Raw genomic sequence first — 57,671 nt, 5'->3', positions numbered from 1 at the left:
TCGTTCATCAGATGAACCGAACCGTCGGTTGGCCGAAGGGCTCCCGTCAGAAGGTTCATATAGGTTGTTTTCCCGGCCCCGTTTGGACCCAGAACACCCACAATTTCACCCGGATAGAAGTCCAGCGAAATTTCCCTAAGAACTTTATAATCCCCGAACGACATAGAAATACCGTCCGAACGAAGTACGGTGGATGAAGACGTCATGACTGACCTCACCCGTTGTATGGGATCAACGTGCCGGTAACCGGAACGTTGGTGTCCGTCGCATTTTCGGTGATGACGTAGTCAAATTGGTGTTTCTCACCGTTAGATTTCTGCCACTGGGTGCCAATGATCGGGCCAGAGGCAACATTCGGAACCGGCCCGGAATTGAAGTCAACCACACCACCGATTGTATCGGCCTTCAGGGTCGGCATGACTGCGGCTACTGCCTCTTTGTCTTTTGGGCTGCCCGATGCGCTCAAGGCCGCGATTGCCACGTCAAATGCGGACAGGGTTGCTCCCAATTGTTGTGTCCACTGTCGACCTGTTGCCGCTTCGTACCCATCACACAAAGCCGCCCCGTTCAGACCGGTGACTGGCGAAGTGTACGGGAAATCACGGTGCCAGTAAGCCGCGCTGGCAATGTTTTCGCCCAGCCCACCAAGCACCTCGATGTCAGACGGGAACAGACCCGTCTTTGCAACCTGAACAATCTTGATCTGCCGATGCAGTCCTTGCTGTGCTGCCTGACGCCAGAAGGCTGCGAAATCCGGCGGGATCGGGAAGGTATTGAAGATTTCGACGCCGGCATCTCGGAACATACGGATCTGCTGCGAATAATCCGAAGTACCTGTTTCATAGGCACCGGGATCGACGATTTCATACCCCGCTGCGGCAAGCTGCGGTGCCAAAGCCGCACGAATGGCATTTCCGTCCGCATCGTTGGGATACATAACACCAACTTTTTTGTTGGTTTCGATCAGATCCCATTGAGAGACGTAGGCCTCGTAGAACTCGTTCACACCGAAACCGAAATGGTAACCGTATTTGAACGGCGAAGGTTCGCCGGGTTTAGCACCGCGGCCAAAATACCAGGCTTCCCAGGGCATAACGGTGGAAATGCAGGGCACACCGGCAGCCTCGCAGGCATCCGAAACCGGATTGATCGTTTCCGGCGTCGAAACCGCGATCATGATGTCAACGTTTTCGTTGTTGATCAGGTCTCGGGCAAGCTGTCCGGCGCGTGCAGGGTCGGACTGTGTATCGCGATCCAGAATTTCGACTGCATATCCGGCACCATTAATCGTCACACCGCTTGCCAGGGCTTCACGTGCTTTTTCCAAAACATATCCATCAGTTTGGCCAAATCCGGCCAGAGGGCCGGAAATCGGGCTGATAAAACCGATTTTCAAAGTTTCGCCTGACTGGGCTAACGCCGTTGTTCGGCCAAGGGTAAAAGTGCCGATGGCGGCCCCGGCTCCGATCAATAGACCTCGGCGTGAAAGATGAACGGACATTTTCCTCTCCTTTGGGTGACAGAGCCCTATCCCGGCTCGGTAGTGGTGCTGGTGATCCAGCGCAGTTCGGTGAATTCCTGAATGGCCCATCGACCGCCGAAGCGACCAAATCCGCTGGCTTTCACACCGCCGAAAGGCGCATGCGGGTTGTCGCGGACGGTGGTTCGGTTGATGTGGCAAATGCCCGTGTGCAATTGACCGGCTACGTCAAGGGCGCGCTTTTCGTCGGAAGAGAACACCGACGAAGCCAGCCCATATTCGCTGTCATTTGCAACAGTGATTGCTTCTGCGTCATCGCTCACGCGCGTGACCGACAAAATGGGTCCAAAAACCTCTTCGTTGTAAAGACGCATGTCAGCTTCGACGGCGTCTATCAACGTAGGCTCTACAAACGATCCGCGAATGCCGCCGCCGCCAACCAACTGGGCACCTTTTGAAACCGCGTCACTGATCAACAGGGAAAGGCGCTCGGCAGCCGCCATAGTGATGACAGGGCCGACATCCGTGCTGTCCTTGAGCGGATCTCCGACTTCAAGCTTTTTGCGCCCGGCTTCGATTTTTTCGATCAGCTCATCAGCAACACTTTCCATGACAATGACACGCTCTGTCGACATGCAGATCTGGCCTTGGTTGTTGAAGGCACCAATCTGGGCCGCTTCGGCCGCTGCATCAATGTCTGCATCGTCAAGGACGATCTGATTTGCCTGGCCACCCAACTCCAGCAACGAGCGCTTCAGGTTGGTTGCACAAAGTTCGGCAACCCGGCGCCCTACCCGTGTTGATCCTGTAAAATTGACCCGACGCACGACCGGCGATCGGATCAGAGCCTCGACAGCCGTTTCGCTGTCTTCGGGCAAAGTAAGAACAACTTGCAGTACGTCATCAGGTATACCGGCGGAGTGAAACACATCTCCCAACCTGCGAAAGGTTTCGGGTGCGAATTCGTTGCCTTTGAGAATAACGGTATTGCCGCACAAAAGCGGGGCAGCGACGGCGCGCACCCCCAGAATAATGGGTGCATTCCAAGGGGCTATTCCCAAGCATACGCCACAAGGTTCCTTATAGGCCCGGCTGGTTATTCCCTCCTGATCGGGAATGTCTTCTACGCGGTCGACCTCTTCCGCATAGCCAGCTACATCCCGCAACATTGAAGCAGCAAAGCTGACATTGTGACGGGCCCAGGTGATAGGTGCTCCGATTTCATCGCACTGGGAAGCGACAAACTCATCCACCTTTTCCTGCAAAATATCCGCCGCCGCGACAAGAATTTGGGCGCGTTCCGAAGTCGGACGTGACGACCAGCCGGGGAATGCGGCGGCAGCTCGGCTCGCAATAGTCTGGCAATGTTCAACGCTGATGGCCGATTCACGGCTCACCGTTTCGCCGGTGGACGGACTGTGCCGCTCCAAAACGCGAGATTTGCGCGCAAATGCAATATCAGTTGGTGAATTCATACCCTGTTTGCTGGACATACCAGCCCTCCTATTGACAATTATGCGGAATAGATTATCGCATAATATGCTAATTTATGGGCATTCATTGTTAAATTCTGAGGGTAATGATGCAAATTCAGGACTACGCGGTACTCGATCATCAGAAAGAGGCGCTTCACATGCGGACGATTCGTACCCGTCACCCGCGTAATTTCGCCACGCTTCTAATGCTCGATTCCGGTGTACTGAGCTGGAAGGATACTGAGCGTGAAATAGAAGGACCGGCACTTTGCTTTTGGCCGGCGCACGACCGGCCTCGTCTGCAAACCGGGGCTGGCGCACAGATGAAAATCCTGGGTTTGAGTGAATCGCTTCTGGCTGACGCACTTGGGGCCAAGGCGGAATCCGTCCACTTACGCATGCTGGTTGAGCATCCGTTCGACGTTGGGCTTTCTGATGCTAACAGGGTTCTGAAAGTTAACGCTCTGCTGGATTGGTTTCAAACCGAGTTGACCGATCCTGAGGCCCGATCTCCGATGTCCCTGGCCGCCTATTTGCGGATCGTCCTCATTCAGGCTCTTCGGGTGCATCGCCCCGACCCTGCGGATGGAGCATTGGAGAAAACCAGCATTCTGAGGCGGTTCCGACATCTGGTCGAATTGCACTACCGTGACCACTGGCTTGTTCCCCAATACGCCGAAGAACTTGGCGTCGATTATGACCGCCTTCATCGGATCTGCAAACGCGAGACAAGGCGCAGCCCCGCTGAGCTGGTACATGAGCGACTCACGGCCGAGGCGAAAGCGCGTCTGGAGAAAACCGGTCACCCGCTCAAGAAAATTGCATCGGATCTCGGTTTTGCCGACGCGACACGCTTCAGCCATTTCTTCAAACGGCGAACTGAAATGTCACCGGGTGCGTACCGGGCAGTAGTTTCCCGTCCCGAAGGCGACAACCTCGCAGAGCTTAAACAAGGATTTTCCGACTGGCCTTAATCGGGTCAGGCTTACAAATGGTGACTCAAATCGGCCCGTAGTGTTTCAATAAACGCCACCACCTTGCGGTTCCGATACGCCGTCGGAAGATACACAGCATGCACATCAATCTTTCTCGATTGGAAACCTTCCAAAACGCGCACCAACTTTCCTGAAACCAGATCGTCCCCCAGAAAAACCTCTGGACAATGGTAAATCCCCTTGCCCGCATAAGCGGGGGCAAGGCAGGCAGGCGGGCTGTTGGCTATATAAGGCCCGCTGACGGGCACCTGTATCATCTGACCTTCAATAAAAAATGGCCATCTGTTGGGATGTGGATTGTTAGTATCACGGATGCATGAATGAGATTTCAGGTCGTCGGGATGGGCAGGCGACCCGAATTCCTCAATATATGAAGATGAGGCGACAGCCAGATATTCTGAGCTCGCCAATTTTTGCGCAATCAGACTCGAGTCCTTCAAAGGCCCCATTCGTATCGCAAGATCGAACGCGCCTTCAGCTAGGTCTGCATGCCTGTCGGACATGTCGATTTCGACGGTTACATCCGGGTAAGTTGTCATAAACTTGATTGCAGCATCGACAACAAAAGTCTCTCCGAATGTCAAAGGTGCAGTGACTCTCAATGACCCTGAAAAACCGCCGCTTTGATCCATCGTTAGATCCAGCGCGTCGCATTCACTTAGCACTTTCCGGCAACCTTCCAGATAGGTCCGGCCTTCGTTGGTTAACGAAAGGCTTCTGGTCGTTCGATGAAGAAGAGTAACTTCAAGTTGCCCTTCGAGTACGCCGATGTACTTGCTTACAAGCTTGTTGGAAATGCCGAGCCTTTTTCCGGCAGCAATAAACGAACCAGTCTCGACCACTGCGACGAACGCCCGCATTCCGTCAATCTTGTCCAAACCAATTCTCCACTCGATCGAATTTCACCAGCTGATTTTTGGTAATGTCAAAACGGTTTCGATACCAGATCAACCTCGATCACTGTGCCTGCCTCACGACCACGAAAGCAAAGATCAAACACCTTCACGGTGGGGGCACATTCATTGCTTGTTTGGGTGGGCTTTGTCGCAAAGCTCTGAACGCGCAAATTTGTTCTGAGGGTCACACCGAAGTTTGGCAGCCGGTTCAGCGAATTGCCTGAAAAGACAGATTCCAGGTTTGACCCTGCCCTCAAAGCCCGTGTCAGTTCAGTCGGGCAATCACTGGATGTCCAATGCGAGAGGCTCACCAGTTGCGACAAGCTCTTCGAGGAAAAACGCAGCGGCGCGACAGACGCACGGCCGCAACTGAATGAACGCCTGAATTACGTTAGTGACAGCGATCAGCTTATCGTCAACCGTATCGACAGACTGGCGCGGTCTACACATCATCTCTGCCAGATCGCGGAGACCCTGCGCCAGCGGGGTAGTCTCATCGTGTCGGGAAAACCAAAAACGCTTATGAGAAAGCCCTATTCTGCACTCAGCCGGAATCGACCCCTAAATGGCGAATGGTGTCTGGTGGACGGATGACGTCGTCAGCATGCCGAGCTGACCAGATATTCTGCGCGGCCCCCGTGGGTCGTGCAGCACTGGCCAGCCATGGCCTGTGGATTATGAAAGAGTTTTATCACCAGATCATAATATGATCGCAGGCTGTCCCAAAATCACACAATCCTGTCCCGACACAACAAGAAATTCCCCCGGCTTTTTATCAAATTGAGTGTCAGAAGGCGGACACGAAGGACGCCACAGTCAGAAAGGTTGGAACCATGACAAACGCTACCAAAACAACTCTTCTTTCCACTCTCACCGCCACAATGTTGCTGGTACTACCTTTGTCGGCACAGGCCGACTATGTCGCGGAAAAAGCCGTTCGGGGTGCTGTTGCAGGTGCTGTTGTTGCCGAGGCCACTGGTGGTGATGCCGCAGAAGGCGCTGCTGTTGGCGCCACTGTCGGGGCAGTTGCTGGTGCCGCACAGAAGAACGATTTCGAAGATCGCCACGACGATTTTAACAATCACAAAGAAGGTAAAGGCCATCACAAGGACCATTGAATTCACTACAAAAACACCTGGACAGGCTGACCCTTTTCAACCGGGCTGGAAAATTCCGGACCACTGCCTCAAACCCGGGCGGGACATGTTCCGCCGGGTTTGTTGCCATATGTAACTCAGCGGTTTTTCTGAAAAGCACTGGGGCTTCGCCCGGCCCAGCGGCGGAACGCAGTCGAGAAAGCAGCGTGATCGCCATATCCCAGAATAAAGGCAATTTCGGAAATATTGAGCCCGTCCCGCAGATAGGTCTTGGCAAGATCGAAACGCAACTCATCGACAAGTTGCCGAAACCCGGCCCCTTCCTGCGTCAAATGCCTGGTCAGGGTGCGACGGCTCATCCCCAATTCTGACGCGATCTCATTCGCTGTCAGGATGCGCCCCGGCAATCTGCCGATCATCAGTGCCTCAACTTGTGCCCTGAAACTCTGTTTCACCTTCCCCACTTTGCGCAGGCGCTCGGCCCCAAGTTCATTCAGATACGCGACAAGGTCCTGATCGTAACCGGGAAGCGATCGGTCCAGCGCCCCGGACCTGAAGCGAATGCCATTGAACGGGCCTGCAAATCTCACAGGGCAATTCGCTATTTTTTCATAGGAATTCGCATCCACGCCACCCTCGTGACGCAGGCAAAGTTCTTTCGGATAGAACTCAGCCCCTGCAATCGCACGTAGACGGGCCAGCAATCCAAAGACCCGAAACTCCTGAAACCGGTGATGCCGCATCAATGCGCCTTCGGAGGTTACAACCTCCATGACTTCGCTGCCGCTGTCCTGTTTCAGGATGAACTCTGTTGAATCGTCCGAAAGACTGTAGAAACGCGCACCGTTTTCAATTGCCTGACGCAGCGTGGCCGAACTGCGGGCGATATAAGCCGTCAATGTGCTGGCCTGTCTGAATGCAATCCCGATCCGGGCGGCCAGAGTAATGTCATCTGCGGCCTGACACGAGTTGCGCAGCAAAGTGGCTTCCTGCATGGCACTAACCTGCATTTCGCTCACCCTGTTCGGAACAAGCCCAACGCCCGCAAGCAATCTGGAATACACGGCATTGCCAAGCTCGGCCTCGACGTGTTTGCAGATATGAAGAAACCGCTCGTTTTTGTTCGGGATCATAAAGGCACCTGAGTAAGACAATTCCTGTAAGTCACCCGTAAGACCCCCCAAGAGCAACATTCAGGTCAACAAAGTCCACGGCAAAATTGCGCCTGTCCAGCGCCAGAGCATTTTCCGCAGCAAGCAAGGCGCGCTCGGCATCCAGCACCTGCAAGAAACTGCTGCGACCTTCGATGTAACCCTTGCGGGCCAGTTTCAACACTTCATTCAGCTCGCGGATGGCCTCGGTTGTGAATTGCACAGCTTCCTGATGGTTTTTCAGGCTGACCAGCGAATCCTGAACTTCTTCGACAGCTTCGACAACCGTTTCTTCCCATGCGGCCAGCAATTCCTCGCTTCGTGCTTTTTGAAACCAGACCCGCGACTTCCGCTCGGGCAGATCGAACAGTGGGACATCCAGTCCGAGCCGGGCAAAACCGGCGGTTGGCAGAAAATCGTCACCGGAATAGTTGATGTTGATGTTCCCAGTCAGGCGCAGTTCGGGGTAAAGATCTGCCTCTGCCACACCTGCAAGTGCGACGGATTCTGCCAATCGGTTTTCCGCAAGCAGGACATCAGGCCTGCGGCGCACCAGATCAGCTGGAACTCCGGTCCTGAGACCCGTGATTGAAGGAACGGGCTGCGGCGCGGTCCGGTCCAATCCTTCGCGCGGTCGGTCCCAGGCCTGTCCCAGCAGCGTTCCGACGCGGGAAACGGATTTGAAGAACAGGATCTTGGTTTCCGGCAATTCCGCACGTGCCGTGGCAACCAGCGTCCGGGCCTGGGCGACATCAAGGTCAGTGACAATCGGAATTTCGGCATTGCCATCAGGATCAGGTTGTAACTCCCCAGCGCGTTGCTGCGCGCGCATCGTCGCGTCCAATGTCTGTTCCCGCGACGCAACCACCCGATGGTTGATTCGGATCAGCTCCTGAAAAAATCGCGCGTCGATATAGGCGGTTGTCAATTCGCCCAACAGCGTAATGCGCGCCACGTTCGCATCCGCATAAGCCCCTTCCAACCGATAGAAAGCGGCTTCTTTTTCACGCTTCAGTTTGCCAAAAAGATCAAGCTGCCAGCTGGCTTCGGCCCGGACAAAACCGCTGTTCACCCGCCCGTTGTCCCCCCCTGCTGAGGCCTGTACTTCGGATACCCGCGTCGCTCCTGAAACCGGATAGCCCGCGCCATCCAAAATCGCCCGGGATTGTTCGATCCGCGCGATTGCCCGGCGAATATCCAGGTTTTGCTTCAGCCCCAACTCAACAAGCCGGTTGAGTTTGGCGTCGCCGTAGGCCTGCCACCATTTCGCCTGCGCTCTGGTGATTGAGGCTTCATTCTGTGTTCCCAGAAATTGATCCGGAACCTCTTTTTTGGGATTAACAAAATCATCACCGACCGTACATCCGGACAGAGTGATGATCTGGGCTCCAAATAGTTTAAAGAAGCTTCGCCTATACATCTGTTTCCTGAATTATCTCATTTGCTTTTGGTACATCAGGTGCGGCTTGGCGAGTGCAAACGTCGGATATCTCATGCCAAACGACGCCGCTGTTCCCAGAACGCGCCCTCGTGTCCCTAATTCGCACATATCTGTCCCAACGGTACAAGCGGAACTGCCCCGGGATTGCCACCTTGGCTTCATCAGAGGCCAGACGAGACACCGGCCTTGAAACAGTTCCACAGGAAAGGAAAACCAAATGTTCACCAAAGCTCTCTCCGCCGCCGCCGTTTTTGTTCTGACCGCCACTCTGGCCTCTGCGTCGGTTGCCCCAACCTCCGCAGACCCCACCCCTCTGGCCTTCGCCACTGAAACCTATGAGGTCGCGGATACCGCCGGCATGAACAACCGGCAGGACCGCCGCGACGATCGGCAGGACACGCGTGATGGGCGTCAGGACATGCGCCAGGATTGCCGCCAGAGCGAGGGGCTGGGCCTCGACAAGGTCGACTGCAAGGTGGACAAGCGCCAGGCAGGTTAAGCTTTCTCTTCAACACCACTCACTCTCAGTGCGTCGCAAGAATCTTGCGACGCATTTTACTTTCCAATGGCTGTTCTCCTGACGAAATCAGGCTGCCGTGAAAGAAAGACGCCAACCCCTGCAGTTCGTTGGCGGTTGGCGCCAGCCTTGGCTAATGACCGGAAAATACGAGGCGTTGAACCGGCAATAGCAAGGTTTGAATCCTCAGGATAACGGCATGCACGACACCAACTGTGTCGACCATGTGCAAAAACAGTTTTTGCCCGCCACCCAGATCACCATGCGCGATACGATCGTGATTGCTGGTATAGGCATTGGCGATGCATTTGCTGCCCGGCTTGATCCCATCTGCACCGCCTGCATATAGCGGTTCCAGAATGATTGTCACCGTGCCCGGACGTGCCCTGTCCTGTATATCGGTCAGCTGGTCCGTGGGTCGGAATTGACCGGCTGGAATGACTTCCTGAATGTCCGCTACGACCATGGGCACCACGGTAAAAGGTTTCGAAATGCAGGAGATTTCCGCCGGCATTCCAACCTCGAAAATCTGGTCATTGACCTGATCGAACCCGGCCTGGAACTCGGTCGGACCCAGAGTGTCAGGCACCAGCAGCCCGGCCGGTCTGAGCACAGGGTTCACGTAGTCGCCGACTTTCAGCGCAAATTGCTGCAATAGGCCGGATTCACCCGCATAAATGGTGGTCTTTTCCAGCGCGATAAGCGCCTCATCCAATCGGGCCTGCGCACTTTCGCGTTTGGCCTCGATCAGTTGTAGCAGCGTTACCGCCACGGCATCACGGTTGGCGACAGCAGTATCCAATGCGCCCTGACGCGAGGCAACGGACAGCTCAAGCCGCTCTATCTCCCGCTCTCCGACAATACCCGAATTGCGGTCTGCCAGTTCCTTGTTGGTCTCCAACTCGTCAATGGCCTGCTGCAAGGATCCTTCGGCTTGACGCATAAGCCCTTCGGCGGCTTCAAGCTCGGCACTCAGAACGGCCTCTTCCGCTGCGATCTCGCCCAGAGCCTTTCTGGCCGTAATGACCGCAGCCTGTTGACTGGAATCATCCAACTTGAACAAGGGCTGGCCCTGTTCGACATGCTGACGGTTATCGACATAGATTTCGCTGACACGTCCACCGGATTCGGGCAGAATGGTCAGGGTCCGATAGAAGCTGGACACATGGGTTGTCGAGGGGTGGTAGTAGAAGATCATTGTGATCAGCGACACGGTCAGAACAAAACAGGAGACGATGCCCCAGCGCAATTCGTACCACATCGACTGAAACGTGATGTCCTGCCCCCAGCGTTTGCCTTGCGCATAGCGACGGAACAGGTAATCCGGCAAGATCGTGACCAGAGAGCACAGAAGAAACTCAAGCATCCCGTTTCTCCTTTCTGTCCGATCGGATCGCATCCGATATATCCCGCAGCGCCCCGCCGTAATCCGGCAATTGCACCGCCGCCAGCAACAGGGCGGCAATCCAGAAGATGTTGTTGTGGGTAAACAGGGCGATCAGCGCCAGCACCGTAATCAGCTGAAACTGCGTATTGTTCTGGGCATGTGCCATTTGTTCCGGCAGTGCGTGCAGACGCAGATAGAAGTTGCCGACCACAAGCGTCAGGATGACAACCAGCCAGATCACGATAGTGAACAGCGTATCGGTTCCGTCCGCCTGCGCCAGAAAGCCGGGAAGATGCTCATGGGCCAGCGGGTGTTTGTCCGGTGTCACTTTTCATGTCCTTCTGAGATTGAAACGACTAAGCGGTCAGAAACGATAGGTTGCGCCAATCAGGGGGCCCGACTGGCTGAACGAGAAATCGCTGCCATCAATTTCATGATCGACCGAGATATAGCGGTATCCACCCCGCAAAACCCAATTGTCGTTGATGGCATAATCCGCCGTGACCAGCACCTGCCAGGTTTCGCTGTCACTACGGAACCCGCCGTAATCCACGAAACCGGATGCGGCCCACCTGTCCGACAGGCGCGCCCTGCCACGCAATCCGATAACAGGATCGATCCAATCATCGTCAGCCACAGTGGTCGCTGAGGCTCCACCGGGCGTTGTTGTGGTGATTTCTGAAGCCGTTCCGAACCAGCGAATGCCACCAACCAGATCCACATTCAAATCCGCAGTATCCTGAAGACGATAACCGACATACCCGCTGAAGATCTGTGTCCGGAACGAGGAATCGAGATCCGACCCAAACGGCCCTGACGCCGTCTGACTAAAAGACAGATCCGTATGCATGTAATCACCAATCAGGCTCCATTGCCCGTTGCTTGCCACGAAGCTGCCCATAAGGGCGAAATCCAGATTGCTCAGCGCGTCATCGAAACTCAACCGCCCTTCAACAGTACCGGCAGGCGTACCAATTGCGGTTTCGGTTTCCGCCATGAAAAGATATATTGAGGCCTCGTATTCCCATTCGGAGTTCTGCGCCAAGGCAGGCCCGGCCAGAAGAAGGGCGCAGGTGGCGCATCCGGCGGCAAATCTGTTCATCGGCTAATTCCCTTCACAATGTCAGTGCCCGTCAGGGCCACCGCAGTCGGGCAGCCCGATCCGGTTTTCGTCATTCCATCGGTTCGAAATCACCCGGTTTCCAGCTCTTGTCGAACCAGGGCTCCAGCGGGCCATAAAGGCGCATCATCGCGTTGAAGCTTTGCCCCGGCGCTGTCTGTGCCCAGTTGCTCTCCCACCCTTCTGGTGCTTCGGGGCCGAAATAGACGGTAAAGCTGCCGTCTTCGTTCTGCCTGATCCCCTCGCGGTTGGAATCAATGCCGCCCGCTTTCTGATCTGTTTCAAGGATCGACCGGGTCTGGCCGCTATACAGCATGAAAGACCAGAAGTTCTTGGCTGGAACCGGGCCGGGAAGAGTTACGGAATAGGTTTTGGAGCCATCCAGATAATCGCCGTTCACATCCCGCGCCGTCATTGCGTAGACCGAACCGGTGCCAACCGGCGGCGCAGTCATCGCCGGTGTGATGCCGGTCGCCATATAGAAAAAATAGCTCCGGTCATCCAGAATCCGCGCACCATCTTCCAGGAACAGGTAACTCTGCCGCTGGAAAGGTGAATTCCATTGACGGTCATCATAGAAGAACGCCCCCGGATCGCGCGAAGCATAGGTGATCGATCTTGCCGTTGCGTTGGCGATAGCGGCGGCTTCTTTCAGAATCCCCCGCAGACGTTCACCAGGCTCAAAAGGTTCGCCCTTCCTGATCCCGAGTGAGGCGAAGGTACCGACGATTTCCGGCGCGAAGGCACCAACCGGGTTGTTGTCCAGCGCAACCTTGATTTCGTCGAAGAATTCTTCGTTGTTGGCATGGACAGTGTTGTATTGCACGCCCGAAACATTGATGAACTTCTGCTCGGGCGGATTTGCCGCCTCGCTTAGGGGATAGACCTTTAGTCCCGCTTTTATTTCGGCCACCGGACCTTCGGTGCCTGTTTCCGGATCGGGCGACCGGCGCAGTAGCAACCAATGCTCATTGGTCTTTGTGCGCAGTTCAAAATAGCCTTCGGGTACCGGCGTTTCGTCGCCGTTGTGCAGAAGCAGGTATTTACCGCCTTTGCCCTTATCCGCGCCCAGAGCACCGATATCCGCCACGTAGTCAAAGGCGGCATCATCCAGCAACCCCAACAGACCAGCCGGAACGTCGATGACAACCGGACCATCGGAGATATCCACGTTGGAGCCGATATAGATCGTCGTGGTATTCGGCGTCAGCCAGATTGACCGCGCGTCCATGAGTGTTTCGGTTATGACAATGTCATTGGGGGCGGCGCCAACATCTTCATAGCCCTGAAACATTGCGCGAAGTGAAGCGATCTTCATCCCGTCAAGGAACGCAGTAGTGGCGCGCATCAGGTCCAGATTGTCAAAGGTTTTCCGCACCGTTTCCTCAGAGGGCATGCCATCAAAGAAATTCAGCTCTCCCAGAGTTTGTGTCTGCACCACATCCGGGGTCCTGACGTTGTCAGGCACATCTGCGGCAAATCCCGCCTGACTCTGCGCAAAGGCGTTGCCGCCGGGCAATCCAACCGACAGCGCAAGAACCGCAGTACATGTCACATATTTTACAATTGTGTTCATGAGTGCTGTCTCCTTCGACACAATAGACGTGAGAGGGGTCATGCCTGACCTCCGGGGCGGATCATTCAACCGGGTGCGATAAAATTCTGTTCGCACCCGGTCTTTCCGGGCCCCGCATCAAGGCGATACGTTGTCTACATCCGGCAGCTTCCAGCCGCTTTCGATCCAGCCGTCCGACGGCCCGTAAAGACGGAACAGCAAAAAGAAATCCTCGCCAGTCGGAATCCAATTGCTTTCCAACCCCTCAGGCGGCTCTGGCGCAAAGTACACATCAGCCGAGCCATCTTCGTTGACCTGCATATCCGGCAGGTTCGGGGTTGCCAGACCAACCCGTTCGTTCCCGGTGACAAAGCCCTTGGATTGCATCGAGTAGACGATGACAGACCAGAAATCGTCGGCGGGCGTATCCGCCGGAACCGTCAGTTTGTAGGTATCCGTTCCATTCAGCGGAGCCCCTTCTGAATCGTTCAGACCGGTCAGATAGAACGTGCCACCGCCAAGGTTCTTGGGCAGATAGGTGATCCAGGAATAAGACCCCCCTGCCCGGTCGTCGATCAACACCATCTCATCCGAGACATAGGGAAACCCGGCCTCAGGCTGGCCTTCGGCGAAATCCCAGACACCCCATTGTTTGTCTTCCCAAATCGGAATCACGGATTTGGTGATGAAATGTTCCTGCATGGTGCCATATGCGCATTGCAGACCTTCCAGCAGTGCCTCCTGCATTTCGGCGTCCGGCTCGAACGGCTGACCGCGGACCATACCCAATGAGGCCAGCATCGCCATCATGACCTTATCTTGCTCAAGCACCGGCTCGCGCTGGATCACCGCATTCATGTCAGTGAAATAAGTCAGGTCATAGACGGGCAGAGTGTTCACAGGGTTCTGTTTGACGTCCACGAATTTGGTCGGCGGCGGGTTGTCGGCCTGCGCCAGCGGATACCATTGCAGAGTCTGCGCATAGGCTGCCTGATCTTCGTGGGTGCCGCCATTCTTGGCGACCGGACGGAAGGCAAAATGGACACCGTATGTGTTGGATTGCAGAACGTAATACCCATCCTCGGGCACGTCCCCGTCATAGCCCGGAGGCAGGATCAGATATTTGCCGCCTTTACCCTCATCCGATCCAGTCGTTCCCACATCCGCCAGCGGAACCTGCCAACCATTTGTAATGGTGCCGAAAAACGCAGCTTTGTCTGCCGCAGGCGGTACTTCGATCACAATCGGACCATCCTTGGTCGTCAAGCCGCCAAACGTATATGGCGTCACGTCATTGGCGGTCAGAAAACCGTGGCGGCTGTCCATCGGCTCGGACATATAGCCCAGCGTGCCGAAATCGGCACCCGCATCGCGCTGAAGCGACAATTCGATGTCATAGACGCTGACCGCAGGAATCGCCCAGATCGCAGCCTCGCACGCCCGACGCACCACGGTGTCGCGTTGCAGGTCGGACATTTCTGCGGCAATTGGCACAGATTGAAACAGCAGGCCGGATATGGTTGCTGCGGCGAAAGTTTTGGATTTCAAGGTAGGCACCATTATCTCCCGTTGGCTGTGGCATGAAAAAAGATTTCTTTTTCAAACAGTTTCATAATTTTGAGTAGGAGGTGTATCATTTCACGACAAACAGCGAAAAACTGGTAGGCCAGATGAACCTTCCCCCAATGATCAGCGCGAAATCTCTGGGCGAAATGCCTGGTTTCACCATGGAACATCTCGGGGCGCGTGCTCTGGATCGCGCCATGGAAGCCGCCGGACTGCCACATCAGTTTGCTGACTTGCACGAGGGGTATATCCCCGAATACGTACTGGCATCCTTTGTCCAGCAGGTTGGCCAACAGTTGGGTGAAGATAATATCGGTTTATTGTGGGCCCCGGTGCTAACGATCAAAGATTACGGCAAGTGGGGCGAGTACGTTCTCGGTGCGGCAACATTGGGCAGTGCGCTGGCCCGCGCCCGGAATGTCATGCCCTTGCATTCCTCTGGTGACAGCACACAGCTCCGACTGGCCGGAAACAAGGCATTTTATCGCTACAGATTTGCGCTGCGCAGCCATCCGGCCTATTCTCAGATCGCCTTTTCAGCACTTGGTTCGGTGCTCAGCATTTTTCGGCATTTCCTTGGTCCGCATTGGCGACCGACACGCCTTCACTGCGACATGCCGCCGATCATGAGGGCAGACGACGCCGAAATCGCATTCGGGTGCCCTATTCACTGGAACAAAAAGGCGCTGGAAATCTGTTTCCCAAGTCATCTTCTGACGGCCCACGCACCCGCGCACCCTATCAGCGTATCCACAATCGAAGACATCGTCCGCGAAAGGTCCGGCGGTACACCGCGCGATTTTCATCAGGTCGTTGAATCGGTATTGCTGATGCAGCTCAAGGAACAGGATATCTCCATCGACCGAACCGCACAGGCGCTGAATTTATCCGTTCGGTGTTTGCAACGGAAGTTGGAGCAGGAAAACACTACATTCCGCACCCTAACCAACGATGTGCTTGTTACCCGCGCGAAAGAGTTGCTTCGTCACGGGGGTATGTCCGTGAAGGCGATCTCGCTTGAGCTCGGCTATTCCAGCCAGCACAATTTCAGCCGCGCCTTCCGGGACCGCGTTGGGCTGTCACCGACGCAATATCTGAGCCGAAGTGTCGGAGATCACCCGGAGAACAGGCTCCGATCTGCGCCATTGTGATGCTCAACTCATCGCTGAGCACATCCCATAACCTGCCCAGCCCCGCCTCACCTGCGGCGGCGATGGCGAATTGCATGATACGGCCAAAGAACACGAAATCTGCCTCGTTGATCAGGGCTTTGGCGGCATCCTCCCCTGACCGTAGCCCGCTGTCGTAGAAGATTGGAAACTCTGAGCCAACGGCTTTACGGATCTCGGGCAGCATCTGAAACGGCGATGGTGCGCTGTCCAATTGACGCGCGCCATGGCTGGAGACCTGAATGGCATCGACACCAGCCGCTTTCAGAGTAACCGCATCCTCAACATCCAGCACGCCTTTGACGACCAGCTTGCCACCCCACTGCTCCCGCAACCGGGCGAGCGTGTCCCACGTGGCGCGGGCACGGCTTTCGGTTCGGTCGAACTCATACCCGTCCATCAGAACATTTGCCATCTGAGGCTTGCCATGCGCCAGCGATGTCAGAGACCAGCGCGGGTGCAGCGTAAAATCGATGAACTGTCGCGGGCCGATGCGGAATGGCATTTTGAACCCGGGCCGCAATTCGCGTGGACGGCGGCCGACCTCGGGCACATCCAGGGTCAGCACCAGAACCTCATAACCGGCAACTTTGGCGCGCTCCACCAACTTGAAGGTGCCGGTCCCGTCACCGCTGAAATAGAGCTGAAACGGATGTGTCGCAAACACTGGGGTCTAGTTGACGAGCATGCATGATCTGAGGTTTTTACTGGTCGAATAATTTTCGAACAGGTTACTTGAGCATGATCTCGTTAAAGGGCTGTCATTTCCCCAAGGATGCAGTTTTGTACGCTGTTTTCTTCTATCTGCGGTACACTGTATCCTATCGTGACTTGGAAGAGATCATGGCCGAGCGCGGTGTCCGAGTTGACCATGCCACGTTGAATAGGTGGGTGGTGAAATACTCGCCTATCGTCGCAGCTCGTGCGCTGTCAAAGAAGCGTCCAACGCTGAGTTCATGGCGCATGGACGAAACTCTGAGTAATTGATCAGCAGCTCTCTTGGCCGGTGCATGATAGCACCGGAACAGCGATAGGAGAGCAAGATGGAACAGTGTTTTGTCGGGCTGGATGTCTCGAAAGCCGAGACGTCGATTTGTGTCTGTGATGAGAATGGAGCCACCGTGTCTGCGGTGAAGAAAGTGACTGACCCTGACGTGATCTGTCAGGCGCTGCGCAATCACGGTGGTTCCCTCCGATGCGCCATGCTCGAAACCAGCCGAATGGCGAACTGGCTTTATACCGAACTGTCGGATCGGGGTCTCCCGATGGTTTGCATTGATACGCGTCAGGCTCATGCTGTTCTCAGCCAGATGCACAACAAGACCGATGCCAATGATGCCGCCATATTGGCTGAGTTAGCGCGGACGGGGTTCTATCGGAAGGTCGAAGTCAGGAGTCGGGTCGCCCAGGAGCTGCCGGCGTTGCTGAAAGCTCGGGAAGTGGCGTTGAAATCTCGCGTGAATGTCGAAAACACGATACGCGGTCTTTTGGTCAGTTTCGGGCTGCGGTTGCCAAGGCATCTGCACACATACGAGGAACGGATCCGCGCGATCCTGAAAGATCGGCCGGTATTGTCCAAGGTCATCCTGCCTTTGCTCGAATTGCGCACAACCGCCCTACGGCAAGCGGCTGCGCTGAGTAAAGAAATGATGCACCACGCAAAAGACGATGAGGCCTGCCAACGGTTGATGACCATCCCAGGTGTTGGGCCTGTAAGTGCCCTGACATTTGTGGCGACGATCGACAATCCGAGCCGATTTCCAAAATCCAGATCGGTCGGAGCCTATCTCGGACTAGCGTTCAGGCGTTACCAATCTGGGGACATCGACTATGGCGGCAGAATATCGAGACGCGGTGATCCTATACTGCGCTCAAGGCTCTACGAGGCGGCCAGCCGTTTGCTGAACCGGGTGAAGCCGGGCAAGGGACTGGAACTACAAAGATGGGCTCGCGCTCTCAAAGCCCGCGCCAGCCACAAAAAGGCGGTCGTTGCCCTGGCACGAAAGCTTGCTGTCCTGATGCACGCCATCTGGGCAAATGGCTCAACCTTTCAAACGAAGGAGCCATAAGCGATAGAACAGGCGGACTTCCCGTTCACGAGTTGCCGTACCGACCAACACGGCAGGCTGTCGACCGATCCCGTTCGATCTACATGCGGCTCACAATCCAGACCGCGCATGAAACCTTTGGGGGTTGATGCCTTGAACGCCGAGATGAAGCTCCAGCAGGAAGACTTCGGAAAGAACCTTGCAGGTGGTCGATACCGGACTAAACTCACCGAGAGCTGCTGCTCAATTAAAGAACCTATATTCGTGTTCGCGGCAACTGGATGTACCTCTATCGGGCCGTCGACAAAGCTGGGAATACTCTTGATTTCATGTTGTCTGAGCGCAGGAACCGTCCAGCAGCAGCAAGGTTCTTTGCCAAAGCGCTGTCTTCAAATGGAATCCCGAGCAAGATCGTCATCGACAAAAGTGGCACTAACGCGGCTGGCATTCGAGAGGTGAACAAAATCCTTAATCGGTTTGGCTGCCCAGCCATAATCCAAACGGTCAGGTCCAAGTATTTGAATAACCTAATCGAACAGGATCATCGGTTTATCAAGCGTCGTGTACGGCGTATGTGTGGGTTCAAATCGTTCAGATCCGCATCAGCCACTTTGGACGGCATCGAAGTCGCCAATATGATCCGGAAGCGGCAATTCTCAAGTGATACGACTTCCGGCTTTCAGCTATTCGCCGAGATCGCAGGATAGGTGTATCCAGTAAGTCGCTGACTTTGACCGTTCCAAATGTTTGCGACACATCCCATTGGACCTCCTCCTTCAAAATTCCAAGAAATGGATTAGCCTGGAACTTGTCAGAGAGTTTAGTTACTGAATGTTGGCATTCAAAATGAATTCTGCGGCTTTTTAGTTTCCGTTATTAGCATGTTTGAGCAGATTGCCTGCTGCCAGACTGGTCCGTTGACAGGGGTTTTGGGACAAATGGCAGTGGGATCTATGAAGAAGCCGCCAATATGTCAGACAACGCGACATCCGCATTAGTTGGCAGCGATAGCGAGCCTGCCGGCGCCTCGGGGTAATCACGATTGATGCGAAGGAACCGGGCGTTTTGGAAATGAGTTCCTATTCTCTCCATTGGCCACCGAATAACGCTGGGTGTATTGAATCCTGCACCGATCTCAATCACCGCCAGCCTCAGGCCATTGACACTCTGCAGCCAGTTGGCGAAGGTCTTTGATTGCGAAAAGTAGGGGGTCTCTATAAACCATCCACCCCCTCGCACGTTCATGAACACCGGCCCGCCGCAATTGGGACACACCGCGAGAGACGATTTGTCCTCAACCTTTTGAGTTTGTCGGTTGACGGATGGCAGCATCGCGTCGACCAGAGGGACCCCATCCCAAGTTTGGTCTGCGCACGGCGTCAGACATTGGAACAATTCATAATCGCCCTGGGGTGTATAGATGCGCGTCGGGTCAAATCCATTTTTGTAGAAATACCGGTCGACATTTGAAGTAATGACAAAATAGTCCTTATCGCCAACCAGCTTAAGTAAATCCTGATACGCTTTTGTCTGGCGCGCCCTGTACACGTGGTCCAGAGCAACTGACAGGTAACCCCATTTGAGCGCCTCGTCTTTGAAGGGGAAACCCATCATTTGATACTGATTGCGGGCACCGTACTGCAGCATCCCGGGGAACCGGTTGGCAAATGCAACTTCGTCGGTGTAGTCCAACCCTGCCGCAGCTGACATCCCTGCGCCAGCCCCGATCAGTACTGCATCGGCATCCTTTAGCGTTTCCGCGGCCATTTCGACGGTATTCAAAGCAGTTCCCATTGTCTCGCTTCCTGCTCGTAAATCCTTGTGGCAGCGTCGCCAAAGGTATTGAAAATCACGTGACTTAGCCCATTGGGGTTCCTGCCGACCCAATCAATCACTGTTGCAAGTGCGATCTTTGTAGCGGCTTGCGCCGGGTATCCGAAGACACCGGTCGAAATACCGCACAAGGCCACCGAACGGGCCCCGGCCTCGGAAGCCAAGGAAAGACAAGACTGATAGCAATCCGCCAATTGAGTTTCTTGTCTTGTCGTCAGTCGCGACCCGGATTGGACAATGGGACCCACTGTATGCAGGACGTATCGGGACGGCAGATTGTGCGCGCGCGTTATTTTGGCGACACCGGTCACCTCACCATGCCCCTGCAATTGCATTATCCGATGGCAATCTTCCCTCAGCTGCGGGCCAGCCGCACAATTGATCACGTTGTCGATACAGGCATGGAACGGCTGAAAGCATCCAAGCAATTCTGAATTGGCAGCATTGGTGATGGCATCGACGCGAAGCGTTGTTGTGTCACCGTCCCAAATACTGATCCGTCCGCTGACATTGGAACCTCCTCCCAATCGTTGCAACGCTTCTGAGTCCGTTACGGTTTTCTTCGACAGCTCGTGCTGAAGCAGCCGGTCAGTCGCATCGAGCAAGTTTGATGGCAAGTTTCCCGGACTGCGAACCGTCAACGCTGCCTGCACCCACCTTCGGCGCTCCTCAACAGACTGAGGAACGGCATATCTTTCAAGAAATCGCGCGGATAGGCTATCGTGCTTAAGGGCGTGCACGACATCGTTTAACGCAACGTGTGGATTCCCGGTCGCGGGAACAAACCCTTCGTAAAGGCGTATCTCTTGCTTATAAGCAGACAGTTTCAATTCATAACCCCGGGTGTTTTATGGTGAGCTCAGCAGGCCAGAAAGCCTGCTGAGACTAAGCCGAGCGCTTAGAACTTGCCGTTTTCGTGCGCCATCTCTGATGGAATGTCCGAGATCACGTCCCAATGTTCGACGATTTTGCCGTCCTCAACGCGGAACAGATCGAAAAACGCAGTCGGGGTGCCAGCCAAAGTGCCTTCTGACGCGGTAAAGACAAAGTTGCCTTCGGCAACAACCAGATGGGTTTCATCGTATTTCATGGTGATGCCCTGCTCGGCCCAGGCGGTCAGAGCTGCACCCAAACCATCCAGCCCATCGGCAATCTGGCTATTGTGTTGGGTATAGGTTTCCGTCGAGATGAAGTCGGTGATTTGATCACCTTTGCCATCACGCAGAATCGTGTTTACGAAATCGACTACCAGCTCTTTGTTTGCTTCGGTCTTATTCAGATCGACGATCTCGACTGCGCCATCGGTTTGCGTGTGACCAGACGGGTTGGGTTCGGTAACGGCCTCCAGATTGTCCCAATGCTCGACAACTTTGCGATCCTCTACACGAAACACGTCAAATCCAACCAAAGCTTCGGCACCAAAGGCCTGAGCATTGGTATATGTGTTGTGCAGGACGACCAGATCACCTTCTGCCAATACACGGTGCGTGGTTACCTCTATACCGCTTTCTTTCAGACCGGGGATAAAGCCCACAATTGGCGCCGCACCGGTCGGAACCGCTGGGTTGTGCTGGATATATCCCGGCGCAAGAAGCTGCTCGGCGGCCTCGGGATCGAAGTTGGTGAAAATGGCAGCGACGGCGTTCAGGACGACTTCTTTGGGGGTCATTTCCGGTTCCTTTGATTCTTGGTTGCGTTGTTGTGCGCTTTGAGTATCATTTCCGCACCAAGTATCAATTACGCACCATAAAGGAACCAAGTATGCTCCCGGTAACTGCGACGACCGACCAAGAAGGCAAATTGTGTCCGGTTCGAAATGTCCTCGCCAACGTGACAAGAAAATGGCAGACGTTGCTGCTGCTGGCGCTTGAAGATGGTCCGATGCGTTTTGGCGAGCTAAAACGGATAATTGGGGACATCACCCAAAGAGTGCTGACCGAAAACCTGCGTTCAATGGAGCGCGACGGCTATGTCACACGCACTGTGCATTCCGGACCACCGCTGGCAGTCACTTACGAACTGACTGAATTGGGCAAAGATCTGGTGAACGTCATGAAGCCCCTCGTTTTATGGGCCCAGGACCATTTCGAAAGGGTTGAAGAAGCCCGCGCCATGTATGACGGCTGATAATCAATTGGTTAATAGAAGACGAAACTACGCATCGAAATGCGTCCGGTATCGATCGTCTCGTTGTTGAACATTTCGGTGGCCAAGGTCAGTGGGGGAAGCTCAGGATCAAGCATGGAAATCAAACGACAGGACGTTGATAGACCAAACCAGTTCCCTCAAAGCGCTCTATTCCCAGGACTTTTTCAGAAACTGCAGCAACTCAGACGTAAAGGCCTTCGGGTTTTCACGGTTCAGGGGATGCGCCGCGTCGGGAATGCGAACCAAATTTGATTGTGGGATGAGTTCGGTCAACTGATTGGCAACCTCTGGGAATGGTTTCAGCGTGTGTTCACCGATCATTATCAATGTAGGTTTGTCGAATCTTTGCAGCGCGTCGCTCGACAAGGGAGGGCGCGGGTTATAATGCTGAGGTGGCAAGGTTAGCGCGTTTTCGATCAGTTGCGACCGAAGATCGTTCGGCATCTCTTCCCATTTGGGCGTGCTCGTCACGCTGCGATGAAAATGTTTTATCCCCTCTTCAACCTGACCCTGTTTGATGATGTCGATGGCCTCGAGGATGCCCTCCTGCATGACCTGAGGCATCTTCTTGCCCTCGACAGGTCCGCCAGGTTCAACCAACGTGAGCGTCTTCAACAGGTCCGGCCGCTTGCAGGCAAACGCCGCCGCAAGATATCCACCATAAGAGTGGCCTATCAAATGAACCGGCCCGATATCCAGCGCCTCAACAAAGGCGATGACATCATCGGTCTGATCCTCGACATGGTAGGAAAATTTGGTTTTCGTAGCTTTTGGCCAATGGTGGCGTCGGCTCATGGCGATTGCACGGAATTGATCGCCGAGTGTCGTCACGTCGTCTCGCCAGTATCTGTAATCACACACCGATCCGTGTACGAAAACAATGGCTTCGCCTTCACCTTTTTCGATAACGGGAAAGTCGTACCCGGCCGCGTGAGCGCTGTGTTCTTTCATGTTAACCTCGTCGTTTTCAACTCGCCGCCACGCAATGTGGCGGCGGGTTTCTTCATCCTAGATAACTGACTAGCCAGAGCACTGATCCCGGCGCAAAAACAAAGAGCGCAAGACGGGCTAGATCAGCGATAAAGAACGCGATGATGCCCCGGTAAATCTGCATCAGGGACACGTCCGGCACCATCGATGCAATGACAAAGACATTCATGCCGATCGGTGGCGTGATCAGACTGATTTCCACCGCAACCACAACGATGATACCCCACCAGACCAGTTTAAGCTCTGGGTCGATCGGCAAAGGTAAATCCGCAATCAATGGCACAAAAATCGGCACGGTTAGAAAAATCATTGCAGGGCCGTCAACGATCATGCCCAGAACAACGTAGCATCCCAAAATCACCATCACGGTACCCCAGGGACCGATCCCCAACTGCGTGATAAAGGCGAGAATTTCCTGTGGGGCACCGGCCATGTTGACGAATTGGTTCAACATCAATGCACCAAAGCCAACTGCAAACACGGTCGCTGTCAGTTTTCCGGCTTCTAGCAGGCTTTCAAAAAGGGTGGACCAACTCATCTTACGACGCATCACCGCGATCAGTAGCGCTCCGCCGGCGCCGACGCCACCGCCCTCGGATGCAGTGAACACGCCAAAGAAAATCCCACCCATGATCACGCCGAACAGTGTCAAAACACTCCAGATGTCTTTAAGTGCAAAGATTTTTTCGCGCAGCGGCTGGTTTTCACCTCTTGGCCCCCAATCCGGTTTGATGATGCACACGACCTGAATTGCGACAAAATAAAGAAGGATCGAGATCAGTCCAGGTATCAATCCGGCAATGAACAACCGTGCAATGTCCACCTCGGCCAAAAGCCCGTAGATGATGAGCGCGCCGGATGGTGGAATGAGGATGCCGATGGTACCACCGGCCGCCACGGTTCCGGCTGAAAAGGCATCGTCGTATTTGTATTTGCGCATCGCCGGAATTGCGACTTTGGTCATGGTGGCCGCAGTTGCAAGCGATGACCCTGAAATCGCTGCCATTCCGCCACAGGCCGCGACGGTGGACAATGCCAACCCACCGCGCAGATGGCCCAGCCATTTGGCCGCACAGTCATACATGCTATCGGATATTCCCGAGCGCGTTACGAGCACACCCATCAGAATGAAAAGCGGCAGCACTGCAAACTGGTGGTTCGCAGCCAGTTCCAGAATCTGCTGCCCAGCAACAGTCCCGGCGGCATCAAAGCCGCGTGGGTGAACCAGCGCAAAACCGACATAGCCGACAAACAACAATGAGACACCCAGCGGAAAGCCGATACCGGCAATAATCAGCAGTGCTAGAATTGCGATTAATAATTCGATCATAGCGACATCTCACCTGTCCCGGATTTTCCGCCAAGATCCCGAATAGCCCGAAGTGCAAAAAGCACGGCTGTAAGGAGCAAAAGGGTGGTGAAAGCGTAAACAAAGGGGTACAAAGGCAAGTCCAAAGCATTGGATGTTGTGCCCCGTTTTAGGTATCGGACCGCCTGGTCCCAAAGTCGCATGGCCATAAAGCCAATCATCGTAATGACGCCGACATCAATGGCGATCAGGCGAATTCGGTCAATTGTAGGGACTTTTTTGAAAGGACCAGTCAAAAGATCAACCGCGATATGACCCCGGGAAAGCGTAACGGTCGGGAACGCAGTAAAGATCGTCATCCCCAGCATCAGCGACATCAGATCTTCGGTGCCGATGATAGGTTGGTTAAGAACGTAGCGGAAAAACACCGAGACAAAGACCAACGCCATCAGTGCAAAAATTCCGATTGCAGCGCATACTGCCAAAATACCCGTCAGAAAATCAGACAAGCGTTTCAATGTGTATTGCAGATTATCCATGGAGCATAATCCAATCACGATTGTGACCCCGCGGCGGTACCGCTGGGTCGGAAAACTCACTTAGCTTATTTGTTCGATTCCGCGTTTTTGCGAAAGAACTCGAAAGCGGCGGTTCCGTCTATCCCCATGGAATTCGCCTGTTCGATCCAGGCTGCCTCGTGATGCGCGCTGGCTTCGGTGATAGCATTGATCAGTTCAGCAGAAGCGTCCTCGACTTCTATTCCAGCTTCTTTGAACTTGTTCATTCCATAGGCATCAGTCCCGTCCAGGATTGCGCCGAGCTTTCCGGCCAATTTCACGCCACTTGTTTCAATCAGCGCTTTCTGGGCGTCTTCGGGCAATTCCTCGAAACGTTCACGATTGATGAAGATCACAAAGGGGCTGCGGCCCATGCCACCGGGGACTACGGTGATATGCTTGGTTGCATTGACCATCCCCAGAATTGCGGCAGGCCCAACAGCGGATTGGATGCCATCGGCAACGCCACCCGAAATAAGCTCGAACATTTTGATACCTGCATCACCGACAGGCGATGCGCCAAGGTTCTGAACCGTGGTGGTTCTTTCGTTGCCCTCAACCATCATCTTGAAGCCATCGAAATCTTCGATCGACCGAATGGGGTGGGTGTTCGAAAAGATCTGCTGATCACCTAGCGAAAAGATTGTGAGCGGAATCAGCTCTTCCCACTGACCGACATCGGCAAAAAACTTTTGGTGTGTTTCCCACGCAGCGATGCTTGCGCCTTTGGTGGTTTCAGCACTCAGTGGGATGTTGGACACCATGTTGAGTTGAAACTGCTTTTCCCGGAAACCGACTGCGGCAATCGCGATATCAGCGACACCGTCTTCAACAATATCAAAGGACCGTGGCGGCGGTGCCAACGAAGACGTCGGAATAGTAATTTTCAACGTCCCATTTGATGCGGCCTCAACTTCGCGCGCCCAAGGTTCCAGGCCCTTTGAATAAAGCGGTGCAGCCGTCGGAATGAAGTTGTTGAAGATCAGTTCAACAGGTTCGGCAGCCGCCGTATTTGCAGCGAGAGTCGCACCTAAGGTCACACTGAAGGTAACCGCTCGTGCCAGCCTATTCAGTCTTTGGTTCATTCTACTCACCTTTCTACATTCAGCATTGGATGATAGTTAACAATTTGAATTCATGTTGTTATTTAGAAATCCCCAACAGTGTTGGCGTGATATCCGGTATTGATAACGCATCCTGCGTGGCTCAGCTGGCCCATTCCGGTTTGCGCTTGTTCAGAAACGCATCAATACCCTCCGCCGCCTCGGCACCTTCCCAGATGTCAGCCAGACGTGTGATTGTGTCATCGATCACCTCAGTATCGATCCGAGGCCCTAAAGACCGAGCCAGACGTTTTGCCGAGCCAACCGCCTTGGGCGCCACAGACAGATAGGGCGCAACCTGCGCCTCAACCGCGGCATCCAGCGCCCCGGTTTCAGCAACTTCAGCAACGATGCCAAGCGCTTTGGCTTCATCCGCGCGGAAGATGCGCGCTGACATGAACACACGACGCCCCATGCCTTCTCCCATGCGCGCCAGCACATAGGGGCCGATGGTCGCCGGGATCAGGCCCAGACGAGTTTCGGTCAGCCCGAATTTTGTCCACTGATCCGCAATCGCGACGTCACAGACGCAGGCCATACCGACGCCGCCACCAAAAACACCGCCGTGTAACCTTCCAATCAGGGGGGAGGGCATCTCATTCAGGGCATTCAGCATTTCCGCCAGCTTGCGCGCCTCGCGCATCCTGGTTTCGCGATCGGCCTTGATCTGGTCCATCATCCATCCCAGATCGCCACCTGCGCAAAACACATCGCCCGCACCAGACAACACCATAGCGCGTGTCTTGGAATCAGCCCCCACGGTATTTGCCAAATCTGTCAGCTCGCAAATCATCTGAGCAGACAGTGCATTGCGCTTTTTAGGTCGGTTCAGCGTGACATATGCGACGCCTCTGTCATCGGTTACCAATGCAATTGTTTCGTAATTGCTCATGCGACGCTCCTTAGAGTTTTGGCAAATTGGACCGCTTGTTGCAGCCGCGACTCATCAAGCCCCGTTTCAAACCCGCGTTGTGCCATCAAGTTAGCGACTTGTTCGGTGGCGACGTTTCCTTTGGCGCCCGGAGCGTATGGGCAGCCCCCCAATCCGCCGACAGAAGAATCAAAAACTCGAATGCCCCGGTCCAGGCAGGTTTCGATATTGCTCAGGGCCATTCCCTTGGTGTCGTGAAAATGCCCGGCCAACTGGCCGACGGGCACAACGTCCAACACGTGATCCAGCATCAGCGACAAACTTTCAGGTGTCGCATGTCCGATTGTGTCACCCAAACTGATCTCGTAACATCCTATGTCGGTCAGAGTCTTTGCCACCTTGGCAACTTTCGCCGGATCGGTTGGCCCCTCATAGGGGCAATCCGTCACGCAGGACACATACCCGCGCACCGGCAATTTGATTTCAAGGGCCTTGGCCATGACCGGTGAAAAGCGCTCAAGGCTTTCGGCAATCGAACAATTGATATTCCTTTGACTGAATCCTTCGGACGCCGAGGCAAATATCGCCACCTCATTGGCAGCTGCATCCACTGCCCCCTCCAAACCGTGTAAATTTGGTGTCAGGACCGCGTAGGAAATGTTGAGTTTTCGATTGATACCGGCCATGACATCAGCCGAGTCCGCCATCTGTGGCACCCATTTGGGGCTGACAAAGCTGGTTACTTCGATCTTTTGAAACCCACAATCGCTCAGCATATCAACCAGGAGAATCTTATCCTTTGTATCGATCAAGGATTTCTCGTTCTGCAGTCCATCTCGTGGACCCATCTCGAATATCGTTACTTTTTCGCTCATGGCGTGCCCTCGCTTTTTGATTGGTCGCCAAGGAAGTTCCGCGCCTCCTGGGCGGTTTCAAAAATGTGAGGCTGCCTTTGCGGGAAAAGCCGTTCACCCAGTTTCACTCTCATGAAGGCAGAGTTCGCGTATCGGGTAACAGTCTGATAATACTTAGCTTCGAGAGTCTGAACCATCGCGGCATAGCTGCCTTCGATATCTTCGTCTATTACCGTGTCATCATAGTTGACGATAGCTTCGACGGACTGCTCTAGTCCGGCACATAGTTCGGTGACACGATTGCAGATTGCCTCAACATCAGCGGGCCATTTGATCCGCATCTTGCTGAGGTTGATAAACAATCGTTTACCCTCGTCATCCAGACCAATGCGCGATGGCAGATCTAGATGCAAAAGTTCCGAACGCAGGTCCATCTGTCTGTCAAGAAACAGACGCGGGTCCATTTCCTTGAGATCCCGGATCAGAGGATCAAACGCAATATGACCAAGAATATCCCGTTCCAGATCTATTCCAGGTGCGATCTCGGTCAGGGTCAACCCTTCTTGGGTCAACTCAAAAACGCAACGCTCGGTCACATACAAAACAGGTTTTTGCTGCGCCTGCGCGCGTAACCCAGAAAACGTAACCTGGGCCACCGAATGATTGAATTTGCGGGCCTTGCCTTCGTGAAGAATCGACAGCCGTCCGTCTAGCAGGCCGATTTTCAGCCCCCCGGCGGTGAATGTTCCCGCAAAGACAACCTTATGCGCATTCTGAGAGATATTGATGAACCCTCCAGCGCCCGCTAGCCGGGTGCCAAAACGCGAGACGTTGACGTTTCCATTGGCATCTGCCTCGGCCATGCCCAAAACAGCAAGATCCAGACCGCCACCATCATAAAAATCAAACTGGTTGTTCTGTGGAATGATGGTATCGGTGTTGATCGCCGCCCCAAAATCCAGGCCCGAGGCCGGCTCGCCGCCGATCACGCCCGGTTCTGCGGTCAGGGTCACATGCCGTAACAGCCCCTCTTCCCGCGCAACTGCGGCCACGCCTTCGGGCATGCCTATGCCCAGATTGACAATCCCGTTGATCGGCAGCTCGAATGCTGCCCGCCGCGCGATGATCTTGCGCACGTCCAACGGCACCGGGCTTGCCTCGCCCATAGGCGCCCGCACCTGACCGGCAAATTGCGCCGAATAGACAGTGGCATAGGTCTGAACGTGGTTTTCCGGTTCGGACATAACCACGGCATCGACCAAGGCCGAGGGTAACACAACGTTTCTTGGGTTCAGGGAATTGTCTGCGGCTAGGCGTTTGACCTGAACAATCACCACCCCTCCCGAGTTCTTGACGGCCATGGCCTGTGCAAGATTGTCGATCGACAGCGCTTCATGCTCCATCGTGACATTGCCAAGCGAGTCTGCGGTGGTGCCACGCAGCAGCGCCACATTCAACGGCATTCCATGGTAAAACAGCAGATCCCTACCAGCCAAGGTTACCGCTTCGACCAGATCTTCGGTGGTGATTTCGTTGATCCGTCCGCCTTCCCGCGCCGGGTCGACGAACGTATCCAGACCAACATGTGTCAGCGTTCCGGGCTTACCAGCAGCGATGTCGCGAAACATCTGGCTGATGACGCCCTGCGGCAGGTTGTAGGCCTCGATCCGGTTTTCCAACGCCAGCTTTGCCACTTTAGGGATCAGGCCCCAATGGCCACCGATCACGCGTTTCAGCAAACCTTCGTATCCCAGCCGGTTCAGGCCACGGGACCCGCCATCGCCCTGCCCCGCAGCAAAGAACAACGTCAGATCGCGAGGCTCAGCGGTGTTGCAGAACCGGTCCTCCAGCGCACTTAATAGCTCGTCAGGAACACCGATGCCGACGAATCCCGAGGTCGTCACGGTATCACGGGACTTAATCAAAGCAGCTGCAGCCGTAGCGGATATGACTTTGTCAACCATGTGATTTCACCGTTCAGTGCGCCGTCCAACCACCGTCCACGGGCAGGGCTGATCCCGTCATGGACGACGCGGCTTCGGAACACAAAAACACGGCAAGTGCTCCCAACTCAGATGTGTCAACAAAACGCTTGGTGGGCTGGGCCGCCAGCATCACGTCACGAATGACTTCCTCCTCGGTAATGCCCCGTGCTTCGGCAGTAGCGGGGATCTGCTTTTCGACCAGCGGAGTGCGGACATAGCCTGGGCAGATTGCATTGCACGTGATGCCCTGCTCGGCCACCTCCAGTGCCACGGTCTTCGTCAGGCCTACAACGCCATGCTTGGCCGCGACATATGCCGACTTGAAAGGTGAGGCGACAAGCCCGTGCGCCGATGCCAGATTGATGATCCGCCCCCAGCCACGCTTTTTCATTCCTGGCAGTGCAGCGCGCGTTGTGTGGAATGCTGAAGACATATTGATGGCGATGATCGCATCCCACTTATCCACCGGAAACTCATCGACGGGGGCCACGTTCTGTATACCCGCGTTGTTGACCAAGATATCGACAGAGCCAAATTCTCCTTCGGCACCGGATACCATCGTCTCGATCTGCGCAGGATCGCGCATGTCGGCACCGTCGAACTGAACGCCGACACCCCATTTTTCCTTCAGCCCCTGAACAACAGGATCGACCTGCGCGGCAGGTTCGATGCCGTTCAAAACGATGTTTGCGCCCTGTTCGGCAAGGCTTTCCGCAATGGTAAGGCCAATCCCGCTGGTCGATCCGGTCACAATAGCCGTTTTTCCATTCAACATTTCAGATACTCCAAATTACTTACGTTGCCACCAAGCAATGGCCTCACCAGGAGCTGCCAGCTTCGGCGCCGGCGCATCTGGATGTTCATCGGCGCCCTGGACCCAGAACGGAGAACGAATCGAGCGAAGTTTTCCTTCGCTCGGGTGTTCGATTTCGCGGAACAGTTCGACATCGGAAAGGTGGTCATCTTCCAACAGGTCGGTCAGCGAATTGATCGGTGTGCACGGAATGTCGAGGTCGCGCAGAACCTCCAGCCAGTCCGCAGTCGTGCGCTCGGGCATCTTTTCGGCAACTATGGCGTAAAGCTTGCCGATGTTCTCGCTTCGCGCGGCCGAATCCTGGACCCAGTCAGCCTGGGCCAGATCCCCGCGCCCGACAAAGTTCAAAAAGCTCGCCCAATGTTTGCCGTTATAGGGCAGCACACCGACAAAACCGTCCTTGGTCGGAAACGGCTTGCGATGCGGAGAAAGAAGCCTTTCGTAACCCACACTACCTTTTGCCGGCCGGAAGGTCTCGCCCGAGAGCTGCTCGGACATCAAAAACGCCACCAAACCTTCGAACATGGGGGCTTCGACGATACAGCCCTGGCCGGTTTTGGCCTGATGCGCGATGCCGGCAAGAACCGCCATTGCCAAGTGCATACCACCGACTTTGTCACAGATTATGGTCGGCAGGAACCGCGGCTCGTCATTCTGATTGCGATTCAGATGCGCAACACCCGAAGCCGCTTGAATGATGTCGTCATAGGCGGGGTGTTCCGAATTGCGGCCCATGCTTCCATATCCAGCAGCCACACAATAAACGAGGCTTGGAAAGGCATTGCTGATGGTATCGGGATCAAGCCCCAGACGCTTGGCCGCGCCTGGACGCATATTGTGAACCAGGACATCCGCTTCGGCCAGCAATGTCATGAACTGTTCGCGATCTTCTTCCCTTTTGAGGTTCAGCGATACCGAACGCTTGTTACGGTTGTAGTTCAGATAGCCTGCGCCCATTGCATCAGACCGGGCAGGCCGAACCTGGCGGAAGATGTCACCTGATGGCGGTTCGACCTTGATAACATCAGCCCCGAAATCGCCCAGATACTGAGTTGCAAGCGGACCAAGGACCACGGCTGTCAGGTCCAACACTCGAACGCCCTTTAATAGATCATACATGATTTTGTCTCCTGTCTGCCTTGGCTCAATCCATCAGACCGGGCAAGAACAACGAGATTTGTGGGAAGGTGAGAAGCAGAGCAAGAATAATGATCTCGACCAGTATAAACGGTGCAACACCTTTGAAACACTCTCCGACCGGGACCTTGGTAAGGCTGGAGGCGACAAATATGTTCAAGCCCAGAGGTGGTGTTACCAACCCGATCTCAACAGTTTTGGTGATGATGATGCCATACCAGATGCCATCGAAACCAAGCTGCGAGATCAGAGCGAATGTAACCGGTACCGTCAGTACAAGAATGGCCAGCTGGTCCATCAGCATTCCCAGGATCAGATAGACGAACACCAGAATGATCATCACGGTCCAGGGTTGCATTCCGGCGTCGCGGATCGCATCCAACAGATTTTGCGTTGCTTGGGTCAACGTCAGGAAATAGCCGAACATCAACGCGCCGGAAATGATCGCAATGATCATCACTGTGGTGCGCACGGTTTCGGTCAGCGAGTTCAGGAATTCGTCACCCTGGAGCCGCTTCATGACCAACACGATGATCAGCGCCGACAACGAGCCAATTGCACCCACTTCGGTCGGAGTCGCGATGCCGCTGTAAAGAGCGCCGATAACAATTGTCATCAACAGAAACACCGGCCAGACAGTCCGGATCGAGGCAACAGCAGCTGGACGATCAAAATTCGGACGGGCAGGAACGGAATCGGGATTCATCGCGCCCATTACCAAGATCGCAGTAATGTAACCAACGATCGTCAATAGGCCCGGACCGACGCCGGCGATCAGCAGTTTGCCGATCGAAACCTCGGTGAGAATGCCGTAGATGATTAGGATTATAGACGGCGGGATCATGATGGCCAGAGTTCCCGAAATCGCGATAACACCAACCGACAGCCGGTCGGAATACCCGACCTCGCGCATGGTTGGATAGGCCGCTGTGGACATGGTAGCGGTGGATGCGGTGCTTGATCCAATCACGGCCGCCATGAACGCGCTGGCCATAACGCAGGCCACGGCCAGACCGCCGCGAATTCGGCCCAGCCACAAGTCACAACAAACAACAATGTCGCGTGCCATTCCTGACTTGGCCATGAACTGCGACATCAGAACGAACATTGGAACCGTCAGCAATACGTAATTTGCACTTTCTTCGTGCAGGACATCACCCAGAAAGCTGGTAACCAATGGGCCTCCGCCTGTGATCCACAGCCCAAGAACGGCTGAGGTCATGAGAGCAAACGCGATCGGCATTTCGAGGACGATCAGCAGGATAAGAGCGGCAACGCCGATAAAAATTTCCATGGTTTTCCCTGTTCCTCACATCTCGTCTTCGTGGCTGCCGGCAATCACTGGGCGGCCCAAAAAGCCGTATTGAACGGCGTTGATAAGCAAGCGCGCAGTCAGGACCCCGGCCCCAATCGGCACCCAGACCAACGACAGCCAGACCGGCCAGTCGATGACCCCAAAAATGACATCACCATCGAACATGGTCTCGAGCGTGCGTTTAAGTGACGCCTGTGTCATCACGGCAAAGACAAACGCTGCGAGCAGATTGTTAAATGCGTAGAGTGGGCCTTTTAGCCCCTCAGGCAGAAACCGGGTCACAACGTTAATCTTGATCATGGCACCGTTGCGTTCGCCCCAGGACAACGCCAGAACACCAACAATCACCATCAGATAGTACGTGGTAAAGTCGAACTGGAATGTCAGTGGCGATTTAAAGGCATAGCGTCCGATGGCATCGGCACTGACCAAAACCATCATCACAAAGACCGAGAGCCCCGCAATCCAGCTAAGCGCATTTTCAAGTTTCTCAAAAACCCTGAGCATCCTCAAATCCTTTGTCTCGGCTGAAAAGGGTGCCGCCCATTTTGCGCAGCACCAGTTGGGGAGATTTAGTTGCTTTCGGCGGCAGCAACAGCTGCCTCGAATTCAGACACAACCTCGGCCGCGTTCAATCCACGCTCTTCCATCCGAGCGACCCAGGCAGCCTTGACCGACGCCATCATCGGCTCGAGCGACGCAAGCGTTGCATCATCGAATTCGTAGACTGCGATGCCAAGATCACGGAACTCCTGCAGAGCTTCTGCGACCTTGCCGTCCTGATAGGTTCCCAGATGTTCAACGGTCTCATCACCCGCCTGGACCAAAGCTGCCTGTTGCTCGGGGCTCAGCGCGTTGAACGCATCGGCATTCATCACGGCGGTGATCGCGAATGTTCCGAATGAACCATTGGTGCTGGTGGAACCGATGACTTCTTGCAGGTTGTAAGGCTTCACACTGCCGGGCGGCAGCAGCGAACCGTCAAGCGTACCACGCTGGATACCCAGATAAATGTCAGGCGCAGGCAGCGAAACAGGTGTTCCTTCGAACGCTTCAACCGCCAGGTTCAAAGTGCCTGATGAACGGATTTTCTTGCCCTTCAACTCGTCAGTGGACGAGATTGGCTCACCCGCCAGCACCAGCTGATAAGCAGGCAACACGGCTGCAAACAGTGGTACGACACCGTTTTCGTCAAACTCGTGACGCAGGGCGCCTTCTTTGACTAGCTTCCAATAGGCTTTACTGCCAGGCAGCGATTCACCCGTCATGCCCGCAATCATCGATGCACCGTTCAGGGGCATTCGGTCGCTGACATAACCAATTCCGACATAACCGGCTTGAACCGCATTATCGCGAACCTTTTGCAGAATGCCTTTAGCCTTGGCCAACTGGCCAGCCGGGAAGTGCCGGAAATCGATTTCGCCGCCAGACAATTCTTCGGCTCGGTTCATCCAGAACACCATGCCTTCTTTCGACAAATAGTGCTCCAGCGGAAAGCTGTCTGCAAATGAAACTGTTTCGGCTTTTGCCTGGCCTGAGGCCGCAATTAGCAGGGCCGCTGCCGCAGCCTTGAAAGAGGTTGTGATTTTCATGGAATCTGGGCCTCCTCGCCCTGTGCTTGTGGACTAAGTCATCCGTTGAAATGCGTCATAAGTCGACGCGCGCACCTTCGCCGTAAGGCGGGCCGTATACGACCAAGACGCGAATGGGTTTCACGCCTTTGGCAACGAAGATGTGCTGCATTTCGGCGGGAAAGAAGCAACTCTCCCCTTGTTTTATCACACGCCTGGTTTCACCGATGGTAACTTCCGCCTCGCCGTCTAGCATGTAACAAAACTGATCAATCCCTGGATGGAAATGAGGGGACGCGCCTTGGCCAGGATCAATGGTGCCGATCACGACTTCCAGATGCTTGGCCCCTTGTGTGGGACCAACTAAACGACGGTTAAATGTACCGGTGTGGCCTGCAGGCTCATACACTTCAGCGTCACACTCACGAATAAAAAGGTTCATTACATCAACAGTCATAATAGCTGTTCCTGTATGGATTTCGGTCATTGGGACTTATACGGATATCTCGCGCTCAATCCTGCAGATTGAAGTGCTTTCACAATCTCATCCGCAGTTTTGTGCAGGCATTTGGCAAATTCGGGGTACCGGCCTTCCATACGGTAGTTTGGCCCCGCTACGGAGAGACCAAGCTGACGGCCTTCAACCTCGATCGGGACACCAATACCGGTCACGTCTGGTGTGTATTCCGAGAGGTTCAAGAAAAATCCTTGTGAGAGCCCCTCTTCGATCCTCTTTTTTAGCGTGTCCTGATCGCTGATCGTGTTTTCGCGCAAGTCGGCAAACTTGATTCCTTGCAATGCCTCATGCAATTCCTGGCCGCGAAAGGTTGACAAAATCGCCTTGCCTCCAGATGTGGCATATACCGGTCTACGGCTGCCTACTTCAGCAGAATAGCGGATTGATTGCCGAGACTCCGCAACCGCCAGATAAATCACGTCATCCTTAACCTGAGACGCAAGCAATGCGGTTTCGCCGGTTTCGTACGCCATTTTTCCAAGGAATTCGTTAATCAGTGCCGTGACAGGATCACCGACGGCTATAGCCTCACCAGTCGCAAGCAACTTGCGACTGGGGTAGAACCCACCACGCTGACGAACCTCATATAGATACCCACGAGTGGACAAGGTCTCAATCAGATTATGTGTGCTGGATTTTGGCAACCCTAACGCACCTGATAGTTGTGTCATTGTCATCGGTCTCTTTTCCTGCGCAAACAGCTCGAACAGCGTAAGCAAGTGATCAACTTGTTTCACAATCATGAACTTTTTTTCACACTCCTGAACTTATTTTTCAAGGTTTTTTTTAGCACCGGCGGTTCCAAAGAGAATTCCTTTGCAATTTCATCCCGATACCATCTGAACTCTCTTGACTTTCCGCAGCTGAAGTTACCCGCGTTACACGGTAAACCAAAGCCGAATCGCCGAAGGGCGGTACCCGCTATTCGCGGATCTGCTCAACTGAACTGGAATATTAAGGTTCGAAGAAAAAGGTGCGGCATTGTGCTCAACTCTACCGCCAGACTTACACAAAACTAGACCCACCCTATCGCTTCTTCGGTGAACCACGCCGACAGGTGCCGATGGAATGAACGGGCTTTCCAACTTGCTTATTCATGTTTGTAAATGTTGAGGCTATTGAATGTCATGTGGTCATTTCTGAGGCACAGTCCATCCACAAGCTGAGAGCACCGGATCTAACATGACTGTATGAGGCGGCGGGGCGAAAGACAGTGGAGATCTAGTCGTGGGCGGCCAAAAGCCTCTGAACCTATTTTGGTGACTTGATGCGCCACATCATTTTTCTCTCGCTTTCTGGGTTGCCTCTGTGAACTTTCGATCTGATTGTTCAGACCTATATGGGCACCATGATCCACGCCCGGCATAAGATCGCGGATTGGCTTGAATTGGCTTCCCAACTTATTCGTTATCAAAACAAGGGGTTCACCGAATTGCGAAATCAACCGCTTTAGAAATCGTTGGGCTGCCTTGGCATTCCGCCGTGGCTAGTTCAGAATATCAAGAGCATCTCCAATCATGTCCGCTGCCTTCCAGAGCCAACAATTCTGACCGTGGATCGCTACGACCAATTCGTCCAGCTGCCATTTGTTGACCGGCCTCGCCTAATGCAATTGGCGAAAATCCGACCAAAGTGTTAACCCAATTCCAGGCAGTTTCCTGACAGATTGTAACGCCTCGTTCAGCGAGATGATCTTCGACAACTGGGAGTGCTGAGTGCAATGCAATGATAGACCCATACCGCAAACGTGAAGATCTCGCGTGGGTAACGAAACCTTTGCAGGCCCGGCGCTTGATGCGGTATCTGCATGTGTGGGGCGTAACCCGATCAGCAGGCGCAAACAAGTTGGTTATGTCAAACGCGACATCACCGTTCGCTGCTGCATCGCATGACGGCTGAGGGGCTTATGAACGACTGAACAACTCCGCCCGCATCAAGTCCAAAAAGTCGTCAGCAACTTTTGAGACGGGTTTGTCTTGTGGTGTTAGAACGCCAATCTGGTACTGAATTGCAGGTTCGAACGGTATCCGGACTAACTCTTCGTCGAAACCCTGGCTGTTGATCGGATCGACAAGGGCGACCGCATTCCCAGACCTGACAAATTCAATCAGCGAAACAAAGTACTGTGCTTCTAGGACGACATTCCATCGTGCGCCTGCATCTGAAAATGTTCTCGCAATCTGGTAGGTTGTCATATGATCACGGAACAAAGCGGCAAATGGACAACCATCTAAATCCCTCGGTGTCAGCACATCGAGCTTCGCGAGTGGATGGTCTCTTGCGACAATGCAGTGGCAATGGAATGTGAACTGTTCAGCATCCACACCGACAAATTGCGAGGGTTTTTCTGCAATCGCAATGTCGAACATTTGGCTGGGAAGTTGCTCAATCACAATATGTGAACTGCGCGAAAGCAGGCGAATCTTCACATGCTCACGGTCTTCCAAAAACTTACTGATGAGGTTTGGCAAAAACTTTATCGAGATGCCGGGGAAGGCAGATATTGTTATGTGACCAGATTTCCTTTGTCGCAGTCGGGTTGCTGCTTCATTTGTCCTCTCCACTGCTTCCAACAATCTTTGGGCATCATCATAAAAGATTAGTGCCTCTGCTGTTGGCTGGAGTCGCCCAGACTTACGCAGAAACAGTTTGAATCCCAGCCTGTGCTCCAACGTGGCTATCGTATTGCTAACCGCAGGTTGTGAAATCCCCAATAGTTGCGAAGCCCGCGTCATTGTACCGGCCGTCATAATGGCTTGAAAACACTCTACTTCTCGAACTTGCATGGCTAATACTATAAATTTTGATTATAAACGATGCAATTAAAATTATTAGATTGGATAGATCCGCTGCGGTTAATTTTCAGCATTTCTGGAAAACCCGCGGGAGGAAAAGATGAAGAAACTGCTGACAACATCTGCACTGGCAGCAATGGTATCGCTTGGGGTGTCTGCATCAGTACAAGCTGAAACCAAGTTCATAACAATCGGAACAGGTGGCCCGACCGGCGTCTATTTTGTTGCAGGCAATGCTATCTGTCGCATGATTCACAAGGAAGCCGCTGAAGGCCGCAAAGAAGGCCGAAAGCATGGCTTCCGTTGTGCGGCTCCGTCGAGCAATGGTTCGACTTACAATTTGGCCCAGATTTCGCAGGGCGAGTTCGAATTTGGCGTGTCACAATCTGACTGGCAACATTACGCAGTCAACGGAACGTCAGACAAAGTCGTAAACGACGAAGGCTTTCGCGCGGTGTTCTCAGTACACCCCGAACCATTCCAGCTGATTGTGGCGGCAGATTCCGGCATCAAATCCTGGATGGACCTTGAGGGGAAAAAACTGAACATCGGAAACCCCGGTTCTGGTCAACGTGGCACCACGGAATTGCTGATGGAGCGCTATGGCACAGATCGTGATTTCTTTGGCCTGATAACCGAAATGACCTCGTCAGAGCACTCGAACGCCCTGTGCGACGGGAACATCGATGCCTTTACCTATGTGGTTGGCGTGCCCAACTCGGGCGTCGCGGTTGCGACCGAAGGGTGCGGTGCACAGATCGTCACGCTCAACACTGAAGTAGAGCAAAAGCTGATCGAAGAGCGCCCATTCTACGCTGCAACGGACATTCCTGCTGGCGCTTATTCTTCACAGAAAGAAGATGTCACGACTTTCGGAGGCTATGCGACAATCGTTTCACATGAAAACGTCGATCCCGACGTCGTTTATGAAGTTGTTCGTGCGGTTTTCGAGAACCTTGATGACTTTCGCGGTCTGCACCCGGCTTTTGCCAATCTAGAATCTGAAAGCATGATCAACAACGGCAATTCCGCGCCGCTTCATGAAGGTGCAGCGCGCTACTACCGTGAAAAAGGTTGGATCGAATAACCTCTCCCTCCCTTCGATCCCTCTGGTCCCTGCTGAACAGGCAGGGACCACCTCTCTTCCAAACTGGAAAACACCATGTCAGAGAAATCACTGCAACAAGCGGCAGTTGATGAAGCGCTGAAGGTAGAACGCAGCGACTATTTTGGGCCTTGGCCAAAAACCTTCATCACTCTTGCCGCCCTTTGGTCCCTTTATCAACTCTGGATCGCTTCGCCGATTCCTTATGCCCTTGGCTGGGGTATCTTCGTAGATCTGCCCGCACGCGGGATCCATCTGGCCTTTGGATTGTTCCTTTGCTTTCTCTTATTCCCGGCAAAATTCGAGGAAAAGCGCGGAGGAAAAGCATGGTTCAGCTTGATATTGGCACTCATAGCAGCGGCCTGCGCTTTATACGTCTATCTGGGTTATGACGGCATCGTTCTGCGCGCCGGTATCCTAGCAAACATAGATTTCTTAGGGTTTAGCATCCCATACGAAGTGATCCTGTCCGCTGTTGGGATGCTCTTGTTGCTTGAGGCCACAAGACGTGGGGTCGGCACACAGCTGGTAATCGTTTGCGGTGTTTTCATGATCTATTCGCTGTTCGGTCCCTATATGCCGGAGATAATCTCTCATAGGGGTGTCTCCATCTCACGGATGGTCGGATACAACTGGCTCACCAGCGAGGCGATCTTTGGCATCCCTATCGCGGTTTCGCTTAGCTATGTGTTTCTGTTCGTGCTGTTTGGCGCGTTCATGGACACGGCAGGTGCTGGTAAGTTCTTTCTTGATATGTCCTTTGCCGCCGTCGGGAAATACCGAGGCGGGCCCGCCAAAGCCGCAATTCTGGCATCTGGCCTGACCGGCATGATTTCAGGCTCTTCAATTGCAAACACGGTTACCACCGGCGCGTTTACCATTCCGGTGATGAAGAAGACCGGGTTTCCTGGAGACAAAGCAGGCGCAATTGAAGTCTCGGCCTCAATCAACGGTCAACTCATGCCACCGATCATGGGGGCCTCGGCCTTCATCATCGCTGAATTCATCGGGATATCGTATTACGATGTGATTGTGCACGCGATGATCCCGGCCTTTATCGCCTATATCTCGCTGTTTTACATTTCGCATTTGGAAAGCCTGAAGATGGGCCTTGTGGGTCTGCCAAAGGCTGACTTGCCCGCTATGGGAAAAACATTCAAGGAAGGCGCATATTTCCTCATACCAATCGGAATGCTCGTCTATCTGCTACTTGTTAAGCGCTGGAGCCCAGGTAGCGCAGTATTCTGGTCGATTATGATGATGGCCGGAATCATTATGTTGCAGCAGGTGCTCCTGGCGCGTCAGCATCGATTGTCGGTCCTGAAAGGCCTCCGTTCCGGTGGGATAATTGTATTCTACTCGTTGGTTGCTGGTGCAAAATCGATGACGGCCGTTACAGCAGCCGTTGGTGCGGCAGGTATCATCGTCGGCATCGTGTCATCGACTGGGTTGAACAATGCCATGCTTGGCATTGTCGAAGCGCTGTCTCAGGGCAACATCTACATATTGTTATTCCTGGTGGCCGTCGTCAGCATCATCCTGGGAATGGGGCTTCCGACTACGGCGAACTATATTGTCGTTGCTTCGTTGATGGCAGGCGTAATGGTCGAGCTCGGCAACGCATCAGGTCTGGTTTTGCCATTGATTGCTGTGCACCTCTATGTGTTTTACTTCGGGCTCATGGCAGATGCGACGCCACCGGTCTGTCTTGCGGCGTTCGCGGCCTCGGCGATCTCTGGTGCGGATCCGATGAAAACGGGCATCCAGTCCTTCAAATACGCAATTCGTACCGCGATTTTGCCAGTGGTCTTTATCTTCAATCCTGAGCTGTTGCTAGTGGGCGTTGAAAGTGTTTGGCACGGACTCATGATCTTTGTCGTGTCTCTGATGGCCATCTTTGCCTTCTCATCGCTTACACTTCAGTGGATGTTCGTGCGCCTCAAGCACATCGAAGCAATCCTGCTGGTGTTTGTCGTGATCAGCCTCTTTCGCCCGGACTTCGTATTGGATCGCTTCAGCCCAGCTTACGAAGACGTGCCAATGGCACAGGTTGTGGCGGGCGAAATCTCGGTTGGGGCAGGGCAGAAAGTTCGCTTGTATGTCACAAGAGAGACCGAATACGGGGATCGCTTCAAACTGTTCACGGCAACTGTTCCAAATGCATCTGACAATGTGCTGGAGGCCGTTGGAATCTCAGTTGAGGTCGAAAGTGATGAGCGTACCGCTGTGTCTGACATTGGATTTAATGGCCCTGCCGAACAGCTTGGGGTTACCTGGGGCGATTATGTCACGTCAGTTGGTCTGGAGCAGTCCGGTCGGATGCCAAAGGAAATCATCTACATCTTCGGCATTCTGGCTTACGCTGCAGTAGTTCTGATGCAGCGACGCCGGGCGAAAAAAAATCAACAAACTGATCTGGTGGAAGCGTGAAAATGGAAGCCAATATTACCGCGCCAAAAGTACGCAACAAAATATGGTTTTGGCTCGACAAAAATCGAAAGCAGGTCGTTGATCTGACTCTGCGCCTGGTGAAAATCGAGAGCCAACAGCCCGAAGGAGATGTTCGGGCAATGGCGGATGAGATCGAAGCTATCGCTGCGTCGATACCCGGAGTTGAGATTGAGCGTTTTGTCTCTGAAGAACCAGTGCATAATGTTGTCGTCCGGCTCCGGGGAAATCGCCCCGGAAAACGTCTGATCTTTAACGGGCATATGGATACGTTTCCAGCCGGCGATTTGTCTGGTTGGACTCGCAATCCAAAAGGCGAATTGGACGGCGACAAGGCCTATGGATTGGGCATCTCTGACATGAAGGGCGGCATCGCGGCCAGCCTATTGGCGATGAAATGTCTTGCCGATACCGGTGCGGACTTCCCTGGCGAAATCGTGGGAACATTTGTCGGCGACGAAGAAACCATGGGGGTATTGGGAACTCAATATTTGCTCGACAACGTTCCGCACGCGAAAGGTGATGCCATGATCAGTGGCGACGTCGGGTCCCCGCACATCTTGAGATTTGGCGAGAAAGGGATGATCTGGGCCAAGGTCACGGCAAAAGGTAAATCCACCCACGCCGCCCATGTTCACCGCGGGGAAAGCGCGATCGAGAAATTGACCGCCGTCATGGACAGCTTCAAGTCCTTGCGGTCGTTTCCGGTTGAAACCACAGGCAACAATGTTGTCCCGCTCATTGATCAATGGTCAGAGAAATCCGAACGTATGTCCGGCGAAGGCGAGACTGACGTGTTAAAGAGCGTGACAATTACATTTGGCACAATTGATGGCGGCAGGTTGTCAAATCTGGTTGCCGACAGGGCCGACTTCACCTGTGATGTACGGCTGCCGGTTGGCGTTTCAGTTGCGCAGGTCGAGGCCGAGATGACCCGGATCTGTCAGGAAGTTGATGGGCTTGAGCTTGAAATCTCACGTCGATACGAACCCAGCTGGACCGCCCCGGATCACCCAGTAATCGAAGCGGTGCGTCAAAACTGTATTGAAGTTTTGGGACAAGAGCCGGCAGTAACCATGCGCGTCGGGGCGTCAGATGCCAGGCTTTATCGCTACGCAGGCGTACCCGTGGTTGTCTGCGGATTGATGGCCTATAACCTGGGCACAACTGATGAATATATCATACTGGCTGAGCTCTACTCTCTTGTCGATATATTCGCTTTATCTGCGCATGACTACCTGGTGAGCAATGCTTGATCTCACCATCATTTCGGTCGCCGCTTTTCTTGCAGGTGTCTTGAATTCAATTGCTGGCGGAGGTAGTTTTCTAACCTTCCCGGCGTTGGTGTTCATCGGCGTGCCCCCCATCCCGGCGAATGCAACAAGCGCCGTCGCGGTTTTTCCGGGATATCTCAGCGGAGCGGCAGGGTTTCTTTCCGAAATTCGAACCTTCGACAGGCGCGCGCTATATGTCCTGTTGAGGTTATCAGTCTTAGGTGGGGTCCTAGGTGCCGTACTCTTGCTGATAACGCCATCTGAGGTGTTCAGTTTTATCGTTCCATGGCTTTTGCTATTTGCAACACTGCTGTTTGCGTTCGACAAGCAAATTCGCAGCTGGACCAAAAGTGATGGCAAAGCGAACCCCGTTGGCAGAAACGCGGCCACGTTGGCCGTCACGACATATGGTGGATACTTTAACGGCGGATTAGGAATTGTCCTGCTTGCGCTTTTTTCGGGTTTGGGTTTTCGGGACATCAATCTGATGAACGGGCTCAAAAACGCACTGTCCTTCATCTTATCCGGAGCCTCTGTCGTGACGTTCCTACTGGCCGGAATCGTCTACCTGAAAGAGGCCGCTATTATGATGATCCTCGCAACAATTGGAGGATATGTAGGCGCAAGACTCGCAAAAAAACTGCCGGTACATGTGATCCGATGCATCGTCATTGTCGTTGGTTTGGGGATGACAGTGGTTTTTCTGGCGCGCAGTTAGGTTTTCCCATCGTGTATACGCCAGCCTTACACAGGTACAGCGACTTTGGACATTGCCAACTTGTTTGCGCGTGCCGAACGGGTTACGCCACACTCATGCAGATACCGACTCGGACGCCGCACCTGAAAGGGTTCGTTATCCGCGCGAGATCATCGCCTAGGTTCTGTTGCAGAGTTTAGAGAGCGGCGAGTTGTTTCAGTGATCGCTCCGGAGTTAGGCAGTCAACTTAGGGAAGTTCCGAAACGGACAGTCTCCGGGCGTAAATTGTTTTGTCTTTGAGGTTAAAAGCTTACCAAATGGCGGTACAAGTTACCCGGATCGACGGTGGTGGATACTTTGCCATCATGTGAGAGCGTTTCGCCGGATGTAGAAGCGGCTTTGGCACTCGTACCCCAAAGCCCCGCTGATCCTGTCATGCCCGCCGCCAGCAGATACTTCATGAATGAGCGTCGTGAAATTCTGCCCTCGTTAGCAAGCTCTGACAGCTGATCGGTAAATAACTGGTCATTGGCGATCGCTATGATATCTCCCTCAAGAAGATTTGCCGCGGTTTTGTCTCGGCGAGTGTGTAGCAAGGAACGAATGCGGCTGCTCCCAATCGGACGGTCATCTACATTCTCACAACGGTTCACTGGTCCTGATCCTTGTCGGATTTGTCCAGGCGAAGAAAACGGCGCGCATTGTTGTAGAGTATATCTTCCTTTTGCTCATCGGTCAGGAAATCCGCGGACAAGATTGCTTCGACGCCATTTTTGGTTTCCCAGTCAAAGTCCGACCCGTAGAGAATTCTCTCACCATATCCAGCATCAACCAAACGCTTGAGAAAATAGTAATATTCTTTACGGGCAGTCAGTTGTAATGCTGCAACGTCGACATAAACGCCAGGATGGTGGTAGAGAACATTGATCATCTCACTGATATACGGCCACCCGGCGTGTTGTACGACCATCCGCAGCTTTTTGTGCCGAAGCATGACATCTTCGATGTAGATCGGATTACTGGTTGCAGCTCGATAGTTTGCTGAGCGTTTGTATCTGTAGGCTGGGCCTCCTTCCGGGCCCAGCCCGGTGTGAATAAGGACTGGAATGTCATATTTCACTGCAAGTTCGTAGTAAGGGTCGAGCTTAGCATCGTTGGCAAAAATCCCGAAGTATTCAGTACTGATTTCACCGAGCATTTTGATTCGACCCGATTTGATCTCTCCCTCGAGCCAACCGAGATCGGGCCAAACTTTGTTGCCCTCAAAACATTGAATGGCGGGATCGTCTGTTATGGCTATCTGACCATCAAGACATGGAAATTGCAGCGCCGGAATAAAACGGTCCGGGTGGGCTTTCGTCCACGCTTCCAAATATGCCGGAGCTCCATTGAGCACTGCGAACTCGACGTTCATCTCGTCCATGTAGGCGATGGTTTTGTCCGGCGATCTCAGCGGCAGCGGCACATCAGGGGGATGAACATGAAACTCGATCACCTTAAACTCACCGTCATCCGTTCTTGCCGAACTACTTTGAGCGTAAGCACCGCCGCTCAGCAGAGAGCTGCTAACAATTAGGAATGAAAGCGATTTTGAAACGTCGCTTAGGTTCAACTTCATTTTAAAACTCTTCCTGTTTCGACGCGTTTAGCCTTGATTATGAATGGCTTACCCATTCCGGCATGTGCGAACCGAGCGGTGATGACGGTTGCTCCCACCTGGGGGGCGTCTTCGACATCTCGAGAACATGTCCCATGTGGCGTAGCTGGCCCCACGGCGTGGACGCTTCAATCATCCGGACATTGTCGAGGTTCAGTGAGACGGTGGACTCGCTGACTTCTTCCGCGAGCAGGCCCGAATATTTGCGGCGCTGCTCATCCGGAACCCGGCCAAGATCCTGATACCACATGGATGTTCTCGCCAGCGCGACGCGCACATGATAGCTGCCGCCCTCCTGGCTTCGCCGTATCAGGGCCGCCATGGCACCGAGTGCGCCCAAATAACCGGTTGAGTAGTCGTTGATGTACATGGGCGGCGCATATGACGGTGAGTCAATCGTCCCATGATCGGTCATCATGCCCGTGCAAGCCTGCCCTTCGTTTTCCCAACCTTTTCGCCCGCCCCAGGGACCGGTCTCTCCGTAGCAGCTTTCGGAGACATAGATCATTCCCGGCCGTATTTCCGCCAGTCGCTGGGGTGAAATTCCACGCTTGGCCAGGCTACCAGGCGCATAGCCGTCAACGAAGACATCGCCCTCTCTTGCCAGCTTCATCAAACGCGTAAATTGGGTTCGGTCGTCCAGATTGAGATAGGCAGAGCGCTTGCCGTGCCCGGTGTCCATAACGTTCACCTGAACGCGCGGCATTCCGTACTTGGCGATGTGCAGAACATCGGCACCGTGTTCGGCCAGCGTACAACCTATCATTGGGCCGGCAATGACGTGCGTAAGATCTAAAACGCGAACACCCGAAAGCGGGCGGTCCCCCCCAGGGCTGAATTCAACCGGATCGCCGTCTGCGATCTTCTCCACTGTGACAACAGGCTGAGTCGCAAGTATCTGACCCTGCGGGTGCTGGCGCCACTCGTCCTTCGTCCGGATCATGACGCCGCATAAGCCGCGTGCGCTCATCTCGTCCTCCAGTTTTTGGGCATCCCATTGACGAATCTTGTCCGAAACAGCGTCGACCTCGTTCCATGTTTCAAGAAGCTTCAGAACACCATCGGCCAAATGCGAAAACGTCGTTGTTGTTTCAATCCAGCGGCCATCTCTCGTTTTGTGCTTTTGGCCGGTGGGGTTTATGAAGCTATCAAGCTGAATGGGCGTGCCATTTTGATAGACGTAGGTAATCCTATGCATCGAAGGCAGGCCCTGCGTCCGATCAACGACGACAGACTGAGACTCACCGGAACGAATTTTCCAGATTCCCGCCGCTGCACTGCCGATCGCCGCATGGATCGAGCTGATCCCTTCCACCAGGCGAAAGGGTGAGTCACAAAGAGGATCGGTATCCCCCGTCAGAGTAACATCCGTCTCGTACAAGCCCGGTGCAACGCCTGTCTGATGGATCAAGTCTTCCCAGATTTCCATGTGATTCTCCTGACTTCGACTTAGCGTGTGAAAACGCATTGCCTGTTTTCGTTTGTTACCGGATGGTTCGCTTAATGTTGATCTCGAGAGCTATTCTCCACGTAAAATGAACTTTGCCGCTTGTTCGCCGACATAGATTGTTGGCGCCATGGTATGGCCGCTGATGAGCGTGGGAAAAACCGACGCGTCGGCAACGCGCAGGCCGATAATTCCCTTAAAGCGCAATCGCTGATCAACCGCCGCGCTGGGATCATCGTCTTTGCCCATCTTCGCTGTACCGACGGGGTGAAACACTGATCCGGCGTTATCCAGCACAAAGGCTTTCAACTCTTCGTCTGAGGTGTCGATGCTGGGCGAGACTTGGCTGGTGTACGGATCAAGGGCTTTCGTCTGCGTCATCTTCAACACCTCACGAAAGCCATTGACGACCATGTCCATATCGTCGGCATCGCCGAAATAGTTGAAATCAATGACGGGGTTGTCCTTGGGGTCAGCGGACGCCAGCTGCAATACTCCTTGGCTCTTTGGATGTAGCAAAACCATGTTGATGGAATAGCCGCTCCGCCTGTCGCCGGGTTCAAGGTTAAAGTACGGTTCACCCTGAGGATCATTCAAAACCGGGTTGTACGCGGGGATGATTTCGAACTCCGGCTTGTTGGCGTCTTCGCTCAACTTAAAGAACCCGATGCCATTACCCTCCAGATAGGTTGCCGGGCCGGTTCGTTGAAACCGCCATTCCGTCATATCATCTGGGCCCGAGCCAGCTTGAGCCGACCCTTCTACGCCCGCCTCGGCAATGACATTGACGGCGACGTTGAGGTGGTCTTGCAGGTTACTGCCTACGGCGGGCGCATCGTGCACGACCGGTATGCCCAGATCTTCAAGATGGTCTCTGGGTCCGATTCCCGAAAGCATTAGGAGTTTGGGCGTGTTGATCGCGCCAGCGCAAAGGATAATTTCGCGTTCGGCTTCGGCAATCTTCTCCTCTCCGTTGTGCCGGAAGCTCACGCTAACGGCTCGACCTGTTTCAACGTTCACTTTGGTTGCGTAAGCCTTGGTGAGAAGCGTCATGTTCGGTCGCCGCCGCACCTCTGCTGTTAGGTAATCATCGCCAATGGTGTGGCGGTACTTATCCTTGTGGATCGTTTGTACGCGGGAGGTTGCGTAAGGCGTTGCTCCATTGGTATCAGCTATGGGGCCGAGGCCGACTTCTACAAATGCATCGAGCAGTTTGTCTGCGATGATCGAAGTGGTTTCAGCTGTCTCCATAACGACATTCCCGCTTACACCTCTGAATTCAGGATCGGTGACACCACGGTCCGTGTTCTCAACGCGCCGGAATATTTCTAGTGCGCTTGCGAAGTTCCAGCCGTCCAGACCCAATTCGCCCCAACCGTCATAGTCGCCTTCTGCACCGCGCGCCCAGAAACCGATATTGATGGCACTGCTGCCACCGATGGTTTTGCCCCGAGGAACCAATACAACGCGATTGTTCATGTGTGTCTGGGGGACCGACTGATAATTCCAATTTGCGTCAGTGCCCCACAACGCACCAAAGGTACCCTGCGCGCGCCCCAACTCATTGTTATTTTCGTCGCCCGCCTCCAACAACAGCACCGTGTTCTCAGGGTTTTCGCTCAAACGAGCGGCAACGGCCGAGCCAGCCGGGCCAGAGCCGACGATAATGTATGCAGCTTTCATATTACTCCTCGTCTCTTTTCAGAGCTATTTCAAATGCCGTTCCAGGAACGCAAAGACCTTCGTTAGGTTTTCGTCGGTGTAAAAGCCGTCGCCCATGTGCCCCTGACCTTCCAGTGCCTCGAACGTGACCTCGGTGTCAGCGGGTACGATCGACCGCATCCTCTCAGTAAAGTCCGTAGACTGTTTGAATGGCACGACGGTGTCAGCTGTGCCGTGCTGAATGAGAAAAGGAGGCGTGTCACGTGAGATGTGATTTCCAGGATTGGCCTCAGTGACTTTTCTTGCGATACTTGCTAATGCCCCCCCCATGAATTCTGAATTGTGAGAGGTCGGGTCATTTGGATCCTGCTCGATTTGCGGCGTCACTGAACTTTCTTTGAACTGTTCACCCAATACGACTAAGTCGTAGGCACCGAACCATGCTACTGATGCATGAACATTGCTGGGCTGTTCGGCGTTACCCATCGATTTGTCTTCGAAAAAGTCAAGACCAGAAGTCGTGCCCAACACCGCCGAATAGTAGCCGCCGGCCGAGCCACCCCAGGACGCTATCTTGTCTGGATTAAGCCCGTACTGATCGGAATTCGCTTTGATCCAGCGGACCGCCGCCTTGACATCATGGGAGCCGGCCGGGAACGGCGCTTCGCCACTTAGGCGGTAGTTAATGGAAACCACAGCAAAACCGTGCTTCAAGCCTTTGATGTGTGCCTCCATCTCATCATCGGTTTTGTCTCCAAATGCGAAAGCGCCACCATGAATGCCGAGAATAACCGGAAAGGGGCCGCCTCCTTCTTCAGGAAGATAAATATCGAGTTTCTGTGCTTCTGATTGGCTGGCATAGGGAATATCCAGCCATTTATTTTTTACCCAACTTACATCAGCCTTCTTTGTGTTTTGCGCTTTTTGCGCCACCCAATCCAAAGTTGAATTATCGGTCATCGCTATCGGCTCCCAGTGCTGGCGGCAAATTGCTGATATGTGTGTTGCCGTGATTGCGGCCACCGTAGCGTTTCCTATTTCGACGTCAATTACGCACTAAAAGGTAACTAAGTATCATTGCCATAACCAATAAATACAAAGAAGTTAGCCTGACAAAAACTTCGAAAGGGATCTGTTGCAATAGTCGATTGGGTATTGCAAAATTGTGTGCCCATTGTGAATTAGGGGGCCAAAGAAAATCTTCATTGTTTGAATTGCCCCGTTGTTTGAGCGCTATCTCAAAACGGATTGTCTGACGTCAGCTCTAACCGGACAGTTTAGGTCGATTTGATAAGAAAGAGTTTCTGGCACATCGTAACCACCAAGGAGAGGCGATGAGACAGAAACCCGGAACCAAGCAGAATCACGGCAAGAAGGTCGTCAAGGATATCTATCCGAAACCGTATTCTGTTCGTGCCAATAACTCGCTTGAACAAGCATTGCTCGGCAGTAGTCTAGCGTTTCTTGCGCAGCATGAATGTAAGCGCTTGGCTGCTGCGATTTACGGTACGTAGCACCAATGAACACTTTCCCTCAGCGGCAGACCACTAACAAGGTGTAAACTTGCCAGAATACTCTTGGGCTATGCGTTCAAAATACTCGATACAATCCGTTCTTGCGTCTGCAACTTCTGGATGTGCTAGACGTACACGTCGCCAAAATACTACTCTATAGCTTTGCGCGGTTCACATTTTTGAACATCGGATCGTAACACACTGATACTCCCCCCATCAAATAAAAGTGAATTGCTTTTTTGCCACTAATTCCTATGAAAAGGTCAACTAGGCACTACAAGGATACCGGGTATTGTGATCATTCAGGCTCAAACTAAAGATGAAGTCGATCTTTGTCCGATACGGCAGGTTCTCGCGAGGGCCACTGGAAAGTGGCAAGTCTTGATTTTCTTCGCTTTGTGTAACGGCCCACTCCGTTTTGGGCAGCTGAAAAGGGCTATTGGCGACATTTCATCGCGCGTGCTTACAGAGAACGTTCGCAGCATGGAACGAGATGGATATCTTGATCGTATGGTCGATCCTGGCCCGCCTACCACTGTAACGTACAAGCTGACAGACCGAGGCGCGAACCTGGCTGAAGTTTTGAAACAACTGGCGATGTGGGCAAATACTAACTTTGCCGACATTTCTGCGTCTCGGGTTACCTTTGATGCGGCGATTGGTGTAAACAGTCACGAATAATACATATACTTTGGTTCTTAGTAGGTGCCGTTGGATTTGGGTTCAGCCACTTTCTTGACACGACATCAGCTAATCGAAATTCAATCACAATCTAAAGCGGAGCTCGCAACTGAACTACGACCGGCAAGTGTCGGTAGGATCAGCGATGTAGTTTTAGATGTATTGCGGGACGATGTCTTCGGTTATTGCTTCCTTGGTCGTCAAGTAATAGCCATTTCCCGGCTTTGTTGCACAAGCCCACCGGGGATTCACTGTTTGAATCCAGCGTGATAGCCGGGCACTTAAACAGTTGGGGCCTTACGAAGTTCAGGACCACGAACTGGTCGGCTTACGGTGACGCACCGACGCAGAGGGGATCGTTGTTAATCTGATTTGACCCGGGCATGATCTGGATGCCCCCGCCGAACGGCAAGCGCGGTCGGCAGCAACAATTCAGCGATGCGGCAATCCAGACTCGCTTGACCTTGAAGGTATTGTCGGCCTGCCGTTGAGGCAGACAACCGGGTTCGTGCAAAGCCTGTTGCGCGTCTGGCCGGGCTGGATTTCGGCACCCTCTGCCCTCGCCAGAAGACGCCGAACCTGAGCCTGCCGTATCGCGGTGAAACCAGCCCGTGAACCTCCTCATCAACAGCACCGGCATCAAGGCCGAGGGTGAAGGCAAGTGGAACGCACGCTAGCACGGAGGCCCCAAACACCCAATATTGCGTAAGTTACACATCAGGATCGACGAGGAAATACTGTAGGTCTGGGTCGTCGAGCGCACCACCAGCAACGTTGGTGATGCGCCGATGTTGCCTGAGTTTAAGATCCAAATCTCGCCTGATCAGGCCATCGGCAGTGACACTGCCGATGGTGCCTATGACACTCGAAAATGCCTCGAGATCGCCGCCCGAAATGCGCACGCTATCATTCCGCCACGCAAGTAGGTCAAGCCGTGGAAGCCGACAAGCCCAGGACCCATCACCCGGAACGAGGCGGTCAAGCGGTCAATGCGTCGCGATACCTGGGTGGTGCTCTGTGGCGACGATGGAGCGGATGCCACCGCCGAAGCCTCGTCAAGAGCCAGATGCATCGCTTGAAGTTGTAGGGCCAGCGTCTTATGGCGCGGGAATTCGAACGGCAAATCGCGGAATTCCAAGTCGGCAATGCCGTGCTCAGCTACTAAACCGCTCTTGGCAAACCTGTCCCAGGGGCCGTAGGATGAGTCTGTCCGCAGAAATGGGAACCACGCGTTTCATCCGATTTGTGCAACAAAGCCCCTGCACTCCAGTCGCCTCTAAACGAACAAGCAGCACGTGGACCTTGTCAGTATTCGGCAAACGCACTCCTCAAACCTCAGCAAAAAAGGTCTTCTCCGACGCCTGAGAAATACAGTCGCTATATGACTGGTTTTTCATTCACAGTGTGTCTCCAAACAAGTTTTTTTTGTTGCACAGCTTTGGGAATGAACCGTGCTGCCTTTGGACTATAATAAATATCTGTAATTTCTGGGAATATTTCAAATATTTCTTCTCGCGCCTCAGCACTAAGTGATTTAAGCGCTTCAGGTCCAGTAAACAAGCTTTCCGTGGGAGCTCCTTCAGTGAATATCACCTCGTGACAGTCGAATAGCAAATGGTAGTATTCGACAGCTTCCATTTCGGCTTCGACGAATACGCCTGGCAAGCTGGTCAACTTTATCGCTGGAATCAGAACTTCGGTTTCGTTGAACATTCGTTTGGCAATCTTGGATCGAACAAGAATTCTGTGTTGGCGCGATACAAGCAGATCACGTTTCGGTAACTTGTTGTTCAACGACCCTACTTTAAGTCGAACAGGTCGTAGCTTTGGGAAGGAACATAGAGTGTCTCGGTCAAAGAAACGGCGGCCAATCCAACGGATGGGCTGGAGGCCGTGATCAAGAGTCTCAATCATATCTCCCACGTCTAGTTCTTCCACACAGCGCTCTCCAAGCGCAGTCTGGACCGCTGTGCCAGCGCATAAACAAAGAAAATCTGTTTCCGCACGGTTGCCAGTCAACCCCGCAGAAGACGCCCTCACAAGTGTGTCAAGGCTTATGCTTTCGATCGGGCCAGCCAACAATGCAGTCTGGTCAGAATTATTTGTGAATTCGGGTGCGAGATAGAGATTTCCGTCGGTGTCTTGGAAAATGACAGCGGTAATCGTCGTTGCAGGGGTACCGTCGGTGTAAGAAATTGTCGCATTAAAAACTGCAAGGCTGTCGAATGTCTGCGGCGATCCGCCATCAATGCTAAACGTATCGTTGGATTGACTGTTGTTTTGGTCGTAAGCATTAGTAAATCCACCGGAGAAATCTACGGAAGAAAGTGTCCTTTGGCTTCCAAAGGCCAAGGGTTCAGCAGGAGACCCAAAACTACTGCCTACCAAAATCGCGGCGTTTTCAGCGAGAAAATTGCCTTCAGTCGGATCTATGTCGGCTGCTGTCCCAAGAAACAATACTTCAAACGTAGTCGGCATAGATATCCCGCTCTAAAGCAAATTTCTGATCGATTGGTATTGCAAAAGATTACTTCCAGGCCACCTGTTCAGATAGCATCATGCTGATACCATGGAAGGTTATCCAATTCGTACAACTCTAAATAGCAATAAAAAATGATTGGCGCAATTAGTTACCTTGTTGTTACTTGATGCATATTTGTGCGTAGTTGACAGCCCTTAATTCATAAGTATCTTTGCTCCTTGGATAGCAGTGATAACAATGGCTAAGTGTAGCAGAATTTACTTGGTATTGGTTTGGTACCAAATTGATGCTTCCGGAATAAAACTGACCGATATCAAGTATTTCAAATCGTGATTGCTAGCAGAAATTCCATGCTCAGTATTAGTGAGCTTAGTGTTTAATAGGATGTCAAAGTGAGGGAAGTAGAAAGTCATATCTTGCGTATACCAAGCCACCTAACTCACAATAATCTAATTGGTTGCTGTGAGGGTAACTCAAACTGCAATTGGTATTCAGATTGATGTTAGTCTGTCAGAATGTCAAATAGGTTGTGGGTCACCGTTATTCTACAACTTTCGCATGTAGTAGGGATAGCGGAAGTTCTGCGCTTTTTGGCCGCTCCGTCTCCCAAAAGCGTCGATCTCAACTGGCACTCCACAAATAGGGAAAAGCTGTTGAACATGTTCAGAGCACGCTCCACCTTCTTGACTTGTATTTTCGTTTTCGTCTCTGGATGTGCGTTCCCTTCAATCATGAGCTTCGAAACACCACTTGTAACACTGGATACACCTCATGGCGAAGTAACTTGCCAACTCTACACACGCGAAATCGTAATGTGGGACCGTTCAATAGACCGTCCAGCCGATATGGACCTTGCAACCGCCGATGCGATGTGCAGGGCGGAAGGAATACGAAGGGCAAATGAATAACGTGATGAATCGGCTGAGTCCTAGGAACATGATCGGTGTTGGATCACAGATATTGATCTCTAGCGATAATTGTGTGGCTATGGTCGAAGATTTGTCAGTTGGAGACTATGTCTACGACTATTTGGGAAATTCGTTAGAGCCAATTGAAGACATCTACGTTCGAACACTGCAGTTGGATGCAACCCTTCCAAATCAGGAACAACCCCTTGTTTATCGATCCCACGACAGATGTAGCTCAAATTTACCTTGCTGGAACTCTGTGGGAAGTAGCCTGCTGTTAAATTCAAAAGTTCGCCCGTTATTGCGTTCACGACGAACAGGCATTGGCCAATGCTTTTACTCCTACTTCGACATATTTGAGGATGAATTTGTCGTTAGCTACAAATTAGTGTTTCGTAGAACCGTAGTATGTAATATCGGGGATGTCTTGTGCGGAATATGCGGGTCGGAACCTTCGCCAACCTCAACAAAGATCTCGGCTCCAATAGCGCCTAATCTGGCTTTGTTGCACAAGTCTGATAAAAGACGGAGGTCACCTTTTCCCAAATGGAACTGACCTAAGGGACCTGTGATCGGGATATCAAGTGGGGCGTATCGGTCAACCGTCATCAACTGCCTTTGTGTCCATAACCTAAGTTTCATACAAAGCGGGAGGTCATAATCTTAAGGTTCATGCTCTATTGGTCGTTCTGAGTCATCTTTGAGGGCGTGGCTCCGCGACCGCTGGAACATCTTGGTTGCTGACTTTTTGAGCTGGTATGATTTCCACTATTGAACAGGTGCCAGGGCTTAACAAGCAAGCCAATGATACGTGCAAAGACTGAAATTTTGTCAGGGGCCATATCTACCTAACCTAGTAAAGAAAACCTTTCCAATAACTGCCGGCAACCAGTGTGGGACTAATTTGGTTCTAGCTAATCTTTCTCGAACTTCGTATTGAGCTGCGCTAATCCTAGAAGAGAATCCGCGCCCCAATTCTTCCTTCGGTACCCAAGCTGTTTCCGAATGTGCCACTTACGTTAGTTGAGACTGTACCTTCGGCAAAAAAGGTGAACCCGTCCCTTGCCTCGAAATAGTAGCCGGCTGACAATTCTGCCCACGTCGCCTCACGGCCACTCGATAGGCCACCTATATTAGTGTTGATTGTTTGTTGTGATCCGAATTCGTGCTGAAGACTAGCGTCAAAGTATATTTGGTCAGAATATGCTAACTGCCTTTCAAAATAGACACCGGTGTCCAAGACAAAGTTGCCACCTGCGGACTGTGCCGTGAGTCCATCGCTATCCGTGAAGGTGTCGAACTTTCCTTCAGAGTAGTAGAATTGGGCTCTGGGTGTAACGGTTGTGTTTTTATTCATTGAGAAGCGCTTGCCAATCTCGGCAGACAAACCCCATCCGAAGCCATCTACATTTTGAGATACCTGTCTAGTTGTGTCTGCGACAGTTAAATCCCAAAATGTGCCCTTTGCACGTAGATCCAAATATGTTTGATCTCCTGGGAACAACGACAGAAAAAATTCGAGACCAAAACCGTCACCATCAATGGTTGACCCAGTATTGAATAGAGTATTCTCTACCGATGTGTTGGTGTCGATGTAATGAACCGAAACTCCAACAAGAGTATTGTCGTTAACGTAAGCATCACCACCTATTTCGATCTCTAATCGGTTTTCGTTCCAATCTGTTGGTGCATCAATTGTCGTTGTGTTGATCTCTTGGCGCAAGAAACTGACATCCATCCAAATCCCCGGTTGTCTGCTTGCAAAATCATCGTGCTGCGCCTTTGTTTCGTCTCCGCTATAGATTAGCCTTTTCTGGCCCAAGCGGTGGCGAAAGTGATCAAAGCGTGGCCGTATCAAAACAGGTAATACGGCGTATCCATAAACCTGCCCAACGAGCTTTGACTGAAGATAGAAAATGCGGTCCGGTTCATAGTCCAGCGAGTAGAGAAAAGGACCGGCAAAAAGCGATCCTTGCTCCAATACAAAACTGGATTCCGATACGCCAGTTGCACCGGACGCATCTACCAATGCAATCCCAGCACCGGGTCCATCCCCTGTGTCTGCGCCCAATCCATTTCCAACGTCGTTGACCGTGACGCGTACGGGCCTGCCAGAAAATGGTCCAACCAAAACGAGCGTGTCCGACGCTTCACTGGCATCCAGAGCCGCATCCAGAACCAACTGTCCTGAACCTCTCAAACCACCATTCAATGTCAACGAGTCACCGGTCTTGGGGGCCGAACCGGACAGATCAACCACGGAACCTCGCTCCAATGAAACCAATCCCGCAATTGACTTTGAAGTCGAGGAACCGCTGCCGCCAGCTAACAGTGTTGAGGTGCTGTCAAGTGTAACGGAACCGTTGATGTTTACGCCGTGGCTTATGTCGACGACTGAGCCTGAAGTCGCAACGACTCCTAACCCGACTTGCAATGAAGTTGTCAGCGTGTTTCCAGTCAACTCGAGAAAAGACGCATCTAATCTGACTAGTTCGAAATTGGTGATTTGTTCGGCAGCGAGTGAGCCGCTTACGGCTTCCAGCTTCAATTGGTCAACAAACCCATCGCTTGTTAATACGTCGTCACCTCCATCCAACGTACCCGATATTGTGCTGAGATCATATGAAGATGTAATCGTTACCCTGTCTGATCCCAGCCCTAAGAGCAAGTCTCCGCTAAAAGATCCGGAATTCAGATCGACAGAATCTACTCCCGCAAGGTCCCCGTTGGCGGGATCTGTGACTAAATCTAGATTGCCGGCGACGATCGTTCCATCCAGAACTAAAGTGTCCGCACCAGAACGAAGTAAAACATCACCGCCTACGGTTCCTCCCCCGAGATAGACGGTGTCCGACCCATTTCCAGTTCGAATGTCTTGCAGGATCGAACCACCAGACATGGTTACTAAATCGTCTCCCTGATTGGTTCTAACGTCTGTTGTGCTTCCGCTTATGATCCTGACTTCATCATCGCCGACCAATGTCCTAATGAAGCCTCTGACTGTGGAACCATTGAGTACAACAAGGTCTGCGCCATCATCCAATGCACCAATTCCATCATCGGAAAGAACATTCCCTAAGACTTCTCCATCCAGTAACCAAATCGTGTCTTGATCACCTGAACCAACGACATCGCCGCTTACCAATCCACCATTTACAATAATTGTGTCTTGTCCAATAGAGTCAGTGTTTTCACCGAAATTCCCTAAAATTATGGCAGTTCCTGTCAGTTCTAAGACGTCATTGCCGTCGCCCCCGAACACATTCCCAAATGTACCGCTACTGATTGTCACTGTATCATCGCCGCCAGCAGCATCAAAATCTGGGGTTACTGCGGTGCCATCATCGGAGCAGATGTGAATTCCTGCCCCTCCAGATGCCGCCGGGCTGCAGGAACCTGCATATACTTTGGCATTGCCCCAGCAAACAAAAACAATGGCAATCAAAAATAGCCCCGACAGCCCGAGACCGTCGATTAAGCGCGCCGGCGCGTTAGAACCAAAAATCTTTACATCAGAACTATCTACGATTTTATGGCACCGCCAATCGATCAACGAAAATAACATCGATTGCGTGACTCCCTTGAGAAAAAGAACGTCCGAGTCTTCCAAACAAACACATGCATTCCATATCATCTGCTCACATCATACTCCGTCGTTACGGGAAAATACGTTGGCAGAAGAGCAATACTATTGCGCTACATTTAGTTACAATTCAACAAATCGGGAAACTTAGTAGCTGCTACAGCTACATACTCTTTGAGAGTTTTAGTGGAAACTCGGAAACACAATATTGTCAGTTCGTTTCGAGATGACTATCTACCTTGTGGTTTCAGGGTATTAACGATGGGGTCTTTAGGAGAGCATATCTTTTTTAATTATTTCAAGTCAATTAAGCACTATTTAATACCATGTTATCTATAAGTAACTATGTCTGACGTCAGCGCTTATGGGCTGAGTTACTGAGGTGAAACTGGCTTGGCCATCGGCGGCCGCTGTTTCCATTTGGCGACGAAGCGCCGATAGGCTCTGTTGCAAACTTTTTGACATTGACGATTGTTGGGTTAGCGCGCGAGTGATCAGCAGCAATAATCAGCCGAAA

The 57,671-nt window shown here is 53.0% G+C and carries 49 protein-coding genes and 5 pseudogenes (1 of these 54 running past the window's edge); 16 read left to right on the top strand and 38 right to left on the bottom strand.

Annotated elements, in window-relative coordinates; genetic code table 11:
• The 3 genes in view from QMP16_RS17210 to QMP16_RS17200 are tightly spaced (at most 26 nt apart) and all read right to left on the bottom strand, a layout consistent with a single transcriptional unit that may run on beyond the window.
• On the bottom strand, window positions 1-206 hold the 5' portion of the coding sequence (locus QMP16_RS17210) for an ABC transporter ATP-binding protein (protein WP_282153376.1). Its footprint begins 526 nt before the window's first position; 206 of the gene's 732 nt are visible here — the first part of the coding sequence; its start codon is at window positions 204-206; its stop codon lies off the left edge, out of view.
• Window positions 207-214: 8 nt separating this feature from the next.
• Window positions 215-1,501, bottom strand: coding sequence for an ABC transporter substrate-binding protein (locus QMP16_RS17205; RefSeq protein ID WP_282153375.1), 1,287 nt, complete (start codon window positions 1,499-1,501; stop codon window positions 215-217).
• Window positions 1,502-1,527: 26 nt separating this feature from the next.
• Window positions 1,528-2,973 (bottom strand): aldehyde dehydrogenase, encoded by a 1,446-nt coding sequence (locus QMP16_RS17200; protein WP_282153374.1) that lies wholly within the window; start codon window positions 2,971-2,973, stop codon window positions 1,528-1,530.
• Window positions 2,974-3,113: 140 nt separating this feature from the next.
• On the opposite strand from QMP16_RS17200, the gene QMP16_RS17195 reads away from it, so the two are divergent.
• Entirely contained in the window at window positions 3,114-3,929 is an 816-nt protein-coding gene (locus QMP16_RS17195; protein ID WP_282153373.1) for an AraC family transcriptional regulator, read from the top strand.
• Between the two features lie 11 nt (window positions 3,930-3,940).
• On the opposite strand, the gene QMP16_RS17190 is transcribed toward QMP16_RS17195, so the two are convergent.
• Window positions 3,941-4,828, bottom strand: a complete 888-nt coding sequence (locus QMP16_RS17190; RefSeq protein ID WP_282153372.1) for a LysR family transcriptional regulator — start codon at window positions 4,826-4,828, stop codon at window positions 3,941-3,943.
• Between the two features lie 234 nt (window positions 4,829-5,062).
• On the opposite strand from QMP16_RS17190, the gene QMP16_RS17185 reads away from it, so the two are divergent.
• Together QMP16_RS17185 and QMP16_RS17180 are read left to right on the top strand one after the other, a co-directional pair.
• Window positions 5,063-5,440 carry a recombinase family protein gene (locus QMP16_RS17185; RefSeq protein WP_282153371.1) on the top strand — a complete coding sequence of 126 codons (378 nt, stop codon included), beginning with the start codon at window positions 5,063-5,065 and terminating at the stop codon, window positions 5,438-5,440.
• A 287-nt stretch (window positions 5,441-5,727) separates the two neighbouring features.
• On the top strand, window positions 5,728-5,964 hold the full coding sequence (locus tag QMP16_RS17180) for a glycine zipper domain-containing protein (protein WP_282153370.1): 237 nt from the start codon (window positions 5,728-5,730) through the stop codon (window positions 5,962-5,964).
• Between the two features lie 116 nt (window positions 5,965-6,080).
• Here the strand turns inward: QMP16_RS17180 and QMP16_RS17175 are convergent, their stop codons facing one another.
• Together QMP16_RS17175 and QMP16_RS17170 are read right to left on the bottom strand one after the other, a co-directional pair.
• Entirely contained in the window at window positions 6,081-7,076 is a 996-nt protein-coding gene (locus tag QMP16_RS17175; protein WP_282153369.1) for an AraC family transcriptional regulator, read from the bottom strand.
• Between the two features lie 31 nt (window positions 7,077-7,107).
• Window positions 7,108-8,514: an efflux transporter outer membrane subunit gene (locus QMP16_RS17170; protein ID WP_282153368.1), complete on the bottom strand. Its 1,407-nt coding sequence runs from the start codon at window positions 8,512-8,514 to the stop codon at window positions 7,108-7,110.
• A gap of 238 nt (window positions 8,515-8,752) precedes the next feature.
• Between QMP16_RS17170 and QMP16_RS17165 the strand changes: the two genes are divergently transcribed.
• Entirely contained in the window at window positions 8,753-9,034 is a 282-nt protein-coding gene (locus QMP16_RS17165; RefSeq protein ID WP_282153367.1) for a hypothetical protein, read from the top strand.
• A gap of 151 nt (window positions 9,035-9,185) precedes the next feature.
• Here the strand turns inward: QMP16_RS17165 and QMP16_RS17160 are convergent, their stop codons facing one another.
• The 5 genes from QMP16_RS17160 to QMP16_RS17140 form a co-directional block, all read right to left on the bottom strand.
• Entirely contained in the window at window positions 9,186-10,418 is a 1,233-nt protein-coding gene (locus tag QMP16_RS17160; RefSeq protein ID WP_282153366.1) for an HlyD family secretion protein, read from the bottom strand.
• Entirely contained in the window at window positions 10,411-10,767 is a 357-nt protein-coding gene (locus QMP16_RS17155) for a hypothetical protein (protein ID WP_282153365.1), read from the bottom strand. The genes QMP16_RS17160 and QMP16_RS17155 overlap by 8 nt, the downstream gene beginning before the upstream one ends.
• Window positions 10,768-10,803: 36 nt before the next feature.
• A complete protein-coding gene (locus QMP16_RS17150; RefSeq protein WP_282153364.1) occupies window positions 10,804-11,541 on the bottom strand; it encodes a porin family protein in 738 nt (245 codons plus the stop codon).
• Window positions 11,542-11,611: 70 nt separating this feature from the next.
• Window positions 11,612-13,135 carry a DUF1254 domain-containing protein gene (locus QMP16_RS17145; RefSeq protein WP_282153363.1) on the bottom strand — a complete coding sequence of 508 codons (1,524 nt, stop codon included), beginning with the start codon at window positions 13,133-13,135 and terminating at the stop codon, window positions 11,612-11,614.
• A 117-nt stretch (window positions 13,136-13,252) separates the two neighbouring features.
• A complete protein-coding gene (locus tag QMP16_RS17140; RefSeq protein ID WP_282153362.1) occupies window positions 13,253-14,671 on the bottom strand; it encodes a DUF1254 domain-containing protein in 1,419 nt (472 codons plus the stop codon).
• A 113-nt stretch (window positions 14,672-14,784) separates the two neighbouring features.
• Between QMP16_RS17140 and QMP16_RS17135 the strand changes: the two genes are divergently transcribed.
• Window positions 14,785-15,831, top strand: coding sequence for an AraC family transcriptional regulator ligand-binding domain-containing protein (locus QMP16_RS17135; RefSeq protein ID WP_282153361.1), 1,047 nt, complete (start codon window positions 14,785-14,787; stop codon window positions 15,829-15,831).
• Here QMP16_RS17135 and QMP16_RS17130 read toward each other — a convergent pair.
• A pseudogene (locus QMP16_RS17130) lies at window positions 15,728-16,498 on the bottom strand (alpha-hydroxy acid oxidase); the annotation flags it as partial. The gene QMP16_RS17135 and the pseudogene QMP16_RS17130 sit on opposite strands and share 104 nt — an antisense overlap.
• 92 nt (window positions 16,499-16,590) lie before the next feature.
• Between QMP16_RS17130 and QMP16_RS17125 the strand changes: the two are divergent.
• From QMP16_RS17125 to QMP16_RS17115, 3 genes and pseudogenes are all read left to right on the top strand, one after another.
• Window positions 16,591-16,824: pseudogene (locus QMP16_RS17125) on the top strand (IS6 family transposase); the annotation flags it as partial.
• Window positions 16,825-16,892: 68 nt separating this feature from the next.
• On the top strand, window positions 16,893-17,918 hold the full coding sequence (locus QMP16_RS17120) for an IS110 family transposase (protein WP_282153360.1): 1,026 nt from the start codon (window positions 16,893-16,895) through the stop codon (window positions 17,916-17,918).
• Between the two features lie 233 nt (window positions 17,919-18,151).
• Window positions 18,152-18,604 (top strand): annotated as a pseudogene (locus QMP16_RS17115) (IS6 family transposase); the annotation flags it as partial.
• Window positions 18,605-18,848: 244 nt separating this feature from the next.
• Here QMP16_RS17115 and QMP16_RS17110 read toward each other — a convergent pair.
• From QMP16_RS17110 to QMP16_RS17100, 3 genes are all read right to left on the bottom strand, one after another.
• Complete coding sequence (locus QMP16_RS17110) at window positions 18,849-19,691, bottom strand: hypothetical protein (RefSeq protein WP_282153359.1); 843 nt, start codon at window positions 19,689-19,691, stop codon at window positions 18,849-18,851.
• Window positions 19,676-20,470, bottom strand: a complete 795-nt coding sequence (locus QMP16_RS17105) for a protein-ADP-ribose hydrolase (protein ID WP_282153457.1) — start codon at window positions 20,468-20,470, stop codon at window positions 19,676-19,678. The genes QMP16_RS17110 and QMP16_RS17105 overlap by 16 nt, the downstream gene beginning before the upstream one ends.
• Before the next feature lie 158 nt (window positions 20,471-20,628).
• Window positions 20,629-21,399, bottom strand: coding sequence for a nuclear transport factor 2 family protein (locus QMP16_RS17100; RefSeq protein WP_282153358.1), 771 nt, complete (start codon window positions 21,397-21,399; stop codon window positions 20,629-20,631).
• A gap of 92 nt (window positions 21,400-21,491) precedes the next feature.
• Here QMP16_RS17100 and QMP16_RS17095 point away from each other — a divergent pair, with 92 nt between their 5' ends.
• The gene (locus QMP16_RS17095) at window positions 21,492-21,857 is read left to right on the top strand and encodes a winged helix-turn-helix transcriptional regulator (protein ID WP_282153357.1); all 366 of its coding nucleotides are present in this window, start codon (window positions 21,492-21,494) and stop codon (window positions 21,855-21,857) included.
• Between the two features lie 168 nt (window positions 21,858-22,025).
• Here QMP16_RS17095 and QMP16_RS17090 read toward each other — a convergent pair whose 3' ends face one another.
• From QMP16_RS17090 to QMP16_RS17015, 16 genes and pseudogenes are all read right to left on the bottom strand, one after another.
• The gene (locus QMP16_RS17090; protein ID WP_282153356.1) at window positions 22,026-22,829 is read right to left on the bottom strand and encodes an alpha/beta fold hydrolase; all 804 of its coding nucleotides are present in this window, start codon (window positions 22,827-22,829) and stop codon (window positions 22,026-22,028) included.
• Window positions 22,830-22,881: 52 nt separating this feature from the next.
• Entirely contained in the window at window positions 22,882-24,198 is a 1,317-nt protein-coding gene (locus QMP16_RS17085) for a TRAP transporter large permease (RefSeq protein WP_282153355.1), read from the bottom strand.
• The gene (locus tag QMP16_RS17080; RefSeq protein ID WP_282153354.1) at window positions 24,195-24,716 is read right to left on the bottom strand and encodes a TRAP transporter small permease; all 522 of its coding nucleotides are present in this window, start codon (window positions 24,714-24,716) and stop codon (window positions 24,195-24,197) included. The genes QMP16_RS17085 and QMP16_RS17080 overlap by 4 nt, the downstream gene beginning before the upstream one ends.
• 65 nt (window positions 24,717-24,781) lie before the next feature.
• Window positions 24,782-25,819 (bottom strand): TRAP transporter substrate-binding protein DctP, encoded by a 1,038-nt coding sequence (gene dctP, locus QMP16_RS17075; protein ID WP_282153353.1) that lies wholly within the window; start codon window positions 25,817-25,819, stop codon window positions 24,782-24,784.
• Between the two features lie 121 nt (window positions 25,820-25,940).
• Window positions 25,941-26,729: a crotonase/enoyl-CoA hydratase family protein gene (locus tag QMP16_RS17070; RefSeq protein WP_282153352.1), complete on the bottom strand. Its 789-nt coding sequence runs from the start codon at window positions 26,727-26,729 to the stop codon at window positions 25,941-25,943.
• Window positions 26,726-27,583, bottom strand: coding sequence for a hydroxymethylglutaryl-CoA lyase (locus QMP16_RS17065; RefSeq protein WP_282153351.1), 858 nt, complete (start codon window positions 27,581-27,583; stop codon window positions 26,726-26,728). Before QMP16_RS17065 ends, QMP16_RS17070 begins: the two co-directional genes overlap by 4 nt.
• Entirely contained in the window at window positions 27,580-29,526 is a 1,947-nt protein-coding gene (locus QMP16_RS17060; protein WP_282153350.1) for an acyl CoA:acetate/3-ketoacid CoA transferase, read from the bottom strand. The genes QMP16_RS17065 and QMP16_RS17060 overlap by 4 nt, the downstream gene beginning before the upstream one ends.
• A gap of 13 nt (window positions 29,527-29,539) precedes the next feature.
• Window positions 29,540-30,322: a 3-hydroxybutyrate dehydrogenase gene (locus tag QMP16_RS17055; RefSeq protein WP_282153349.1), complete on the bottom strand. Its 783-nt coding sequence runs from the start codon at window positions 30,320-30,322 to the stop codon at window positions 29,540-29,542.
• A 15-nt stretch (window positions 30,323-30,337) separates the two neighbouring features.
• Window positions 30,338-31,480 (bottom strand): CaiB/BaiF CoA transferase family protein, encoded by a 1,143-nt coding sequence (locus QMP16_RS17050; RefSeq protein WP_282153348.1) that lies wholly within the window; start codon window positions 31,478-31,480, stop codon window positions 30,338-30,340.
• Window positions 31,481-31,505: 25 nt separating this feature from the next.
• Window positions 31,506-32,792, bottom strand: a complete 1,287-nt coding sequence (locus tag QMP16_RS17045) for a TRAP transporter large permease (RefSeq protein ID WP_282153347.1) — start codon at window positions 32,790-32,792, stop codon at window positions 31,506-31,508.
• Between the two features lie 15 nt (window positions 32,793-32,807).
• The gene (locus QMP16_RS17040; RefSeq protein ID WP_282153346.1) at window positions 32,808-33,320 is read right to left on the bottom strand and encodes a TRAP transporter small permease; all 513 of its coding nucleotides are present in this window, start codon (window positions 33,318-33,320) and stop codon (window positions 32,808-32,810) included.
• A 65-nt stretch (window positions 33,321-33,385) separates the two neighbouring features.
• On the bottom strand, window positions 33,386-34,405 hold the full coding sequence (dctP, locus tag QMP16_RS17035; RefSeq protein WP_282153345.1) for a TRAP transporter substrate-binding protein DctP: 1,020 nt from the start codon (window positions 34,403-34,405) through the stop codon (window positions 33,386-33,388).
• A gap of 55 nt (window positions 34,406-34,460) precedes the next feature.
• Window positions 34,461-34,871, bottom strand: a complete 411-nt coding sequence (locus QMP16_RS17030) for a cupin domain-containing protein (RefSeq protein ID WP_282153344.1) — start codon at window positions 34,869-34,871, stop codon at window positions 34,461-34,463.
• On the bottom strand, window positions 34,868-35,644 hold the full coding sequence (locus QMP16_RS17025) for an IclR family transcriptional regulator (protein WP_282153343.1): 777 nt from the start codon (window positions 35,642-35,644) through the stop codon (window positions 34,868-34,870). The genes QMP16_RS17030 and QMP16_RS17025 overlap by 4 nt, the downstream gene beginning before the upstream one ends.
• A 382-nt stretch (window positions 35,645-36,026) precedes the next feature.
• A pseudogene (locus QMP16_RS17020) lies at window positions 36,027-36,710 on the bottom strand (IS6 family transposase).
• A gap of 95 nt (window positions 36,711-36,805) precedes the next feature.
• Window positions 36,806-37,687: a LysR family transcriptional regulator gene (locus tag QMP16_RS17015; protein ID WP_282153342.1), complete on the bottom strand. Its 882-nt coding sequence runs from the start codon at window positions 37,685-37,687 to the stop codon at window positions 36,806-36,808.
• A 109-nt stretch (window positions 37,688-37,796) separates the two neighbouring features.
• Between QMP16_RS17015 and QMP16_RS17010 the strand changes: the two genes are divergently transcribed.
• The 4 genes from QMP16_RS17010 to QMP16_RS16995 all read left to right on the top strand — a co-directional run bounded on the left by QMP16_RS17010 (window position 37,797) and on the right by QMP16_RS16995 (window position 43,241).
• Window positions 37,797-38,783: a TAXI family TRAP transporter solute-binding subunit gene (locus tag QMP16_RS17010; protein WP_282153341.1), complete on the top strand. Its 987-nt coding sequence runs from the start codon at window positions 37,797-37,799 to the stop codon at window positions 38,781-38,783.
• A 75-nt stretch (window positions 38,784-38,858) separates the two neighbouring features.
• Entirely contained in the window at window positions 38,859-41,231 is a 2,373-nt protein-coding gene (locus tag QMP16_RS17005) for a TRAP transporter permease (RefSeq protein ID WP_282153340.1), read from the top strand.
• Window positions 41,232-41,233: 2 nt separating this feature from the next.
• The gene (locus tag QMP16_RS17000; protein WP_282153339.1) at window positions 41,234-42,505 is read left to right on the top strand and encodes a M20/M25/M40 family metallo-hydrolase; all 1,272 of its coding nucleotides are present in this window, start codon (window positions 41,234-41,236) and stop codon (window positions 42,503-42,505) included.
• A complete protein-coding gene (locus tag QMP16_RS16995) occupies window positions 42,498-43,241 on the top strand; it encodes a sulfite exporter TauE/SafE family protein (RefSeq protein WP_282153338.1) in 744 nt (247 codons plus the stop codon). The genes QMP16_RS17000 and QMP16_RS16995 overlap by 8 nt, the downstream gene beginning before the upstream one ends.
• A 281-nt stretch (window positions 43,242-43,522) precedes the next feature.
• On the opposite strand, the gene QMP16_RS16990 is transcribed toward QMP16_RS16995, so the two are convergent.
• From QMP16_RS16990 to QMP16_RS16970, 5 genes are all read right to left on the bottom strand, one after another.
• Window positions 43,523-43,681, bottom strand: a complete 159-nt coding sequence (locus QMP16_RS16990) for a hypothetical protein (RefSeq protein WP_282153337.1) — start codon at window positions 43,679-43,681, stop codon at window positions 43,523-43,525.
• Between the two features lie 188 nt (window positions 43,682-43,869).
• Window positions 43,870-44,838: an amidohydrolase family protein gene (locus QMP16_RS16985; protein WP_282153336.1), complete on the bottom strand. Its 969-nt coding sequence runs from the start codon at window positions 44,836-44,838 to the stop codon at window positions 43,870-43,872.
• 37 nt (window positions 44,839-44,875) lie between these two features.
• The gene (locus tag QMP16_RS16980) at window positions 44,876-46,306 is read right to left on the bottom strand and encodes a CoA transferase (RefSeq protein ID WP_282153335.1); all 1,431 of its coding nucleotides are present in this window, start codon (window positions 46,304-46,306) and stop codon (window positions 44,876-44,878) included.
• A gap of 90 nt (window positions 46,307-46,396) precedes the next feature.
• A complete protein-coding gene (locus tag QMP16_RS16975) occupies window positions 46,397-48,007 on the bottom strand; it encodes a GMC family oxidoreductase (RefSeq protein WP_282153334.1) in 1,611 nt (536 codons plus the stop codon).
• A gap of 24 nt (window positions 48,008-48,031) precedes the next feature.
• Complete coding sequence (locus QMP16_RS16970; RefSeq protein ID WP_282153333.1) at window positions 48,032-48,946, bottom strand: alpha/beta hydrolase; 915 nt, start codon at window positions 48,944-48,946, stop codon at window positions 48,032-48,034.
• A gap of 374 nt (window positions 48,947-49,320) precedes the next feature.
• Here QMP16_RS16970 and QMP16_RS16965 point away from each other — a divergent pair, with 374 nt between their 5' ends.
• The 3 genes and pseudogenes from QMP16_RS16965 to QMP16_RS16955 all read left to right on the top strand — a co-directional run bounded on the left by QMP16_RS16965 (window position 49,321) and on the right by QMP16_RS16955 (window position 51,346).
• On the top strand, window positions 49,321-49,500 hold the full coding sequence (locus QMP16_RS16965; RefSeq protein WP_282153332.1) for a hypothetical protein: 180 nt from the start codon (window positions 49,321-49,323) through the stop codon (window positions 49,498-49,500).
• A 294-nt stretch (window positions 49,501-49,794) separates the two neighbouring features.
• Window positions 49,795-50,181, top strand: a complete 387-nt coding sequence (locus QMP16_RS16960) for a winged helix-turn-helix transcriptional regulator (RefSeq protein WP_282153331.1) — start codon at window positions 49,795-49,797, stop codon at window positions 50,179-50,181.
• A gap of 269 nt (window positions 50,182-50,450) precedes the next feature.
• Window positions 50,451-51,346: pseudogene (locus QMP16_RS16955) on the top strand (IS5 family transposase).
• 212 nt (window positions 51,347-51,558) lie between these two features.
• Here the strand turns inward: QMP16_RS16955 and QMP16_RS16950 are convergent.
• Together QMP16_RS16950 and QMP16_RS16945 are read right to left on the bottom strand one after the other, a co-directional pair.
• A complete protein-coding gene (locus tag QMP16_RS16950) occupies window positions 51,559-52,659 on the bottom strand; it encodes a Hint domain-containing protein (RefSeq protein ID WP_282153330.1) in 1,101 nt (366 codons plus the stop codon).
• A gap of 1,864 nt (window positions 52,660-54,523) precedes the next feature.
• Window positions 54,524-57,205 carry an autotransporter outer membrane beta-barrel domain-containing protein gene (locus QMP16_RS16945; RefSeq protein WP_282153329.1) on the bottom strand — a complete coding sequence of 894 codons (2,682 nt, stop codon included), beginning with the start codon at window positions 57,203-57,205 and terminating at the stop codon, window positions 54,524-54,526.
• Between the last annotated feature and the right edge of the window lie 466 nt (window positions 57,206-57,671).

This window comes from Ruegeria atlantica, from assembly GCF_947495585.1.
In the GTDB taxonomy this organism is placed as follows: Bacteria; Pseudomonadota; Alphaproteobacteria; order Rhodobacterales; family Rhodobacteraceae; genus Ruegeria; species Ruegeria atlantica_G.
Note: the sequence above shows the minus strand (reverse complement) of the source record. Positions and strands in the feature narration are given on the sequence as shown.

Excerpts from the sequence above, each read along its gene's own strand:
- QMP16_RS16990 (WP_282153337.1), bottom strand. The coding sequence starts at position 43,681 with ATGAAGTATCTGCTGGCGGCGGGCATGACAGGATCAGCGGGGCTTTGG.
- QMP16_RS17120 (WP_282153360.1), top strand. The coding sequence starts at position 16,893 with ATGGAACAGTGTTTTGTCGGGCTGGATGTCTCGAAAGCCGAGACGTCG.
- QMP16_RS17145 (WP_282153363.1), bottom strand. The coding sequence starts at position 13,135 with ATGAACACAATTGTAAAATATGTGACATGTACTGCGGTTCTTGCGCTG.
- QMP16_RS17205 (WP_282153375.1), bottom strand. The coding sequence starts at position 1,501 with ATGTCCGTTCATCTTTCACGCCGAGGTCTATTGATCGGAGCCGGGGCC.
- QMP16_RS17070 (WP_282153352.1), bottom strand. The coding sequence starts at position 26,729 with ATGAGCAATTACGAAACAATTGCATTGGTAACCGATGACAGAGGCGTC.
- QMP16_RS17170 (WP_282153368.1), bottom strand. The coding sequence starts at position 8,514 with ATGTATAGGCGAAGCTTCTTTAAACTATTTGGAGCCCAGATCATCACT.
- QMP16_RS17175 (WP_282153369.1), bottom strand. The coding sequence starts at position 7,076 with ATGATCCCGAACAAAAACGAGCGGTTTCTTCATATCTGCAAACACGTC.
- QMP16_RS17160 (WP_282153366.1), bottom strand. The coding sequence starts at position 10,418 with ATGCTTGAGTTTCTTCTGTGCTCTCTGGTCACGATCTTGCCGGATTAC.
- QMP16_RS17060 (WP_282153350.1), bottom strand. The coding sequence starts at position 29,526 with ATGGTTGACAAAGTCATATCCGCTACGGCTGCAGCTGCTTTGATTAAG.
- QMP16_RS17030 (WP_282153344.1), bottom strand. The coding sequence starts at position 34,871 with ATGACCGAAATCCATACAGGAACAGCTATTATGACTGTTGATGTAATG.
- QMP16_RS17090 (WP_282153356.1), bottom strand. The coding sequence starts at position 22,829 with ATGAAAGAACACAGCGCTCACGCGGCCGGGTACGACTTTCCCGTTATC.
- QMP16_RS16980 (WP_282153335.1), bottom strand. The coding sequence starts at position 46,306 with ATGGAAATCTGGGAAGACTTGATCCATCAGACAGGCGTTGCACCGGGC.
- QMP16_RS17095 (WP_282153357.1), top strand. The coding sequence starts at position 21,492 with ATGCTCCCGGTAACTGCGACGACCGACCAAGAAGGCAAATTGTGTCCG.
- QMP16_RS17195 (WP_282153373.1), top strand. The coding sequence starts at position 3,114 with ATGCGGACGATTCGTACCCGTCACCCGCGTAATTTCGCCACGCTTCTA.
- QMP16_RS16985 (WP_282153336.1), bottom strand. The coding sequence starts at position 44,838 with ATGAAGTTGAACCTAAGCGACGTTTCAAAATCGCTTTCATTCCTAATT.
- QMP16_RS17150 (WP_282153364.1), bottom strand. The coding sequence starts at position 11,541 with ATGAACAGATTTGCCGCCGGATGCGCCACCTGCGCCCTTCTTCTGGCC.
- QMP16_RS17085 (WP_282153355.1), bottom strand. The coding sequence starts at position 24,198 with ATGATCGAATTATTAATCGCAATTCTAGCACTGCTGATTATTGCCGGT.
- QMP16_RS17055 (WP_282153349.1), bottom strand. The coding sequence starts at position 30,322 with ATGTTGAATGGAAAAACGGCTATTGTGACCGGATCGACCAGCGGGATT.
- QMP16_RS16995 (WP_282153338.1), top strand. The coding sequence starts at position 42,498 with ATGCTTGATCTCACCATCATTTCGGTCGCCGCTTTTCTTGCAGGTGTC.
- QMP16_RS16970 (WP_282153333.1), bottom strand. The coding sequence starts at position 48,946 with ATGACCGATAATTCAACTTTGGATTGGGTGGCGCAAAAAGCGCAAAAC.
- QMP16_RS17065 (WP_282153351.1), bottom strand. The coding sequence starts at position 27,583 with ATGAGCGAAAAAGTAACGATATTCGAGATGGGTCCACGAGATGGACTG.
- QMP16_RS16945 (WP_282153329.1), bottom strand. The coding sequence starts at position 57,205 with ATGATATGGAATGCATGTGTTTGTTTGGAAGACTCGGACGTTCTTTTT.
- QMP16_RS17025 (WP_282153343.1), bottom strand. The coding sequence starts at position 35,644 with ATGATTGTGAAACAAGTTGATCACTTGCTTACGCTGTTCGAGCTGTTT.
- QMP16_RS16950 (WP_282153330.1), bottom strand. The coding sequence starts at position 52,659 with ATGCCGACTACGTTTGAAGTATTGTTTCTTGGGACAGCAGCCGACATA.
- QMP16_RS17005 (WP_282153340.1), top strand. The coding sequence starts at position 38,859 with ATGTCAGAGAAATCACTGCAACAAGCGGCAGTTGATGAAGCGCTGAAG.
- QMP16_RS17200 (WP_282153374.1), bottom strand. The coding sequence starts at position 2,973 with ATGTCCAGCAAACAGGGTATGAATTCACCAACTGATATTGCATTTGCG.
- QMP16_RS17165 (WP_282153367.1), top strand. The coding sequence starts at position 8,753 with ATGTTCACCAAAGCTCTCTCCGCCGCCGCCGTTTTTGTTCTGACCGCC.
- QMP16_RS17040 (WP_282153346.1), bottom strand. The coding sequence starts at position 33,320 with ATGCTCAGGGTTTTTGAGAAACTTGAAAATGCGCTTAGCTGGATTGCG.
- QMP16_RS17045 (WP_282153347.1), bottom strand. The coding sequence starts at position 32,792 with ATGGAAATTTTTATCGGCGTTGCCGCTCTTATCCTGCTGATCGTCCTC.
- QMP16_RS16975 (WP_282153334.1), bottom strand. The coding sequence starts at position 48,007 with ATGAAAGCTGCATACATTATCGTCGGCTCTGGCCCGGCTGGCTCGGCC.
- QMP16_RS17010 (WP_282153341.1), top strand. The coding sequence starts at position 37,797 with ATGAAGAAACTGCTGACAACATCTGCACTGGCAGCAATGGTATCGCTT.
- QMP16_RS17050 (WP_282153348.1), bottom strand. The coding sequence starts at position 31,480 with ATGTATGATCTATTAAAGGGCGTTCGAGTGTTGGACCTGACAGCCGTG.
- QMP16_RS17100 (WP_282153358.1), bottom strand. The coding sequence starts at position 21,399 with ATGACCCCCAAAGAAGTCGTCCTGAACGCCGTCGCTGCCATTTTCACC.
- QMP16_RS17135 (WP_282153361.1), top strand. The coding sequence starts at position 14,785 with ATGAACCTTCCCCCAATGATCAGCGCGAAATCTCTGGGCGAAATGCCT.
- QMP16_RS17180 (WP_282153370.1), top strand. The coding sequence starts at position 5,728 with ATGTTGCTGGTACTACCTTTGTCGGCACAGGCCGACTATGTCGCGGAA.
- QMP16_RS17080 (WP_282153354.1), bottom strand. The coding sequence starts at position 24,716 with ATGGATAATCTGCAATACACATTGAAACGCTTGTCTGATTTTCTGACG.
- QMP16_RS17110 (WP_282153359.1), bottom strand. The coding sequence starts at position 19,691 with ATGGGAACTGCTTTGAATACCGTCGAAATGGCCGCGGAAACGCTAAAG.
- QMP16_RS16965 (WP_282153332.1), top strand. The coding sequence starts at position 49,321 with ATGAGACAGAAACCCGGAACCAAGCAGAATCACGGCAAGAAGGTCGTC.
- dctP (WP_282153353.1), bottom strand. The coding sequence starts at position 25,819 with ATGAACCAAAGACTGAATAGGCTGGCACGAGCGGTTACCTTCAGTGTG.
- dctP (WP_282153345.1), bottom strand. The coding sequence starts at position 34,405 with ATGAAAATCACAACCTCTTTCAAGGCTGCGGCAGCGGCCCTGCTAATT.
- QMP16_RS17000 (WP_282153339.1), top strand. The coding sequence starts at position 41,234 with ATGGAAGCCAATATTACCGCGCCAAAAGTACGCAACAAAATATGGTTT.
- QMP16_RS17015 (WP_282153342.1), bottom strand. The coding sequence starts at position 37,687 with ATGCAAGTTCGAGAAGTAGAGTGTTTTCAAGCCATTATGACGGCCGGT.